The following is a 57,671-nucleotide window of genomic DNA, read 5'->3' on the forward strand; positions in this document are numbered from 1 at the left end:
TTCCTCCAGGGGGTTCGCGAACTCTCCGGCTTCGGGGACGCCGCTCGTGGGACCGGTCCCTCTGACAGCGTTCCCTTGTCCTCGGTCGGTCGGTGCGTGCAAGGATCGGGCCGGGGCCGGCTGGTTCATGAGCAACCTCCATGGTGAACCGGGGGCAGGACAGCTCGTGGCTCCGCGGCGTCAGTCCCGCGGCCTCAGACCGACGCCGCCCGTCCGGCTGACGACATCGGTTCTGCGTGAACGCTCAAGAATGAGTAGGCATCGCGAAGTCCGCGCGCACCTGGCTGTCGTTGGGCCAACGGGTGGTGGCGGTCTTGTAGCGGGTGTAGAAGCGCACGCCTTCGGGGCCATGGATGTGGTGGTCGCCGAACAGGGACCGCTTCCAGCCGCCGAAGGAGTGAAACGCCATGGGCACCGGGATGGGCACATTGACGCCGACCATGCCCGCCTTGACCTTGGCCAGGTAGGTGCGCGCGGTGTGTCCGTCGGCGGTGAAGATCGCCGTGCCGTTGCCGAACTCGTGGTCGTTGACCAGCTTCAGCGCCTCGGTGAACGACTGTGCGCGCACCATGGAGAGCACCGGGCCGAAGATCTCCTCCCGGTAGATCCGCATGTCCGGGGTGACGTGGTCGAAGAGGGAGCCGCCGAGGAAGAAGCCGCCCTCGTGGCCGGGAAGCGCGGTCTGGCGGCCGTCGACGATCAGCTCGGCGCCCTCCTCGGTGCCCACGTCGAGGTAGCCGGCCACCTTGTCCCGGTGGACCTTGCTGACCAGGGGGCCCATCTGGACTCCGTCCTCGGTGCCGGGGCCGATCCTGAGGTCGGCGAGGGCGGCGACGATGCGCTCCCGCAGGGCGTTGGCGGTGTCCTCGCCGACGGGGACGACGACCGAGATCGCCATGCATCGCTCGCCGGCCGAGCCGTAGGCGGCGCCCATCAGTGAGGCGACGGCCTGGTCGAGGTCGGCGTCGGGCATGACGACCATGTGGTTCTTGGCACCGCCGAGCGCCTGGACGCGCTTGCCGTTGGCCGTGGCCGTCCGGTGGACGTACTCGGCGATGGGCGTGGAGCCGACGAAGCTGACGGCCTCGATGTCGTCATGTGCGAGGAGGGCGTCCACCGCGGTCTTGTCGCCGTGTACGACGTTGAACACGCCCTTGGGCAGTCCGGCCTCTGTGAGCAACTTGGCGAGCTCGACGCTGAGGGTGGGGTCCTTCTCCGACGGTTTCATCACGAAGGTGTTCCCACAGGCGAGCGCGACGGGGAACATCCACATCGGCACCATGGCGGGGAAGTTGAACGGTGAGATGCCCGCGACCACGCCGAGCGGCTGGCGCAGGGACACCGCGTCCACCGCGCGGGCGACGTTCTCGGAGAACTCCCCCTTCAGCTGCTGAGGGATGCCGCAGGCGAACTCGACGACTTCAAGCCCGCGGATGACCTCGCCCTCGGCGTCGTCGAGCACCTTGCCGTGCTCGGACGTGATGATCGCGGCCAGCCGGTCGGCGTCCCGTTCCACCAGGTCCCGGAACCGGAACAGGATACGGGCCCGGATGTGCGGCGGGGTGACGGACCAGGTCTCGAACGCCTCGGCGGCGGCCTGTACCGCCGCGTCCACGTCCGTGGCCGTTGCCAGGGCGACGAGGCCCGTCACCTGGCCGGTCGCCGGGTTGTACACCTCACTGCGGTCTTGAGCTGCGCGGTCGTCGAGGCGGCCGTCGATGTAGTGGTCGATGTGCGTTGCCGTGGTGGTCATCATGGCTCCTCAGAGGGACGGGAAATCAGCCGTGGATCGTCGTCTCCTGTAGGCGCGGGGCGTGGGCGCTTCCAGGGTGTGGGCAGTCGGGTATCGGGCGGCTCGTGCTGTGGGTCGTGGGCATCGCGACCGCCGGGAGGTCGGAGACGAGGCGCCGCCCGGCCGTCGTACGGTCACCGGTTCAAGTCGCGCAACCGGGAGTTGGCCGTTCGCAGCGCCGCGGTCGACGCCTCCTGCCATGCCCGCGCCGAGGCCAGCAGCCCGGTCATGGACGGGGACATGTGGACATGCCCCTCCCCCAGGTACAGCTCGACGGGGACACTCGCGTCGCCCAGTCGCTGCGCGTACCACTCGCCATCACCGCGCAGAACGTCGTACTCGGCTACCGCGACGTACGCCGGGGGGAGCCCCGTGAGGTCTGCGGCCAGCAGAGGGGAGGCGATCGGGTCGTCGGCTTTGCCGCTGTCCCCGAGGTAGAGCGCGCAGAACGTGCGTACGTCGGTCATCGACAGCGGCAACTCGCCGCCCTCTTCCCGGGGGCGGCTGTGGGTCAGGTCCAGAACTGGCACCTCCAGGAGCTGATGGGCGATGTCGTCCCGCCCTTGGTCGCGCAGCAGGAGCGTCGCTCCGGCGGCGATGTTGGCGCCCGATGACTGGCCGCCGACGGTGATCGCACCGGGGAGCGCGCCGATCTCGGCGCTGTTGTCGTTGACCCAGTTGATGACCGATATGACGTCGTGCACGGGCGCCGGAAAGGGGTGCTCGGGTGCCTTGCGGTAGTCGACGGACATCACGATGCAGTCCGCGTGCACGCTGCGGTGGCGGCTGACGGCCTCGGAGTCCTTCGAGAAGGCGCTGTTGATCACCCACCCTCCACCGTGCAGGAAGATGTGGACCGGATGTGGTCCGGCGGTGGTCGATCGGTACAGGATCGCTTGCACGCTCTCACCGGCCGAATCGATGTTCAGGACCCGGCGTTCGGCGACGCTCGGACCAGGGCGGCCGAACGTGTCGAATGCGTCGTCGTTGTTCTGGTTCATCTGCGCCCGGAAGAGTTCCGGGTCTTCGATGACCTTCGGAGGATGGCCGAAGGGCAGAAGCGGCTGCAGGTCCGGGTCGATCGGCATGTGTGTCCTTGAGGATGCGGGGAGGGGCGGCGCCGAGGACGGGCGTCAGCGGACGCGCCGTATCGGCAGGATCGCGAGGCCACCGAGGATGGCGACAGTGCCGGCGGCGGCGAACAGCGTCGAGTAGGACCCGCCGCCCAGGAGGAGGATGAACGGAGCGGCCGCGGGAGCGAGGGCGTTGGCGAGCGTGCTGGACATGTTGAAGACCGCCATGTCCTTGCCCGCGTTCGCCGGATCCGGAAGAACGTCGGTGACCAGTGCGAGGTCGACGGCGAGGAATGCCCCGTAGCCGATGCCGGCGATGGCCATCGCGACCAGGTAGCCGTTGAACCCGGTGACCAGCGACGCGATGATCAGCGCGATGCCGTAGATCGCCGCGGAGGCCAGCACGAAAGCCTTCCGGCGGCCGAGGCGGTCCGACAGCTTCCCGCCGGTGACGCTGGTGAGGATCGTGGTGGTCGACAGCACCAGACTCGCGACGAAGATCTGCCGTGGCACCTCGTTCTGGTTGGATCCGAGGTGGTTGAGCAGGAAGAACGCCTGGTAGGTCGTGAGGAATCCGTAGCCGATGACGAAGAGGAGACGGCCGAGCCAGACCCACGCGAAGTCGGGGTGCCGGACGGGGTTGACCCAGAAGGTCCCCGCGATCTCGCGCACCGACAGTTTCGGCTTGGGGGCGTCCTTGGAAAGCCGGCGATCCTTGACCAGAGAGATGAAGACCAGAACGCTCACGGCCGCGATGAGCGGCGGCAGCAGGAACATCAGCAGCGTGTCTGTGGCGACAGCCTGGACGATGAACGTGCCGCCGATCACCGCCAGCGGGAGGGTAAGACCGACCAGACCCGACACGAGGCCGCGCTGATGCACCGGCACCCGGTCGGCGATGACCGCGAGCAGCGGGGTACCGATCAGGTTCGCCGCGACGCTGTACAGCGCGAACGCGGCGAGCAGTACGGGCACGTTCGGGGCAAGCCCCATCACCGCTCCGAGCGCGACCACTCCGGCCGCGCCGGTGAGAAGGTAGGGACGGCGCATGCCGATGCGTGCCGTCGTCCGGTCGCTCAACCGCCCCACGACCGGCATCAGCAGCAGGGGCAGCAGGACACCCACGCCGACGATGGCGCTCAAGGTGCTCGCGGCGTCCTTGGAGCCGACCAGGGCCTGGACCTTGAGTGCCAGGGAGACGGTGCCCGGTGTCAGGCAGGCGATCCAGAATCCCGCGTAGGCGAACGCGAACGCGAAGATGAACGACTTCCCCACCGGGGGGTGCTCATTGTCGGACCGCGCAATGAGGGACTCGGTCAGCGGCCCGGGCGAGATGGGGGACGCAGTCATGTCGTGCCAATCTTCGGAAGGGGAGGTTCCTTGGTCCCGGCGGCTGTCAGTCGATGGTGCGGTGTTGCGGAGACTGTAGGCTCGCCGAGATTTCAGAACCAACGATTGGTTGTGATGGCGTCCATCGCTGACGGAGAACCTTCGGGGTTCGACCTGTCCCGACGGCCTGCAGCCTCAGCCCGCGCGCGGCGTAAATCTGCGGCGCTCGGTCATCGCCAGTAGTCGTTCGCTGCCGCGATCGTCGCGAACTCCACCGCGACCACATGAGCGATGGAGATCAGCGAGTCCGCGTCCTGCGCGTACTCGGGGCGCAGTTGCTCGCGCACCGCGCCATCGGGCTGCGTGGCCTTGATGACCAGCCGGGCCATCTTGAGGGCGAGCTCGCGGCCCTCCTGCGGAGAAGCGGTGATCAGGGTGTTGCCGGGGACCAGTTCCGTGGCCATGTCCTACCTCCGTGGTGTTGACGGTTTTCTGGATCATCTTGTTCTCGACGGGTCCCGCCCGTCGCTCGGCGGCGAGCGTCCGCGGCCGACCGCACAGCTGACGCCAGGCACGGTGTCCAGTGCGCCCGTCGCAGGACTCACAGCTGGTCAGCGAGGTGCGCGAAGGTGTCGGTGATGGATTCGGCCTTCGCCTGGCGGTGCCCGGTTCCGGCCCACAGGTGGATCAGCCGCGTGTCGGCTGCTGCGGTGGCGGCCTTGCGGAGTGGGCCCGTGAGGTGATGAAGAGCGGGGTAACCGGCCGGGGCGATCGCGTCGTATCGGTCGGTGAAGTGGTTGCGCAGGGCACGCGCGGGTCGCCCGGTGAAGGCACGGGTGACGACGGTGGCGTCGAAGGCCGGGTCGACCAGGGCCGCCTTGTGCGGTGCGGACGCGCCGCTCTCGTGCGTGCGCAGCAGGACGGTGCCGACCATGGCGGCTTGGGCACCTGCACCCAGCGCGCCTGCCACGTCGGTGGGGGTGGTGATTCCGCCAGTGGCGATGAGGGGCAGAGCGACGGCGCTGCGCACTCCGACGACCAGGTCGGGCAACGAAACCTGTGCGGGAGGCCGTTCGGGGGTGAGCGTGGCCGAGTGCCCGCCGGCAGCGGGTGCCTGCACGATGAGGGCGTCGACCCCGGCGTCAGCCGCTCGACGTGCCTCGTCGGCCGAGGTGACGCACTGCAGAACGGTGCTCCCGGCCCTGCGCAGGGCGCTGACGACCACGCGGTCCGGGATGCCGAAGGTGAAGGACACCCAGGGGACGGGAGAGGAGGTGAGCAGGTCGATCTTGTCCGTCCAGTGGTCGTCGTCCTCGATCGGCTCCTCGGGCAGCGTGAGGCCGTAGCGGTCGGCCTCCGCCTGTACCTCCCGCGCGTAGCGCCCGTACGCCTCCCGGGAGGCGGGGAGCGGGTTCGGGACGAACAGGTTGACGCCGAACGCGACGCCTTCCACGCGGGTGGTGTGGATCTGCCCGGCGAGTGCCTGTGCGGTCTTGTACCCCCCGGCCAGGAAACCCAGGCCGCCCGCCCGGGCGGCGGCGGTGACCAGCGCGGGCGTGCTCGGTCCTCCGGCCATCGGCGCCGCGATGAGGGGAAGGTCTGCTCCGAGGTCGGAGAGCAGTGTGCTCATGGCAACTCCTCCTGAAAGGTATGAGCGTCAGGCCGCCGGGGCCGCGGGGCCGAGGTGGTGCGGGAAGCGGACGCAGAGGGCGGCGGCCGCGACCGCGGAGGCGACGACCAGCGCGCTGCCCAGCAGGAGCGCCTGGTGGTAGCCGTGACTGAGCAGCGGGGCGGCGAGAAGCGGACCGAGGATCTGGCCGATGCTGTATCCGGCTGTCAACAGGGCCACGGCCCTCGGCACTTGAAGGTGCGCGCCGATGGACAGGGCGATCGTGCTGACGCCCATGAAGGTGGCGCCGAACAGCAAGGCGGACACGAGTGCGGGCGTGGCACCGCCCAGCAGCGCCGGCAGGGCGATGCCGATGGCCTGGATGGTCAGCGAGGTGAGCAGCAGGGCCGGCCTGGACCAGCGGACGCCCAGCCGGGTCCACAACGCGCACGAGGGCAGTGCGGCGAGGCCAACCACGATCCAGGCCCCGGAGCCGAGACGGCCCGGGACGCCCTGCTGGATCGCGGCGACCAGGAAGGTGCCGGCGATGATGTAGCCGATGCCCTCGAAGGTGTAGCTGGCGAGCAGAGCGAGGAACCAACGGTGGGTACGGGGCCGCTCGGTCATCGCGGCCGCCTCGGAACTCGTGTGCTCCGGCTGCGGGACCAGGGGCCAGGCGACCGCGGCGAGCAGGCCGGCGAGGGCAGCGCAGGTCCACCAGGCCGCCTCCCAGGTGGACGCGGCCTGCACGACGACGACCAGCAGGCCGGACAGGGCGATTCCGGCACCGACTCCGCCGAAGGCCCAGCCGACCAGGTGGTGGGCGTGCTCGCGCAGACCGGAGAGCAGGGCACTGACGGCGATCACGAAGATCAACGCGCTGGCGGCACCGGCCACGAGACGCAGCAGGAACCAGACAGTGCCGTCGTGGCTGACCGGCATGAGCGCCAGCGTCGCCACCAGTATGACGAAGGAACCACGCAGAGCCACGGCCGACCGTACGACGGCGGGTACGGCGATGCCGGCCAGGGCACCTGCGAGGTAGCCGATGAAGTTCGCGGTCGCCAGGTTGGCTCCGAGCGCCGAGGAGAGTCCGGCCTGGGTGTGCATGAGGGGAAGGATCGGGGTGTAGACGAACCTGCCGATCCCCTGTCCCGCGGCGAGCGCTGCCGCCGCCTGGGCCACAATCGTCCAGGGAGACCGCGTTCGCGGACGGGGCGGGGCTGATGACTGCACGATCCTGGGAACCTTCCTGGTGGCGTTCTGTGGCCGCCTCTGACGCTAGGCAGCGCGTGTATCGCTGTGAAATGCCGGTTAAGGTGCCTCTATGCACGGCAGGCATGGATGCCGGGAAGGGGCGCCAAGGGCATGGACGTCGAACTGCGTCACCTGCGGGCCTTCGCGTCCGTGGCCCGCCATCGCTCGTTCTCCCGTGCCGCCGAGGAACTGCTGATCACACAGCCTGCGCTGAGCCGAACGATCGCGCAGCTGGAGGGCAACCTGAGCGTCCGCCTGCTCGACCGGTCCTCTCGGCACGTCGAACTGACCGATACAGGCGCGGAGTTCCTCCTCCACGTCGAGCGGGTCCTCGCGACCCTCGACCAGGCCCTCGCCGTCGTGAGCCACCGCATCACCCTGCGGCTCGGATTCAGCTGGCTGCTGCCCGACCCCTGGACACAGCAGACCGTCAGCCGCTTCGAAGAGACCACGGGAGCGACGGTCTCCTTGACCCGGACCGACGATCCCCTTCAGGCGCTGCGTCAGCGCACCCTCGACATCGCGGTGGTCCGGAGCGACTTCGACGCGCCCCGCGGAGCACGCACCCTGCACCTGTTCGACGAGCCGCGCACCGCCGTATGCTCCGAGCACTCCGACCTGACCCGTTTCGACCATCTGGACTGGACAGACGTCCAACACTGGACCCTCGTCGTCAACACGGTCAGCGGCACGACCGGCCCCTGGTCATGGCCGGTGGACCAGCGCCCGGCGCAGATCATCGAAACGGCCAACTACGACGAATGGCTGGAGACGGTGGCCGCCAACCGCGGCATCGGCATCGTTCCCGAAGTCGCGCAGCGCCGTTCCCCGCATCCCGCCGTGCGCTTCGTTCCCCTCACCAATGCACCGGCGAGCCCCGTCAGCCTCGTCTACTTTCCCGACGCCCAACGAACGCTGATCCGCCGGTTCCTGGACGCCGCGGTACCGGCCGCCACCCTGCAGTGATCTGGCTCCCGGGCCGAATCCATGCCTGACGCACATAGATAGGCCGCCACAGGCATTTCCGCCAGAAGTGAAAAGTCCCTAGCGTCGAGGGCATGAGCGAAACCCGCAGCGCAGCTTTGCCCCGACAGGAATCCGCGATCACCGTCCTGGGCGGCCCCACGGCCGTGATCGACCTCGGCGGCCTGCGCATCGTCAGCGATCCGACCTTCGACGACGCCGGCCCGCACGGGTACCTCACCAAAACGGCAGACACTGTCGTCGACGAGGACGCCGTGGGGCAGGTCGACCTCGTTCTGGTCAGCCACGACACGCATCCGGACAACCTCGACGAGCGTGGCCGCGCGTTCGCGAAGGCCGCCCCGCTGGTTCTCACCGGCCCCCTGGCCGCCGGACGACTGGGCTCGCCGGCCGTCGGCCTCGCACCGTGGACCAGCCACTCCGTACCCCGCGCGGACGGCGGCGGAGACCTGACCGTGCTGGCGGTTCCCGCGGTCCACGGCCCCGAGGACGGCGAGCGCGACGCCGACGGGAACGTCAACTGCGAGGTCATCGGGTTCGTGCTGTCCGGCCAGGGACTTCCCACGGTGTATGTGAGTGGCGACAACGCCTCGATCCGCACGGTCGCGGAGATCTCCCGCCGGGTGCCCGACATCGACGCGGCCGTCCTGCACGTGGGAGCGGCACGCGTCCGGGCGAAGTTCGACGGCCGTCCCCTCTCACTGGACAGCCGCGCCGCCGCTGCCGCAGCAGCTGTCCTGGGCGCGAACACCGTCGTCCCGGCCCACTACGACGCCTGGGCCCACTTCACCGAGGGACTGCCGGAGATCGAGCTGGCCTTCCACGAGGCCGGCCTTTCCTCCGTACTGCAGGCCGCACCCCATGGAACGTGGGTGCAGCTGAACCACTGAACCGCCCTCTCCGACACACGCATCAGCAATGGGACGAGCAAGGAACGACACATGCCTTTCGTACGCATCGATCTCATCCGCGGACGGCGTCTCGATGAGGTGAGGGCAATCGCCGACGCGACGCATCAGGCGCTCCTGAACGTGCTGGACATCCCGGAGCGGGACAGGTTCCAGGTCATCACCGAGCACGATGCGGATCACGTCATCGCTCTCGACGCCGGCCTCGGCTTCGAGCGAAGCGACCGGCTGGTGATGATCCAGATCTTCACCCAGTCGGGACGCAGCACCGAAGTCAAGCAACGCCTCTTCCACACCATCGCCGAACAGCTTGAACCCCTCGGCATCAGCGGTGAGGACGTCTTCATCGGCATTGTCGAAAACGGTCCTCAGGACTGGTCGTTCGGTTTCGGTCGCGCCCAGTACACCGAGGGCGACCTGGCCGTGCCCGGCCGCTGACACCATCCGCCCTGTGACCGGCCGCAGGTATGCTCCTGCCCACGGGCCCATATGGAGGTCGACGTGGAACTCTCCGACCTGCGGATCTTCCTGGCCGTCGCGCGCACGCACGGCATCACCAAGGCCGCTCAGGAACTGCACACCGTGCAGTCGAACGTCAGCGCACGCATCCACGCGCTGGAGAAACAGGTGGGCGCCCCGCTGTTCCGTCGGCACGCGCGGGGCGTGGCGCTGACGAACGCGGGCGAGCAGCTGCTGCCGTATGCCGAGCGCATCAGCAGGCTCGTCGACGAGGCGCAGCAGGTGATCGGCGACGAGGCCGATCCCTGCGGTCCACTGCGGATCGGGTCCATGGAAACCACGGCGGGCCTCCGACTTCCCACAGTGCTGGCGGCCTTCGCCGAGGACTGTCCCCGCGTCGACTTCTCGCTTATCACCGGGCCGACCGAGCAGCTGGTCCGGGACGTCCTGGAGTATCGGCTCGACGGCGCGCTGGTCAACGGCCCTGTGCGACAACCCGACCTGGTGGAGACCCCGGTGTTCGAGGAGCGTCTCGTCCTCGTCACGGCGCGCCGTGTCACCGACCTCAACGCCGTCATGCGCGACCCCAAGATCCTCGTCTTCCGCACGGGCTGCTCCTACCGCAGGCGCCTGGAGAACATCCTGCAGGCGCGGGGCGCCGTAAGCGTTCGCTGCATGGAATTCGGAACTCTGGAGGGCATCCTCGGCTGTGTCGGGGCGGACATGGGTCTGACTCTGCTGCCCGCCGCCGTGGTCGAACGGCATGTCTCCCGCGAGCAGGTTCGGGTGCACGAGCTGCCGGAGGTCGAGGCACGCGCTCAGACCGTGTTCGTCCAGCGTGTCGACGCACCCCCGTCGCCGGCTCTTACGCGGTTCCTCACGCATGCGCGAGCAATGGACCAGGCACCGCCGGTCCTGCGCATGGTCGGAGGAGCCTCCGCGGCCACCGGCTGAGCAACTCCCTTTGCCGATCTGATCAGTTCCGCGCGATGACGGACGCCGTCATCGACCAAGTGCTGGCCTCGAATTCACCGGGCTGGCGTTCATCGGCCATCGGAAAGTTCTCTTTCGGCGATGGCTCCCATCGCAAGCAATCGTTGGATCTGAAATCTCGGCGAACCTACTGTCCCCTTAACGCCGCACCGCCCACGCACCAACGGGCGGATGCCTGGACGAAGAGGACTTCGCCTTGCTGACAACGCGCCTTACCCACGCCTTCGGAATCAAGCACCCCGTCGTGCTCGCCCCCATGGACCTCGTCTCCGGGGCCCGGCTCGCCACCGCGGTGACCACCGCGGGCGGGCTGGGCCTGATCGGCGGAGGCTACGGCGACGGAGAGTGGCTGAAGCGGGAGTTCGCCGCCGCGGCCGGTACCCGGGTGGGATGCGGCTTCATCACCTGGAGCCTGGCCCGCCACCCCGAGTTGCTCGATGTCGCCCTGGAGCACCAGCCCGCCGCGGTCATGCTGTCCTTCGGCGACCCGGCCCCGTTCGCCGACCGGATCCGCGCCGCGGCCGTACCGCTGCTGTGTCAGGTCCACACGCTCGACCAGGCCCGTCAGGCCCTCGACGCCGGAGCCGACGTCATCGTCGCGCAGGGCGGGGAGGCCGGCGGGCACGGAGTCGGGGCGCGGTCGACATTCACCCTCGTCCCCGATGTCGCGGACCTGATCGCCGACCGCGCCCCGGAAACGCTCTTGCTGGGCGCGGGAGGAGTGGCGGACGGTCGCGGGCTCGCCGGCGCGCTCGCCCTCGGCGCGGACGGGGTCCTCGTCGGCACCCGCTTCTGGGCGACGGAGGAAGCCGTCGTCTCGGCTCGCGCCCACGCCCGAGCGGTGAGGGCCGACGGCGATGAGACCATCCGCACCAGCGTCTACGACATCGTGCGCAGGTACGACTGGCCCGTCGAGTACAACGGTCGCGTGCTGCGCAACCGGTTCATCGACCGGTGGCACGGGCGGGAGACGGAACTTGCCGCACAAGTGGCCGAGGCCGCCGCAGAGTTCAAAAACGCCGTCTCCCAGCAGGACTTCGACATCGCGAACATGATCGTCGGCGAGGGCGTGGGCCTGGTCCACGAGATCCTGCCCGCCGGCGAAGTGGTGCGCAGGATGGCGCAGGACGCCGCCGCCCGCCTCGGCCGATGGGCTCCGCAGACCGCAGCGGTCGGCGGCTGAGCCGAGCCCTTGGCGCTGCGTGTAACGCGATCGGGGTCAACGTCCCCCTGGTCACCCTGAGTTCTTCCGCTCGTTCCCGCTTTCACGCGACCCCGCCGTACCGGCGTCGGGAGGGATCACCATGTCCAGTCCCCAGCCCCCGCAGACCTCTCCGAAAGAACTGCGCCGCATCATCGCCGCGTCCAGCACCGGCACGCTCATCGAGTGGTACGACTTCTTCGTCTACGGCAGCCTCGCCGTCGTCTTCTCCGGGTTCTTCTTCCCCACCGGCGAATCCAGCCTCGCGCTCCTGGTGAGCGTGGCTGCGTTCGGCACCGGTTTCGTCGTCCGCCCCCTCGGGGCCCTGTTCTTCGGCAGGCTCGGAGACCGGGTCGGCCGTAAGAAGACCTTCCTCGCCACCCTTGTCGTCATGGGCGCGGCCACCACGCTCATCGGCTGTCTCCCGAAGTACGACACCATCGGCACGGCGGCCCCCGTACTGCTGGTACTGCTGCGGCTGCTCCAGGGCTTCGCGGTGGGCGGAGAGTACGGCGGTGCAGCCACCTACGTCGCCGAGCACTCCCCCACGGACCGCAAGGGCACCTACACCAGCTTCCTGCAGACCACGGCCACGCTCGGGCTGCTGTTGTCCATCGGTGTCGTGGTCGCCTGCCGGCTGCTGCTGGGCGAGGACGCGTTCACCGCGTGGGGCTGGCGACTGCCCTTCCTGCTCTCCGCCGTCCTCGTCCTCCTCTCTCTAAGGATGCGGCTGAAGCTTCACGAGTCGCCTGTGTTCACCCGCATGCAGGCGCAGGGAACCCTCTCCAAGGCGCCCGTCCGGGAGACCCTGGGCAACCCCAAGACCCTCGCTCTCGTCCTGATCACTCTGTTCGGCCTGACCGCCGGGCTGGGAGCGGTCTGGTACACCAGCCAGTTCTACGCCCTGTACTTCCTGCAGAGCGTGCTGAAGGTGGACTTCCTCACCACCAACGTCTGCATGGCGGTCGCGCTGGTGCTGGGCACTCCCTCCTACATTCTGTTCGGCAGGCTGTCCGACCAGTTCGGCAGGCAGCGCATCATCGTGGCGGGCCTGGCCCTGTCGGCCGTGAGCTTCCTGCCCCTGTACGCGTGGATCCGCGAAGCCGCCGCACACCGGTCATGGGCGCAGGTCGTCGTGGCGGTGACGCTGCAGATCGTGTTCAGCGCCATGGTGTACGCGCCGACGGCCGCCTACCTGACCGAGCTGTTCCCTCCCCGGATCCGCTACACGGGCCTGTCGGTCTCCTACCACCTGGGCACCGGCGTCTTCGGCGGGTTCATGCCGCTCATCGCGCTCTCTCTCACCACATCGACCGGCAACCAACTCGCCGGTGTGGCCTATCCCATCGCCGTGGCCGCCGTGTCCACCGTGGTCAGCCTGGTACTGCTGCGCGGCGGCCGGGACAACAAGCTCGTGCGGGCCGTGTGGAACCAACTCGGAACGCCCGATCGGGCGGACTCGCCCGAACCCGCCCCCACCGGGTGATCCAGACCAGCGCCGGCCTCCCTGACACGGCGGGCGCTGCCACGGGGTTCCGCCACCCACCCGGACGTGGCGGAACCCCGTCCCCCACCTCACCAAGAACCCCCACCCATGTCCCTCACCCCGACCACTGATCACTTATCTCGCGCAAGGAGCCCCCCGTGCCTCGTCTCCGCAGATCCCGCATCGCCCTGATCGCGACCCTCGTCGCCACCACCGCCGTCACCGCCGCGTGTACCAAGCGCTCTGACTCCACCGGCTCGAACAATTCCAGCGGTTCCTCCGGCCGGAAGCTGTCCGTGATCGTCGTGTCCGGACCGCTGAGCGACCCGTTCTTCGGTGCGATGAAGACCGGTGCCGACAACGCCGGCAAGGAGCTGAACGTCTCCACCGAGTACCTCAGCCCGACCTCGACCGACGCCTCCGGCCCGACGCTCGCAAGACTCATGCAGGCGGCCGTGGCGAAGAAGCCGGACGCCATCGTCGTCGGCAACTTCTTCCCCGCAGCTCAGGACCCCGAGATCAAGGCCGCGGTCAAGGCCGGCATACCGGTGGTCGTCATCAACTCCGGCCAGTCGGACTGGAAGCAGCTCGGCGCCCTCGCCTTCGTCGGCATCGAGCCGGTGGTCGCCGGCACCAGGTCGGGCGAGCAGTCGGCCAAGCTCGGAGTGAAGAAGGGGCTGTGCGTCAACACGGTCCCGGGCAACCCCGCCCTGGAGCAGCTGTGCCAGGGCTACACCGACACGCTCAAGAAGAGCGGCGGCACGGCGAGCGAGCTGCGTATCCCGTACCAGGACGCGACCAACCCGACCAAGGTCACCCAGGCCATCGAAGGCGCGCTCAAGGCGGACAAGGACATCGACGGCGTCTTCACGACGGGCTCCATCGTCGCCGAGTCCGCGCTGACCGCGGCGAAGGACATCGGACGCAAGCTGACCATCGGCAGCGGCGACCCGTCCACCAAGGTCCTCAAGGACATCGAGGCGGGCAACATCCAGTACGCCATGGACCAGCAGCCCTACCTGCAGACGTACTACGGCGTCCTGATCGCCAAGCAGTACGTGCAGTACCGGATCTCCCCCTCCGGCAATGTGCTCACCGGTCCGCTCGTCATCGACAAGGACAGCGCGGCCGCCGTGCTGAAGATCAACGAGACGTACCAGGGCATCCGCGGTGCCGCCTGAGACGCCGCAGCAGACTTCCAGTTTCAGGAGAGCGCACTCATGACCATCGACCAAGCGGCTCCGGCACCCTCCGTGCCGAACGAGCAGAGCGAACCCCTCAGCAGTTCACTGATCGCACGCACGGCACGGCGCCCGGAGTTCGGCGCGCTGATCGGCGCTGTAGCGGTGTACGTCTTCTTCCTGGTGACCGCGTCCGGCGCGGGCTTCACCAGCGTGGACGGCACCGCGAGCTGGCTGAACACCGCCGCCGAACTGGGTGTGGTCGCGACGCCGGTCGCACTGCTCCTCATCGCCGGGGAGTTCGACCTGTCGATCGGCTCGGTGGTCGGCGCGACGTCGGCGATCGTGGCCATCGCCAGCGGGACCTACACCATGCCCCAATGGGCATCGATCCCTCTCGCCATCGGCTTCGGCCTGCTGGTGGGGCTGGTCAACGGCCTCGTCGCCACCCGCACCAAGCTCCCGTCCTTCATCGTCACCCTGGGAAGCTCGCTGGTCGTCGGCGGTGGCGCCCTGGGCCTCAGCCGCGCCCTGTCCGGGAGTACGGCCGTGACGCTGGCACCGGAACCGAGCGTGCAGGCCGTGTTCGGCTCCAAGGCGGGGCAGTTCCAGGTGTCCATCGCATGGTGGCTGGCGATCACCGTCGTCGCCTGGTGGGTGCTGACCCGTACCCGCACCGGAAGCTGGATCTACGCCACCGGCGGGGCCCCCGACGTGGCCCGGGACGCCGGTGTGCCGACCGCCCGGGTCAAGGTCGGGCTGTTCATGGCCACCTCCGCCGGTGCCGCGCTCGTCGGTGTCCTGCAGACGATCGCCTACAGCGGGGGCGACGTCACCCGTGGCTCCAGCTTCATCTTCGACGGCGTGATCGCCGCCGTGATCGGCGGAGTGCTTCTGCAGGGCGGCTACGGCTCCACCCTCGGCGTCCTGCTGGGCACGGCGACCTACGGCATCGTCAGCCTCGGCATCTTCTACACCGGCTGGAACACCGACTACGCCCAGCTCTTCCTCGGCGCCCTGCTGCTGGTCGCGGTGATGGCGAACAACTACTTCCGCAAGCTCGCACTGAGTGGCAGGTGACCCTCATGACAACCACCACGACCGACCATCCCCTGATCGAACTCCAGGGCGTCACCCAGCGGTTCACCGGCGTGACCGCCGTTGCCGACGTCTCGCTCGCCGTCCGCCCCGGCCAGGTGCTCTGCCTCCTCGGCCACAACGGCGCCGGCAAGTCCACCCTCATCAAGATCCTGTCCGGGGTGTACACGCCGACCGAGGGCACCCTGTCCATCGACGGCGAGCCCGTGACGCTCGGCGGCCCGCGCGAGGCCCTGGACCGTGGCATCGCCACCGTCCACCAGGGCGCGGGCACGGTCCCGCTGATGAGCGTGGCCCGCAACTTCTTCCTCGGCGCCGAACCCACCAAGGGCCGGGGTCTGTTCCGCCGCTTCGACGCCGCGACGGCGGGCCGGATCGCCCTGCGGGAGATCCAGCAACTGGGCATCCGCCGCATCCGCGACGCCGACCAGCTGGTGGGCACCATGTCCGGCGGCGAGCGCCAGGCCCTCGTCATCGCCCGCGCCCTGCACTTCGGCGCCCGGGTGCTGATCCTGGACGAACCGACCTCGGCGCTCGGCGTCCGCGAGGCCGAGATCGTTCTCCAGGCCGTGGAGTCGGCACGGGACCGCGGCGTCGGCGTCGTCCTGATCACCCATCAGGCCCACCACGCCCTGCGGGTCGGCGACCACTTCGCCGTCCTCGCACACGGCCGGCTCGTCGCCTCGTTCGCGCGGGGCGAGATGGAGGCGGCCGAGGTCATCGACCTGATGGCGGGCGGCACGGTGATGGAGGAACTGGAGCGCAAGCAGGCATGAGCACGACGCACAAGGCGGTGGCGACGGCATCCGGCTACACGTCGCCCCGGTTCTCAGGCGTCCACGACGCCTTCGAGAGCAACCTGCGCAACGGCGACGACCTCGGCGCCTCCGTCGCCGTCTACCAGCACGGCGAGCTGGTCGTGGACCTGTGGGGCGGCTCCCGGGACACCAGCGGGATGCCGTACCCCGAGGACGCCCTGCACGTGGGGTACTCCGTGACCAAGGGCGTCATGGGCCTGGTGCTCGCGAGCCTGGTCGACACGGGCGAGGTGGATCTCGACGCGCCGGTGTCGGCCTACTGGCCGGAGTTCGGCGCGGCCGGCAAGGACGGCGTCGTGGTCCGTGAACTGGCCTCGCACCGAGCCGGTCTGCCCGCCTTCGAGGAGCCGGTGACCAACGCCGACCTCGCCGACTGGGACGGCTGCGTGCGACGCCTGGCCCGACAGGAGCCGGCGTGGTACCCGGGCATCCGGCACGGCTACCACGCCCTGACCCTCGGCTATCTGGTGGGCGAGGTCACGCGGCGCACGAGCGGCAAGAGTGTCGGCGCCCTGTTGCGCGAGCGCTTCGCCCAGGACGGCGACCTGCAAGCGTGGATAGGTCTGCCCACCGAACACAACAGCCGTGTCGTCAGGTACGAGGACGCCTCTCCCACACCAGGAATCGGCGCTCTCCTGGCCAGGGTCGCCGAGTCCCCGGGCACGCTGACCCACGCCACCTTCAACAACCCCGTGATCACTGCCGATCTGTTCAACGACCCCGCGCTGTGGCGGCCGGAGATCCCCGCCGCCAACGGCGTCTTCGACGCCAGGTCGCTGGCCCGGCTCTACTCCAGCGTGGTCGACGGCCCGCTGCGTAGCATCTCCCCCACCACTGTGGACCGGGTCCGCCACCAGCAGGTCCACGGCCCCGACGAGGTCCTGGTCGACCAGCCCACCCGCTTCGGCACAGTCTTCGGGCTCTCGTCCCCACGACAGCCCATGCTCGGCCCCGGCTCGTTCGGCCACGACGGCCTAGGCGGACATCTGGCCTTCGCCCACCCGGAATCCGGTATCGCGTTCGCCTTCCTCACCAACCGGGCCATACCCGACCCCACGCCCCACACCCGGCTGTGGCGCCTGCTCTCGGCAGTCGCCGCGGCCCTGTGACGAGTGTGCTGTGCTCTGGGTCAGGTCGTCGCTGCCGGACCGGGCGGAAGGTGGACCGTCATGATCAGGTGGCAGGTCTCGGTGCCGGCGCCGCGATAGGTGTGCGGGGTGTCGCCGTCGAACGTGGCGGTCTGGCCGGCTTCGACGGTGTGCTCGGTGCCGTCGACGACCAGGGTCATCCGGCCGGAGGTGACGCTCACGGTCTCCACGACCCCGGCCTGGTGGGGGTGGCTGGGGTATTCCTCGCCCGGTTCCAGTCGCCAGCGCCAGACCTCGACCGGCGCCGGCCCCGAGGTCGTCAGCATGAGCCGGGCCTCGCCACCCCGCTCGCCCGTCCACAGGGGTGCCACGGCATCCGCGGCCACGACCCGTACACGGCCTTCGGGCGATCCCTGCATCAGGGCGGACACCGAGATGCCCAGGGTGTCGGCCAGCCGGACCAGGGTGGCCAGGTTGGGGTTGCCCTGGGCTTTCTCCAGTCCCACGAGGGCGCCCTTGCTGACCTGGGCGCGGCGGCTGAGCTCGTCCAGGGACAGGCCCGCGCGCATGCGTGCCGCCCGGACGTTGTGCGCGACCGTTCGCAGCGCCGCGGCCGTCTCCGCCACCTGGTCACCTTCCTTACCGCTGGACATTCCAATGCACCGTGCGGTCGATCGGTTGAGATATCCGGTCGATTCGCTGTACGGTGTGGTCGTTCCACTGAATGGTAAGGGATTGTACTGTGATCGCTCTGCTGCTGGCCCTGGGCAGCTCACTCGCGTACGGATGCGCCGACTTCCTCGGCGGTCTCGGCGCCCGGAAAGCCCATGTGCTGCGTACCGTGATGGTCGCCGCCCCGGCCAGCCTCGCGGTCGAGCTGCTGCTTTGGCCGGTGCTCGGCGCCTCCTTCAGCCCCGGAGCCCTGGGCTGGGGTGCCGCCTCGGGCGTCGCCTCGGCCGCCGCGTTCGCCCTGCTGTACCGCACCCTGGCGATCGGCCCGATGAACGTGCTCTCGCCCGTGACCGCGCTGGTCTCCGCCGCGCTGCCGGTCGGCGTCGGCCTGCTGCAGGGCGAGCACCTGGCAGCCGCTGGGCTGGTGGGTCTGCCGCTCGCGCTGGTCGCGGTGGTGCTGGTCAGCGCCGGACACGGCGCGGGCTCGACGCGCCCCTCCCGTACGGCGCTGCTGCTGGCCTTCGGCGCGGGCGCCGCCATCGCCCTGCAGCTGGTCTTCCTGCACCAGGCGCCGTCCGACAGCGGGGTGGCCCCGCTGATCGTGGGCCGGGCCGTCTCCTCGGCCGTCACCCTGGCCGCGGCCGGGCTGATGCACCGCAGGCTGGGCCCCGAGCGGCCCGCATACGCGCTGTCGGCGGCCGCCGGCGTGCTGGACTCCGTGGCGAACCTGCTGTTCCTGCTCGCCGCCCGCAGCGGGGACCTCACCGTCGTCGCCGTCATCACCGCCCTCTACCCGGCCGGCACCGTCCTGCTCGCCCGCGGCGTACTCGCCGAACGCATACACCGCGCCCAGCTCGCCGGCCTCGGCACTGCCGCCGTCGCCGTCAGCCTCCTCGCCCTGACCTGACCAAAGCCCGCAGCAACCCCCACCAGCCACCGAAGGAGCACAGCATGCTCGTCCACCCCTGGGACGCGAGCCTGGACGAAGCCGAATGGCAGACCTGGATCGCCGAAGGCCATGACTTCGGCCTGCTGAGCGTCAACGGCCTGCCCGGCCACCCGCCCGCCGTCGTCCCCACCCATTTCGCCCCCGATGGACCTAACCTGCTGATCCACCTCGCCCGTCCCAACCCGGCCTGGAAAGCGATCGAACACGACCCGACCGTCCTGTTCACCGTCTTCGGCGACTACGCCTTCGTCCCCGGCCCCTGGCGCGCCGAGCCCGGCACCCCGCGCACCGACGGCGTCCCCACCAGCTACTACACCGCGGTGCAGTTCACCTGCCGCGCCCACATCATCAACGACCCCGAAGACAAGGCCGAACTGCTGCGCCGCCAGCTCGCCCACTTCCAGCCGGACGGCGACCACGCCCCCGTCGCTGTGGACCAGCCCCCCTACGGCCGGATGCTGTCCGGCATCCGCGGCCTGCGCCTGGAGGTCACCGACGTGCAGGCCAAGTTCAAGTACGACGACGACGAGCCCGTCGAGCACCGCACCGCCGTCGCCGACCATCTCTCCGCACGCGGCCAGGGCCTCGACGTCCCCGCAGCGGTCCAGCAGCTCCGCCGCCTGGACCGCATCGGCACCTGGAAGCCCTGACCCCCACCCCCACCCCCACCCGGATGCAGGAAACGGAATCCCCGCCCATGCCCGCCTTCCGCCTCGCCCCCACCGTCGCCAACGCCTTCCCAGACACCCTCATCGCCCTGGTCACCGCCACCGGTCTGCGCGGCCGTGAGTCCTGGCCGCACACCGCCGCCGCCGTGGAGGAACTGGAGCAACAGCTCGCCGACGGCACCTGGCACCCCGCCGACGAGACCGACCCCCGCATCGAGTCCTGGCACACCGCCTACCGCTCCTTCGGCACCAACCCCCGCCGCATCCGCCCCAGCGTCGACGCGCTCGGCCGCCGCCTCGCCAAGAAGGGGACCCTGCCCCGTATCAACCCGGCCGTTGACTCCTACAACGCCGTCTCCGTCCGGCACGGCCTGCCCGCCGGCGCCTTCGACCTGAACCACGTCACCGGCGACGTCGACATCCGCCACGCGGACGGCACCGAAGCCTTCACCCCGCTCGGCGAACCCGACACCGTCGAGAACCCCAAGCCCGGCGAGATCATCTACACCGACACCACCGGCGTCCTGACCCGCCACTGGAACCACCGCGACGCCCACCGCACCCGTGTCACAGAGGACTCCACCCACGTCGCCTTCGTCATCGAAACCCTCCACGCCGACCGCGACGGCGACCTGCTCAAGGTCGCGGCCGACGAACTGCAGGCTCTGCTCGCCCCGCACGCCGAACAGACCGCCGTGCACTTCATCAGCCCGGCACAGCCCCAGGTCACCATCTGAGAGCAGCGAATCGAGGGATTTCCATGCCGAATTCGAGCACTCGGCCCTCCGGACCCGACAAGCATGATCCGGCCACACTCGCGTTCCAAACCCAAGCGGTGCACTGCGGGAACCAGGCTGACGTCGGCACGGGCGCGATCCGTACACCGATCATCATGGCGAACTCCTACACCCTGCCCGAGGACCCGTTCACGCTCGACCCGGACAACCCTGACCTGCTTGTCTACACGCGGGAGTCCGGCGCGAACCAGCTCGGACTCCAGGCCAAGCTCGCCGTCCTGGAGGGCGGCGAGGACGCGGTCGTACTGGGCAGCGGCGTCGCCGCTTTGCACGCAGTGTTCTTCACTCACCTGTGCGCCGGGGACCACGTCATCGTCTCCGATGTCACCTACGGCGCCGTATGGCGGCTGTTCGCCGAGCTACTGCCGGTCAAGTCGGGCATTGAAGCGACGTTCGTCGACATCACCGATCTTGACGCCGTGCGCGCCGCGATGCGCCCCACCACACGGATCATCCACACCGAGGTCATCGCCAACCCGACCGGCAAGACAGCCGACATCCAGGCCCTGGCCGACGTCGCCCATGCGGCAGGCGCCCTGCTGACCGTGGACTCCACCTGCACGCCTCCACCACTGTTCCGCCCGCTGGAGCACGGCGCCGACCTGGTGGTGCACTCCCTGACCAAGTACATCAACGGGCACGGCGACGCCATGGGCGGCGCCGTCATCGGGCCGCGGGAGCTGATCCTCCCGATCAAGTCCGAGGCCATGATCAACGTGGGCGCCGCCATCTCCCCGTTCAACGCCTGGCTGATCTCCCGCGGTTCGATCACGCTGCCGCTTCGCCTGCGTCAGCACCTCGTCGGCGCCCAGCGGATGGCGGAGTTTCTGGACAGTGACCCCCGCGTGCTGCACGTCGCCTATCCGGGACTCCCCTCCCACCCGCAGCATGAGCTCGCCGAGCGACAGTTCGGCGGGCAGGGCTTCGGCGCGCTGATCGCGTTCGCTCTCGACGCCGATCACGACACCCGCAATGCCTTCGTCAACAGCCTGCGGCTGATCACCTCCGCGGTGTCCCTGGGCCACGACGAGACGCTCATCGTCTACGAGGACGCTCCTGCCGGCCGCGCCGCCATGTTCCCCGAGGTGTTCCGCACCCACGGCCTGTTGCGTCTGGCGGTGGGACTCGAAGACCCCGACGACCTGATCGCGGACCTGGCCGCCGCGCTGGAGACGGCGATGCCCGCGCGCTGACCCACCTGCCAGGGCGGGCCACGCGCCGGTACCGGCACAGGTGAGGCCAGAACCTCAGCGAGAACGCATTCGAGCGGGGGCCTGTCGAGAAGCGGCGACGAAGTGACACCGCGCATCGATGGCGAGAGGCCGGGTATCCCGTCGGAAGCGGTCACCCACGTCTTCGACCGCCTCTACGGTGCGGGCCCACACGCCAACGCGGACTTCCCGGTTCTTCGCGAGCAGGAGCCCTCACCCGCCCCGCCTGGGTTCCGGCAGTCACCCAACGGTTCAACCGCGGCCTCGGTAAGGGAGCACCAGGGGGCAGTCTCAGGGCCCGACTTCGCCGCTGCCTCGCATGACGAGTCTGCTGGGCACGGTGACGAGGCGTGGCGGCGCGTCGGCGTCGGCGATCCGGTCGAGGGCCAGACGAGCGGCCTGCCGGCCGACCTCCTGCGGGTCGCGGACCACCGCGGAGACGCCGAGGCCCTTGGTCAGGTCCGTCTCGTCGAGGCCGACGAAGGCGAAGGCGTGGTGCCCAGCGAGCCGTTCGACGAGGACGCCCGTGCTGATGCCGAGGTTCAGCGCGAGCACGGCCGTGGGGGGCGCGGGCTGGTGGAGCAGTCGGATCACCGCGTCGCGCGCCTGCTCGGGGGTGGTCAGATCGCCGACCACCAGCCGAGGATCCTCCTCGACCCCGGCCTGGGCGAGGGCGCTGCGATAGCCGCTGAGCCGCTGGGTGGCGCGGAAGGAGTCGAGGCGGCCGGCGAGCGCGGCGATACGGCGGTGCCCGCGTTGGAGGAGGTGTCCGCACCCGCACCACACGACGCGCCCGCCGCGCCCGACAGCAGAGAAGCCGGTCCGGAACTGTCCGCCCGGCTCACCGGCCAGCGCGTCGGCGGCGGCTTCACTGCCCTCTACATCCTCGCCATGATCGGCGTCTGGATCGCCCTGCTCACCCCGGCCTCGGTCACGCTATCCCTGCGCATCGCCGACCTCGACCCCGGGAACAAGGCTTCGTCGCTGGCTCTGGTGGCCGGGGTCGGCGCGATATTCGCCATGGTCTCCAACCCGCTCTTCGGCCACTTCAGCGACCGCTGCACCTCCCGCTTCGGACGCCGACGGCCGTTCATCGTCATCGGTACCGTCGTAGGCGGTGCGTCCCTGTTCGTCATCGGCACGGCCCCCAGCATCCCCGTCGTACTCGTCGGCTGGTGCCTCACCCAGACCGCGATGAACGCGGCCATGGCCGCACTCATCGCCGTACTGCCGGACCGAGTGCCCGAAGGACGCCGCGGCACCGTTTCCGGCCTCATGGGAATGACGAACCAGGTCGCCACAGTCGGCGGCACCTTCCTGGTCACCGCGACCGGTACGCACGGGCTGAGCATGTTCGTCGTGCCCGCCGGCATCGGACTGGTGCTGGTCGCCGTCTTTGCCGTCTATCTGAAGGAAGTCCCCCAGCGCAAGGAAGCCGCACGCTCCATGTCATGGCTGGAGATCCCGCGCGGTCTGTGGATCAACCCGTTGCGTCACCGTGACTTCGCCTGGGCCTTCGTGAGCCGCTTCCTCGTCTGGACCGGCAAAGCTCTCCTGCTGACCTACAAGACGTACTTCCTCATGGACCACCTCGGGTACACCTCGTACGAGGCCGCGTCCATCCTGAGCTGGTCCATGCTCGTCCTCGCCGTCGGGGTCGTGCTGGGCAGCAACGTCAGCGGGTGGCTGTCCGACAAGCTGCAGCGCCGCAAGATCTTCATCGCAGTGGCATCCCTCTTGTTCAGCACCGGCATGGTCGTCATCGCTCGCTCCTCCACCGTGACCGGCTTCGTCGCGGGCGTCGCCGTCGCCAGCATCGGGCAGGGCATCTACGTGGGCGTCGACTTCGCACTCGTCGTCTCTGTCCTGCCGGACAGCGAGACCGACGCTGCCAAAGGCATGGGACTGTTCAACATCGCCAACGCCCTGCCGCAGAGCATCGCACCCGCCATCGCCCCCCTGTTCCTCACCATCGGTGGCGGCGAGAACTACGCGGCGCTCTACCTCAGCGCCGGAGGATTCGCGCTCCTGGGCGCGCTCGCCGTCGGTTTCATCAGGGCGGCCCGCTGACGCTCCGGGCCCGGTTGGCCGCAAGATGCGGTTCGCCGACGCCCCCGCAGTACGCCTGCGCGACACAGACCTGACCTGTGTCGCACAGGCATGAGCCATTGAGCTCCTTTGGCGTTGCCGCTCCAAGGTGCGGTAACAAGGTGAGGTAGAGGGAGGGGCCGGGTTTGGTACGGAAGTCGGAGGCAGCCGGACAGGTCGTCTCGGCCCAGGTGATCTGCTTCGAACCGCTGCGGCGGCGAGGCGGTTCGAGGTAGTCCTCGCCCAGGCTGATCAGCGTGAAGGCGCGCGCGAGGGAGAACTGGCTGTGCAGGTACTCCAGGTCCAGCAGGCCAGCCGACTCGAAGAAGCGCCATCCGGTGCCCACGACGTCGGCAAGACGACCCGGACCCCCCGAGAGCATCACCGGACGATGCCATCCCAAAGCTCACGAGCGGAATCCACTCCCGCCCCGCTGGATCCGCCTCCGTCCCATCGCCGACCAGCGCCTGCGGGGCAGGAGTGGACCAGGGAACAGTAGACCGAGGCATAAGAGGCTTGCGCGTCCCTGACGCCGGCCCAGGAACGGATCAGCGAGATCTGCTGGTAGCTGTACGTGGGCGCGGTCCAGCTGCCGCAGGTGGTGCAGCGTGTCCGTAGGGCGTGGGTTCCCTGCATTGCGGATGCCTTGCAGCGTTTCCGCATGCCGACGTGCCGCCCCACCGGCCGGCTGGCTGGCGGCCGTGGGGCGGCACGGTCTCCTCAAGCGAGTCAGCACTTCCAGGTCGCCCAGTACCACTGACCCTTCATCGAGCCGTCCGAGTTCATCACCGGCGTGGTGATCTGCACGCCTCCGCTGCCCTGGCCCGGGTAGTACCAGTAGTAGTGGCCGTCCTTGCGCTTGCCGTAGTGGACCTCCAGCCAGCCCTGGGAGTGCCGCCAGTACGGGGCGAACCAGTACCCGCCCGCCTCGTGAGGCTGGATGTTGCTGCTGAGCGTGGTGCTGGCGCTGGTGGTGGTGCCCACCTCCCACTTCTCGGTCTGCGACGCGCTTGCGGACACGCCCGCCTCGAACGTGTCCTTGAGGCCGGCGGACACCTCCACCGACGTCTCCTGCTGGAAGGAGTATGAAGTGGAGCGGTCGGTCCTGAAGGTGATGTCGAAACGCAGCGGGCCGCTTCCCGCGCAGTTGTTCACCGTGTTGCCGACCTGGCGCCGCTTGCCCAGCGCGGTCCAGGCGTTGACCTGGTGGTACTGGCACAGGTCGGCGTTGTTGTGGTTGCAGTCCCAGATCACGTCCGGCTTGTCGTCACCCCAGCCCGGGCTGGTGTTGGCGTTGGCCGTACCGGTGGCGAAGGGGAGCATGAGCAGGGCGAGGGCGGGCGCCAGCAGGGTGCGGCTCAGGTTCCGCTTGGACAGCTTCATGGTCGTAACTCCTGGTTGTGCGTCGGCGTCGAGCGCCTGGCGTCACTCAGGAGCGTTACCTCCCAGAAGTTGATCGGACAGTCGCCTCCCTGAGTCAATCAATTGCTTGAACTGGGCAAACGCCATTGCTCACGGACGCGCCACGGACCTGTTACACACCCGCCGGTATTGCGCGTCCGGTACGTACGTCCGCCACTGCTCCCGCGTCAGGCCGGCGACCGCGCGGCTGCAGACGCGCCGGAGCGCCCGGCCGGGGTCGACGGCGTACCGCTGGAGCGGGACGTGCGCACTGCCCGCGTACAGGGTCGTGCCGTCGGCTGAGAAGGCCAGGGACTCGATGCCGTCGCCGGGTGTGGTCAGCGAGGTGCCAAGGGGCTGGTGGCTCGCCACGTCCCACAGCTGCACGCTGCCCGCGTCGCCGCCGACGGCGAGCGTTCTGCCGTCGGGGCTGACGGCGACGGCGGTGATCGCCTCTGGGTTGTCGTCGAGCGGTGCCGGGAAGACGTTGCGCAGCACACCGGCGTGCCGGGGCGCTCTGCCGTCCGAGAGGGCGACCCGGCCCGTCTGGTCGCCGACGGCGAGCAGCGAACCGTCGGCCGAGAAGCCCGCCGCGCCCACCTGCTCGCCCTGTACGAGGTCGTCGGTCCTGACGTTGCCCGACGGCAGCGCGGCGAGCCGTCCGTCGCCGACCAGCAGCCGGCCGTCGGGACGGAGGGCGAGGTGGACGCTTGCCATGCCCGGAAGTACCGCCGTCCTGCGGCCGGCCGTGGTGTCCCAGGCTTCGTCGTACAGGTCACCGGCGGCCTGGGCGCGGGCGGCGTAGAGAGTGCGTCCGCCGGGTCCGAGGACAGCCTGCAGTACCGGGTCTCCGGGAAGGTCCAGGGCGCTCCGGGCGCGGCGGCGGGCTGTGTCCCACACCGTGAACGGCTGCGCGACGGCCTCCCGGCCGGGCGCCGAGACGCCATACGCGAGCGCCGTGCCGTCGGGGCTGAACGTCAGGACCGCGAGGGTGTCCTGGAAGGTGACCGGGTCGGCGGGGTCCCGGGAGACCGGCACGTTCACCGGGGGTAGCGTGCTCAGCAGACGGTCGTCGGCGGTGGCGCGGAGCCGGAAGAGATAGTGGCCACCGGACCGCTCGGCCGTTGCGTACGCACGGCCGTCGGGGCTGTAGCGCACGGCGTCCAGCGGGGTGCCGTGCCAGGCCGGGGTGACCGCCGGGCCGAGGTCGAGGGTGTGGACAGTGCCGCCCGCCAGGTAGCGCAAGGTGCGGCCGTCCCGGCCCCAGACCAGGCCGTCGTAGAGATGTTGGTTGTTCAGGGAGTACCGGAAGACGGGCGCCCCGGGAACAGAGAGCCGCCACACCCGGATCTCCCCCGCGCCGGCCGTCGCCAGGAAAGCACCGTTCGGACTGAAGGAGGTGTAATGCGTCCCGGTGTCAGCGAGATCGGCTATCCGTCGGCCCGTTCCGGTGTCCCAGATGCGCACCCCGGTGCCGGTGACGGCCACCAGCCGGTCCCCGCCGAATGCGAGAAACGTGGTGTCCTCGTCGCAGAGCCGGTCCCGCTGCCACGCTCCCGGCACGACGCGGCGACGGGAGGTGTCCCACAGCTGCGGGGCCCGCCCGGCGGAGCAGACAGCGGCCCGCCGTCCGTCCGAACTCAGCGCCTCGACCGTCGTGTCCGAGGCCTCGGTCTCGAACAGCACGCGGCCGTCCGTGACCGAGCGCAACCGCACCCTGGCCCCCTCGGTGGCCAGGAAGGCCCGGCCGTCCGCGGTGAAGCGGACGTCGCCGAGGAGGGGCAGCCGGACCGAGCCGCCGGTCCACCGGCCCGTGGCCGTGTCCCACAGCCGTGCCCCGTCCTTCCCGTCGACCACGAGCACCCGCGCGTCCGGGCTTGCCGCGACGACCGTGCCGTCGGGCAGCGGGCCGGAGCCGATGCCGCGGTGCGCGGCCACATCCCAGGTGCGCCAGGTATGACCATCCACGGCGCTGAGCAGGGTGCCGCCGGTGGCAGCGAGAGAACGCCAGACGGAGCTGCCGGGTACCGGATCGGTGAAAGTGTCCGTCTCCCGCTGGGCGAGAGAGCCGAGCAGAGCGCGGCGGGTCTCGGGCAGCTCCGAGATGCGCCAGGCGGCCGCACCGAGCAGCAGCGCGGTGCGTGGGTCGGTGGCGCGGAGGGAGTCGGCAACATCGGCGACCCGGCGGGCCGTCTCCTGGGTCCGCCGGCGCAGGTTGTCGTCGCGTTCCCGGCAGACGGCGAATGCGCTGATCAGCGCGACGACCACCACGACGGTCAGCGTCACGGTCAGCCGCCGGTGCCTTCGGCTGATCCGGGCTGCGGCCCGGCGCTCCGCCGCCCGGGCGCCCAGCGCGGCGGACAGGAAGTCCCGCTCCGGCACCGTCAGCGCCGGGTCGGCCACGTGGTCCGGGAACAGCTCCTCGGCGCGGGCCAGCCGGGTGCCCCGGTACAGCGCGCCGGGGTCGCGGCCGTGCTCCAGCCAGGTGCGGGCCGCGTCGGCCAGCATCCGGTGGTGCCGCAACCGCTCCCGGTCCTCCTCGATCCAGCCGTACAGCCGGGGCCAGCCGGTGATGAGAGCCTCGTGGGCGAGCTGCACATCGTCCTCGTCGGCGGCCAGCAGCCGGGCCCGGATCAGCCGCTCCAGCACGGCCGACACGTCCGGGTCCGCCCATTCCTGCAGCTCGGCACGTGTAAGCGGGCGTCGGGTGTCGGAGGTGCCCTGGCCCGGCTCGACCATCCGCAGCAGTAGATGCCGGGCCGCACGCGCCTGGGTGGGCGACAGGCTGCTGTACACCTCCTCGGCGCTCGCCGCGATCGCCCCGCGCACCCCGCCGGCGGCCTCGTATCCGGCGAGGGTGAGCATGCGGCCCTTGCGGCGGCGCCATGTTTCCAGCAGGGCGTGCGAGAGCATCGGCAGCCCGCCGGGTTCGTCGAGAACCTCGTCCACCAAGCGGGCTGTGAGCGTCCGCTCCACGAGACAGCCGACCGCCTGGGCCGGTCCGACCACCGCCTCCCGCAGTTCCTCCGCGGTCATCGGGCCGAGCAGTACCCCCGCGCCGCGCAGTGCGTCCGCGAGGCCCCGGTGCTCGGCGCAGCGGGCGTAGAAGTCGGCGCGTACGGCGACCAGCACGCGGAGCCGGGCGTCCGGGTCACGGGCGGCCAGCAGCAGGTCGAGGAAGCGGGAACGTTCTTGCGGGTCACGGCAGAGGGTGAACACCTCTTCGAACTGGTCCACCACGACCCAGCTCTCCGCCTCCTGAGGAGCAGGGCTGAGCAGGTGGCCATAGGTCGTGGCAGGGGCGGCTCCCGGGGTGAGGATCCGCAGCACCACCGGGTCACGGCGGGTCGCGATCTCCTCCTGCAGTCGGGGTATCAGCCCGGCCCGCAGCAGTGAGGACTTCCCGCTCCCCGACGGCCCGAACAGCACCGCGAGTCGGTGTTCGCCCACCAGCTCCCCGAGCTCGTCGATCACCCGGTCCCGGCCGAAGAACAGATGACGGTCGTTCGGTTCGAACCGGGCAAGGCCGCAGTACGGTGCGGGCGCGTCCGCAACGACCTCGGCGACGGCCCGACTCGCCTCCTGCTCCGCCTCTTTCCATCGGGTCTCCCACTCGGCCGGGTCGCCTCCGCAGGCGCGGACGTATGCCTGGACCACGGCGAGCGAGGGCAGCCGTTCACCGGCCCCAGCCTGTGACAGCGTCGTCGCCGAAAAGCCGGCCGCCTTCGCCATTGTCCGGTACGAGGGACTCCCGGCGGCCTTCCGCAGCTCCCTCAACTCATGCGCGAGCTGCTGCACGGGACCGGCTGACGGGTCCACGGGTCTCTCGGGACGGCCCATGCGCTCGTACCTCCATGCACCTGGCGAAAGCGACATCAAGGGTTTTGACCCTAGGTGTCATCCCATGACGACCAGGTTGATCACAGGTGACGTATCGGTGTCACCAATCAATCCGGTGGGGGGAGACGAATTGATTGCCCTAGGTGAACGGGGGTGCCGTTCAACTGCACCCAGGCGATTCTCGGTGGAGTCGGGCCGTCGGCGTCCGGCTCCGGCCGGGCAACTCTTGCGGCCACTTCAGACCCCGATGATCGGAGCAACCCATGCGTTCCAGCCTCGTGCGCCACCTCGGCCTCTCGGCGATCCTTCCGTGCGCTCTCGCCGGCGCGGTCGCACTGTCCGGCCTCCCCTCCCTTGCCACCACCGGCGCGGCCCCCGCGACCAAGGCAGTGCAGATCAACGCCCAGGAAGTGGCGCAGACCAACTTCCCGCAGATCCACTGGAACGTCGATGGCGGCTCCGCCGCCTACCGCCAGATGCTCAGCGAGCTGGACGAGCTGACCCGCAGCACGGCCAACGCGCGCCTCAGCGATGCGGTCGTCAACACGCGAAACAACCGGGTGACCGTCACCATCCTGGACAACACCAGAACGAACCGCTTCGCCGACATCGTGATCAGCGCCCCTGGGCACTTCGCCCCCACCGTGCACGCCGTTGTACGCCTCAGTGACCTCTATGTGGTGCGGGTCTACACGGTCCGATCGCCCCACAACCGCGTCCTCAACCTCGCGAGCGGCCTCCCCAACGCGTCCAGCACCGATGACAACTTCTTCGTCGGCAGGGAGGGCTACGACGCTCTCTCCCGGGTCGGGAACCAGGCGCTGACCAGCGTCAACATAGGCCCAGGCTCCTTGGCGGGGGCGCTCGGCGCCCTGGCAAACCTCAACTCGACCCGCGCCAACCAGGCCCGCTCCCTGCTCACCCTCATCTTCAGCATCTCGGAGGGAGCTCGCTTCCGCAACCTCGCCGACCGCGTCGCAGTCAGCCTCGACAGCGGGAACGCGACCAACTTCAGCTACCAGCAGATCTCCCTGATCCGTGACTGGGCCGGCGTCAGCAAGGTCTTCGTCAGCCACACCAACCACACGGACGACCAAGCGAGCACAAGTGTCGCCGGGGCCACCATCGCGGACGCCCGCCAGGCCGCGGCCCTGCTGGCGATCGCCCTCAACAACGGACCCAACCCCAACCCCAAGGACGAACTCTGACCACGTCTACTCGGTCACAGGTCTCACGCCCGGCGTCCACACCGTCAAGGGCGTGATGACCGGCGGTCAGTACATGATCGTCGACGCGTTCACCGTCCACAGCTGACAGCGGCCGAACCCTGCGGTCAGCTGTTCCGCAGAGTGTGTCTGGACCCATGCTCGCGCCTGACGGTCGGCGATGAATGCGACGGCCACGGCGGGCTCCGTGTACGGGGACCGGAGACGAGACCCGGCCGCGGTCTCGTGTGGCGTCGGCGAGTCCGCGGCCGGGTCGTTCACCGCACCCGCCACGTCCCCACGGGTGGTGCGGACCCGGGCACGCAGCCGCTCACCTCGCGTGTCCGGGGGTCAAGAGCCATCTCCTTCGCGGGGCTACGGGATGACCGTCAGCAGCGTGCTGCCGACGGTCCTGGTCCGGTCGCCGTACTCGACCAACCCGAGGTAGGTCCGGCCGGCCGCAAGGTCGCTCCGTAAGTTGTTTAGCGGTCCGGAAGAGTGGGGTGTGGCTCTAAAGTCGCTTGCCCCCGGTGGCTCCGGTGGAGTGGCCGCCCCGCTCTTCGGGACGCCCAGGCCGCTGATTGAGATGTGCGAAACGGTCGCTGTTTACGGAGCTGACGGCGGGGTGTCCTCGGACCGAACCGGCACGCTACCCGAAGCCGAGGAGACGCTCATGACCACGCGGTTGCCCCGTTTGTGGGTCGGAATCGACGCCAGCAAGGCCCACCACTGGTGGGTCGCGGTCGACGACACCGAACAACGGTATGGAACAAGAAGATCCGCAAGACGAGGCCGCGCTCCTGACAGGCCTCGATGAAGCCCTCCGCCTGGCCGACCAGGTGCACTGGGCCGTGGACATCACCGGCACGCCCTCCGCCCTGCTCCTTGCGCTACTCGCTTCGCACGGCCAACGGGTCGTCTACGTGCCCGGCCGGACAGTCAACCGCATGGTCGGCGCCTACCGCGGCGAGGCCAAGACCGACGCGCGCGACGCCTACGTCATCGCCGACACTGCCCGTCTGCGGCGGGGCTTCGCCCCTGTCGAGGCACGCACTGGCCTCGCCGCGGACCTGGCGCTGCTCACCGCACACCGCTCGGACCTGATCGCCGACCGGGTCCGTCTGCTCAACCGCCTCCACGACGTACTCACCGGCATCAGCCCGGCTCTGGAGGCGGCTTTCGACTACGCCGACCACAAAGGTGCCCTGGTTCTGCTCACCGGATACCAGACCCCTGCTGCCCTGCGCCGCTGCGGGCAAGCCCGCCTCGCACGCTGGCTCGCCGCCCGAAGCGTGCGCGACCCCGACACGGTGGCCGCCACCGCCGTCACTGCCGCACACGCCCAGCACATCACCCTGCCCGGCCAGGACACCGCCGCATGCATCACCGCGGACCTCGCCCAACAGACCCTGGCCCTGGACGACCGGCTCAAACAGCTCGACCGCCAGATCCGCGACGCTTTCCACACCCACCCGCAGGCCGCCGTCATCGAATCGCTGCCCGGCATGGGCGCGATCCTGGGGGCTGATTTCCTCGTCGCCGTGGGTGACCTCGCGGCCTACCCCGACTCAGGCCACCTCGCCTCCGCCGCCGGCTTGGTCCCGGTCGCCAAAGACTCCGGACGCCGCACCGGCAACCTGCGCCGGCCACAGCGCTACAGCCGCCGCCTGCGCCGCGTCTTCTATCTCTACGCCCAGACCAGCATCATCCGCGACGGCCCCAACCGCACCTACTACCTCAAGAAACGAGCCGAGGGACACAAACACATCCCCGCCGTCATTGCCCTCGCTCGCCGCCGCGTCGACGTCTTATGGGCACTGCTCCGCGACAACCGCCTCTTCACCGCCACCCCACCCGCGCAGACGACCACCACGGCAGCTTGAACCCTGGTGATCTGGCGTCAACACTCGTCGTCTTCTTGGAAGACCGGCACGCGAAGGCGCTGGTGAGGCTTCCGAACGGCACGAAGACCAGCCTGCCTCACGAGTGCCTTGACCTCGTTGGAGCCGGAGAGAACCTGCCCGATCACGTGTCCCGTGACGATCTCACCTCGGGGCCGGTTCGCGAGCGCTACCGCCGGCCTGTTCCCTCCGACGGCAATCCGCTACTCAGCACGCTGGCGGGGGCCATGGCACATCTGGTGGCGGCAGTCGACACCAGCACGGAGGAGGAAGCCTCACCGGACGCGGCGTCCAGATGGTTCGAGTACCCGGCTTACCTCTTCGACCGCCTCAGTCCAGTGGACCGCCATCGACTCGCAGAGCTCTTTCATGACGCGGCCATGAAGGAACCAGAGGGACCGTGGCGCAACGCACTGCTGGAGGTCCCGGACGGCTTCGGCCTCGACGAAGACGAAGCCTGACCGCCGAGGTCCCCTGTCCTGGACAGAGTCATTAAGACTCCACCGCCGGTGCCCTGTCACGGCGCTGAAGGTGCAGCCGTGAGGCGGATCGTTGCCGTCGGCCGGTCCATCGCCGCGCTGACGGCGGCGGAGAGCCTGCAGGCCGGGGCTCCGGCGGACAGGCGACCGTCCTGTCCGAAGAACCTCACCACGCGTTACCACCCACTCCTGGTCGACAAGCACATCAGCCCCGGCCCCGACCACCACCGGCACAACCCGAACATCGTGGATGGCCGAGCCAGCCTAGCTAGGACGTCGACGTGCTCAGGTGAGGCCGCCGCAGCCCGAAGCGATCAAACAGAATCGCTGGGCCACAATGACGCCATGACCGACAGTCCTTCCCGCAAGGCGCCTCGTCCGCTTCTGCGTCGCCCCTCGGACGGCGAGCTCATCGATGTCGCCGGCGTCGCGCACTTCTTCCGCCTCACCAGCGAGCAGACAGACGGACGCTTCGCCTTCGAGGAGTTCAGCCTCGCGCCGGGCACCATCGGAGCCAGGCCCCACGTACACGAAGGACACGACGAATACTTCTACGTGCTTGAAGGCGAGTTGACCCTCCACACCGGGGACGGCGAGGTGACAGCCGGCCCGGGGTATCTCCTCGCCGCGACCCGCGGCACCCCTCACGGCTTCCGCAACGAAGGCCCCGCTACCGCACGAGCCCTGTGCCTCTACACCCCGGCCGGCTACGAGAACTACTTCCGCGACGTCCATCGTGCCGTGAGCGCCGGCGCCGAAGCGACCGACCAACTGCTCGCCGAATTCCGCAGCCGCTACCGGACCAGCTCGTACCCGCCTCCCTCAGACGTGCATTGAGGAGCGCTGACGCTGTTCTCGGAGCTAGGGCCCGTCTGGGGTCGTGATCAAGATGCCGAAAGCCGCTCCACAGAACCTGGCCATTGGTCCGATGCCCCCTGGCGCGTCACGCCCACATAGCTACCCGAGCCGCTCGACGGCGTTCTGGGCGCGTTCGATGCCTTCTGCGATGTCACTCTCGATGCCTGTTCGGATACTCGAGCCAAGGTCCTCCCTCCTGGCCGCAGCCAGTCCTGGGCCCAGCCGCACCTGAACGGCCCAGGACACTGCCCACAGGTCGATGACCCGACGAGCCGCGCGGATTACGGTGTCGTCCGCGCCGCCGTCGCTGAGTGCCCGGCAGTAGGAATCGATGATCAGCGTGTCGAATTGCCCTCGTGTGAGCGAGCCGGTGCTTCCGCCCCGAGCGCGGTAGTTGCTGAGAAAGGTCGCGATGTCGCCGCCGATCGGCCCGGTCCCCGCTTGAGCCCAGTCGATGAGGAGGAGACGCCCGTCGCCGGACCAACCAGCGTTGTCGATGTGGAAGTCGCCGTGATTGAAGCCGGTTGGCGCGGCTGCCAGTTCCCCGGCGTAAGACGCTGCATTGTCGAGCAGCCCTAGCCCGCACCGTAGGGCTTCGACTGACAGTACAGACCGGTGGTCGCCGTGGTCGTCCAGGGCAGCGAGGACCTGCTCTCGGGCGAGAGGGACGTGGTGTCGAAATGCGTCGAACTCGTTGCTCCTCCAGTCGACTTTCGGCTCAAGCGACGGAAGATCACCCTGGTGCAACTGACTGATCGACTCTGCCGCCCGGACGGCCCGCGTCACTTCCCAGGTGACGTCAAGGCAGGAACCTACGTCCTCAAGCCACAGGCATACGGCCTGGTCAATGTAGTCGATCGCGTGCAGTGTGGGGGTCACGATCTTCTTGGTCAGGGCCGACACCACACCAGTGCGGTAGACATCCACCTCCCGGTGCGCGCCGAGTGGTCCGCGTCGGAAGGCGCCTGGCACCTCATCGCTCTGCGCAGAGGCGATCTTCGCAATGACGAAGCGACCCCAGGACGAAGGACCACCCAGGTCGACGCGCACGATGGAAGCATCCGACAGCCCCGGTGACAGATCAGCGACGACATGCGCCGTGGACGGACTGACAACCTCGTGCCGATGGCCGTCGAGGAGTTTTCTGATCATCTCGTCCGTCGGCCTGATGGGACTCATGAAAGGGACCCTCGTCTCTGCAGCTCATTCCGACTCGGAGCCAGCCACACCGGCCTGGACACGTGACGGGTGGCAGCCGGTCATGCCCCGAGCCTGCCACGCTGTTGAGGTCTGCCTCCAACCGAAATCACGCGGGGCGGAAGCTTCGGAGCCAGATGACCGCACCGCGTAAGTGGAGTCCGGCCAGGTAGCTCTCATGTGTCTTGTCGTAGTGGGTGGCCAGTCCAGGCCACGCTTTGATCTTGTTAATGCAACGCTCCACCGTGTTGCGGTCGCGGTAGAGCTCGGTGTCGCAGGAGACGGGCCGCCCGCCCCGGCGGCCCTTGTTCTTGCGGTGGGCGGCCTGGTCGGTCTTCTCCGGGATCACCGCCTTGATGCGGCGTCTGCGCAGGTAGGCGACGTTAGCGCGGGAGGAGTACGCCTTCTCGCCGGCCACGGCGTCGGGCCGGGTGCGCGGCCTGCCCACCGGGCCACGGACCTTGACCTTCTCCAACACCGGGACGAACCGGGGGCTGTCGGCGGCCTGCCCCTCGAGCGGCCTTCAGACGTGCCCGGCGCTTGCGCCGCATCCGTCGCCGCTCGTCCCGCCGGGGATCGTCGGGTTCGCCGCCGACCGCGGCCCCTGACCCTTTCGTCCCCGTGCGCGGCCCCCTTTTGTCCTCGGCGGCCTCCTCCAAGACGGCCAGCACCTCCTCACGCACGACCATGCCGGCCGCGTCGTGGTGGGCGCGGGCCACCGAGGAGTCCACGCTGACCAGCGACAGGTCCACCTGCCCGCGCCACGCCGTCTCGGCGATTATCCCGTCCATCAGCCGCTCGAAGACGCCCGCGTCATGCCACTGCATGAACCGGTGGTAGACGGTCTGCCAGGCCCCATGTTCAGGCGGTATGTCCCGGTGCGGAATCGCCGGATTACGCCCGCGAACTGCTGCCGCAGCCGCTCGGGGTACGGGCCGAACCTGCCTATCGGCAGGAACGGCTCGATCAACTCCCACTCATCATCAGTGAGTTCCGCACGCGTCACGTCGGCGTTCTACCAGCTCGCAACGCGACCCGGAAACCAGATCCCACACCGTGATCCAAACCCGGAACACTCCCTAGTTGTTCCGCTTCTCGGGCTAGTCGCTCCCAGCGGGCAGGTCGAGTTGGACAGGCTCGTCGCGGTCGCAGTGCAGCGTACCGTCGACGACCCGGGCGGCGGCGACCTGGAGTGAGGAGCGGCGGGCGGTGTGGGTGCTGTCATCCTCAGCGGTACCGGCCAGGCGGCCAGGGTGGGTGAAATAGAAGATGTAGGCGATCTCCCCCTGGACGACCACGTCGGCATGGAGGCCGATGGTCCCGTCGTCGGCGCGGCTGCCCGGCTTGTCCAGGATCAGTCCCTGATGTTCCCAGGTCGTGAGGTCGTCGGAGCGCAGCACGCCCTGGCCGCGCCACTCGTCGACGAGCATCCAGTAGTGGCCGCCGAGTTCGAAGACGTTGGGGCCCTCGTGCGGGCGGTGACCGACCACCAGCCCGATCGGACGCCAGTCGTACAGGTCGGGGCTGTCGGCGGCGTAGGTCAGGGAGCCCCGGGTCTCGTCCTTGAACCACATGCGCCAGCCGCCACCCGGCAGCGGGTACACGCAGGCGTCGATGACGCGGTCGGAGCCGAGGTCCAGTGGCCCGTGGTGGGCCCACTCCAGCAGGTCCGGGCTGGTGTAGTGGCGGATGCAGGCGGGGCCGTTCCAGGCGTCGGGTACACCGCGGATGTAGCTGACGTACATGTGGTAGAGCCCCTCGTGCCAGATGATCTCCGGCGCCCAGAAGGTGTTGCGACCCCACTCGGTCTCCAGGCCGGTGAGGGTTCCCCGGTACGTCCAGGTGCGGCCGCCGTCCGCCGACGCGGCGACGCCCAGGTCGGTGCCGTGCACCCACGTGACACCGGGGCCGGGGGCGGTGGTTCGGCGGTTGGTGTAGACGAGCCACCACTCGCCGGCCTGGCGGTTCCAGACGGCGACAGGGTCGGCAGCCCCGTCGTACACAGGGTCACGGAATAGCGGGGCGCCGGCCACGGGGGTCACTGGGGGCTCCTTGTCTTGATGTCAGCGATACACATCGGGTGAGACGTCGGCCTGGCTAACCGTGGATGCGGAAGCCGTCCAGCGTCGCGTATTTGCCGCTGCGCTTGACCAATCGCACGGTGTGCTCACCGGCCGTCAGCCCCTCGGCGGAGAAGATCACCTGCTGCCCCTGACGCGTGGGGGATGTGGTGTCGATGACGCCCTGGGATGTGTCGTCCACGAAGATCTCCACGTTGCCCTGGTCGGAGTACTTCTCGCCGAGGACCTCGATGCCCGTGCCGTGGAAGGTCAGGGACGCGGAAGCGCCATTGGTGGTGGTGTAGTGGACGTCGTCGGCCAGGTCACCGAGGCCGCGGCCCGCAGAGAAACCCCAGGTGCCGGTGAACGCTGTGCCCGCCGTGTTGTTGACGGTCTCGACCCCGGCCGGCTTGTGCACGGTGAGGGTGGCGGCGGCCTGGTTGCGCCAGAGCGTCAGCATGATCTCCGAACCGGCGGGGAGTTTGGTGTACGGGCGCCAGAAACTGTTCCGGTCGGTGACCTTCGTGCCGTCGATCTCCCGGATGACGTCGTTGGCGCGCAGCCCCTGTTGGTAGGCGTACGAGTCGCCGGGGACGGTGGCCAGCACCAGGCCGTTGTAGTCGGTCAGTCCAGTCGAGGACTTGACCTCGTCCGAGTAGACCATGGTCACGGCCGCGCCCCACAGTGGCTCGGCGAGGGCTTTGTACGGGTCGGCCGCGGCGGCCTGCCACGTGAGCGGCGGCGGCGTGGGTGTGCCCGGCTTGCCGAAGCCGTCCATGGGGACGTTGCGGAATCCCAGGGCGAGCGCTGGGGAGCCGTCCGTGACGGTGTAGTCGAGCTTCTTCGGGTCGGTGAAGGGGTTGGAGCCGCTGAACTGCGGGTCGGCGACGACCGAGTTGACGTCGAGCCCCTGGGCACGCCAGGAGCTGCTGATGTCACGGACGGGTTTGCCGTCCGCCCAGAAGAGGTTCTTGTCGATGACCGGCTTGGACTTGGCCATGTCGACGCCGATCAGGTCGTACGGCTCGCCGGTGACGAAGACGTTCGTCTCGACCACGTCGCCGCAGTCCGCGAACCAGACGTGGAAGTGGGCACCCCCGTTGACGAAGATGTTGTTGCGGACGGTGCGGTAGAAGCCCTCGCGCAGTTTGACGCCGCCGTTGAGCAACAGGTTGTTCTCGATGAGGTAGTTGGACGAGCCGTCGTCGAGGTCGATGTCCCACGCGGAGTGGTGCCAGATCCGGTTGTGCCGGATGACGATGGTCTCGATCGCGTCCAGCTTGGCGTACCTCTTCTTCGTCGCGTCGTCGGCGTCCAGCGGCCAGAAGCGGTCGCGGCCCCAGGAGTTGAACGGGCCGTGGTCGGAGGTCTCCTTGACGGCGTTGAAGATGGAGTTGTCCTCGATCAGGTGACCGCCCCAGGTGCCGTCGTTGATGTTGACGCAGGCACGGGGGCCGTCGTGCATGGTGTTGCCCTTGACGGTGACGCGGCTGCTCATCGAGATCTGCACGTTCGAGGTCTGCTTCTCGAACTGCCCGTTGTCGTGCATGTGGTTGTCGCTGACGGTGATCTCACGCGGGTGGTTCTCGGACTGCGGACCAGGTGTGGTGTCGTCGATGCTCTTACGGAAGGCGTCCCAGGTGGACGGCTCGCGCACCGCGTCGGGGCGGCCGACGATCGCGACGTCCGAGGCGCCGGAGTGGTTGAACTCGTTCCGGGCGACGGTGTTGCGGCGGTTGTACCCGTCCATGAAGATCGCGTTGCCGCCGAGCTGGTCGAAGAGGGAGCCCTCCACGGTGATGAACTCGGTGTTCCGCAGGTAGACGGCGCCGGTGCGGGCAATCGCCCAGTCACCCAACTGGAGCTTCTCGTAGGGCGTGTTGAAGAGGGTGCGATGGGTCTGGGTGAAGGCGAACCCGGAGAAGGCCAGGTGCGCGACCGGCCTGCCGGGGCCTTCGCCCTCGACGTGGATCAGCTCGTTCAGTTCGGCGGTCTCGATCCGGGCCGAGGCCAGGTCGGTGCCCTCGGGCGGGTAGAAGTAGAGCTTTCCGGCATCCTTGTCGTAGAACCACTCTCCAGGGGCGTCGAGCTCCTCGAAGACGTTCTCCACCATGCGGTGGGTGCGGTGCATTCCGCTGCCGCGGTTGTTGTCGCCGACCCATTCCAGCTGCGGGGTGCCGTCCCCGTTCACACCGGTGATCTTGTAGCTGTTCCCGCCCCAGCCTCCCTGGTGGAGGGCACGGACCAGGCCGGTGGTGGGGTTTCGCCAGGTGGCCACGCGCGCGGGGGATATCGCGTCGGCGGCGGTGCCGCCGAGGACCTGGGCCTTGGGGTCGTAGCTGGGATAGCGGGCGAGTGTCTGGCGCTCACCGTTCAGGAACAGCCCGTCGAAAGCGAGGCCGGTGCCGATGTCGGCCACCATGATGCCGCCCAGGTACGCCTGCCAGGTCGGCCTGAGTATCCGGCCGCCGCTGAGCACGACCGTCTCGCCCGGCGCGGCCTCGTAGGAGACCGGAGTCGTGGCCGTGCCGGAGTCCTCGACACCGAAGGTGAGGGTCTTCTTCAGGTGGTAGGTACCGCCGTGCACGACGACCTTCACCGGTCCCGCCTTGGTGCGGGCGGCGACCCGTGCCATCTTCTGGGCGGCCTGCAGGGTGAGCAGCGGCCGTGCGGACGTGCCGGGGGCTCGGTCGCTGCCACGGGGAGAGACATGGATGGCGACACCGGGTGCGGCGGCGGTCCCGGCCGTGGCCGCAGCCGCTGTGCGGGACAGGGCGGCACTCGCGAGCAGGGCGGCCGCGGCGATCACAGGCCGCCGGGGGATTCTGGGGGACGTCATGAGGCTCCGTAGGTTGTCGGGCAGCCCGGGAGGGCCGGGCGTGGCTGATGAGGATCTGCCTTCAGTGGCTTCCAAGAAGTGGCCGCCTGGCTCTCCGGGGCCGCCTGGCTGCTGATGGAGACGTGCGCATCGGTCGCTGATTACGGAGACGACATCGGGGGTGTTCCTCGGGCCGGACGGTGGTGCGGAACGAGGAGGGGCGAGTGAGTCAGCGACGGGCCCGGGGCCGGGCAGGTGTCGACGCGGGTAAGGGCCAGGGGGCTCACGCGGCTCTGCAGCTGTCACGCGGTGGCTGACCGGGCTCCGAGGTGCAGTGGCGACAGGAGTAGCGCAGGATCCCCTGACCATTGGTACGGCCAGGTTCCCCGCATGCGTCGCTCGGTAGGGTGAGTTCAGCCGCCCGTCGACTCCCGGATCACCAGCGAGAAGTCGCCGACGGCCTCCGCGTGACCGGCCGGCGGCTCGGTCTGTTCGATGCGCCTGATGAGCAGGTCGATCGCGCGCTCGGCCATGGCGTCGTGGTCCGGATCGACGGTGGAGAGCGACGGGACGAGGAACCTGCTCTCCTTGACGTTGTCGAAGCCGATCACCTTGACCTGGTCGGGGACCCGTATCCGGGCGTCGGCAAGGCCCCGCAGCACGCCCATGGCCACGGAGTCGTTCACGCAGAACACGCCGTCGAAGTCGAGCCCGCTCTCCACCATCTCCCGGACGCGTTCAGCACCCTCGGGCATGTCGGGCCTTGCGACCTGCTGGATCAGGGCGGGGTCGGACGGCAGGCCGGCGTCGTGCAATGCCTGCCGGTAGCCCGTGAGCCGGAGGCTGGAGGTGTCGACCTCGTCCACCGCCCCGCACAGGATCGCGATGCGGCGGCAGCCCCGCTCGATCAGGTGGCGGGTGGCCGCCCGGGAGGCGTCGAGGTTGGGCATGGCGACGTGGTCCACGGGCCCGTCGAAGATGCGGTCGCCGAGAATGACCACCGGGTGGTCCACCCTGAGCCGCTCGGCGTCGGCCTGTCCCAGGCCGGCGGCGCTGAGGATGAGCCCGTCGTAGAGCCGGTTGCGCGACAGGGACAGCGCGTCCAGTTCGTTCTCCCTGTTGCCGGTCTGCTCGATGCTCACCCGGAGCTTGCGACGCTCGGCCGCGGTGATGATGGCGGACGCCAGCCGCCCGTAATAGGGGCTGTTCACATCGGGAACGGCCAGCCCGATGGTTCCGGTGCGGCCCTTCGCCAGATTGCGGGCCGCGACGTTGACGCGGTAGTCGAGACGGGCCATGGCCTCCAGGACCTTCTCCCGAGTCGAACTTCGCACATGGGGATGGTTGTTGATGACGTTCGAGACGGTCATCGGTGAGACCCCTGCCGCCTTCGCGACATCCTGAAGCGTTGCCATGTGCGCCCCCTTTCTGTGAGTCCCGTGACGGTTTCCCCCGAGTATGTCGATCGGCGTTGCGAAGGGGGCGGAATGGGTGGATGCCCACGGTCAGACCAGCACGGCCTGGAGGGTGACGAAGGAGTGCGGCGGCAGGGTCAGGCTCAGGCCCCGGTCGGTGACGGTCACGGCGTCGAACGGGCGCGGGGCGACCGCCGCCGGGTCCTGGGGGGTGTTGTGGGCCTGCGGCTTGTCGGCTGCCAGCAGGCGGGCGACCGGGTCGCCGATGGTGCCGCCGCGCAGGTCGAGCGCCACCTCGGCGGGTTCCTCGGCGTCAAGGTTGGACAGGGAGACCAGGACCGTGCCGTCCTTGACACTGGCCGAGACGGACAGCGTGTCCAGGTCGGTGTCTCCCACGCGCCGGCGGGCGCCGTCCGCGTTCAGGTGCACGGCGAGCGAAGAGGCGTCCTGGTGGCCCTTGTTCATCTCGAACACGTGGTAGGTCGGGGTCAGGACCAGCGCGTCACCGTCCGTGAGCAGCATGGCCTGCAGGACGTTGACGGTCTGCGCGATGTTGGCCATGTACAGACGGGCCGCGTGCTTGTGGAAGATGTCGAAGTGGGTGGAGGCGACGAGCGCGTCGCGCAGGCTGTTCTGCTGGAACAGGAACCCCGGGTTGGTGCCCGGCTCCACGTCCCACCAGGTGCCCCACTCGTCCAGGACCAGGCCGACCTTCCGGCCGGGGTCGTAGACGTCCATCACGGTGGAATGACCTGTGAGGATGCGGTCGACCCTGCGGGCCTGGACCATCGTCCGGTAGTAGTCGTCGGTGTCGAAGACGGTGGCGCTGCCCTTCGCCTCCCAGGGGCCGGCCAGCGTGTAGTAGTGGACCGAGATGCCCTGGAAGAAGTTGCGCGGGGTGGCCTCGCAGCCGAAGCAGCTGATCTGCTGCATCAGCGTCTCGGTCCACTTGTAGTCGTCGCCGTTGGCGCCCGCGGCGATGCGGTAGAGCTTGTTGTCGCCGTGGTCACGGCAGTACGTGGAGTACTGCCGGGCCAGGTCGGCGAAATACTCGGCGCGCATGTTGCCGCCGCAGCCCCATGCCTCGTTGCCGATGCCCCAGAACTGCACGCGCCACGGCTCGTCGCGCCCGTTGGCCTTGCGCAGCCTGACCATGGGGCTGTCGCCGTCGCGGGTGAGGTACTCGACCCACTCGCTCATCTCCCGCACCGTGCCGGAGCCGACGTTGCCGCTGATGTACGGCTCGGCGCCGAGCAGCTCGCACAGGGCCATGAACTCGTGGGTGCCGAAGTGGTTGTTCTCCTCGACGTCGCCCCAGTGCGTGTTGACCATGCTGGGTCGCTGGTCGCGGGGGCCGATGCCGTCCTTCCAGTGGTACTCGTCGGCGAAACAGCCGCCGGGCCAGCGCAGGTTGGGGATGTCCAGGGCACGCAGGGCCTGGACGACGTCGAGCCGGATGCCTCCTTCGTTGGGGATCGGTGAGTCCTCCCCGACCCAGAAGCCGCCGTAGATGCAGCGACCGAGGTGCTCGGCGAAGTGGCCGTAGAGATGGCGGCTGATTCTCGGTCCCTCGATGTCGAGGTTGATGACCGCGGTGGCGTTGGGCACGGACGTACTCCTGCGTATCGGGCTGATGGCGTGAGAGATGCGTTCGGGGCGTTGGCGGGCAGCGGCGGGACAGGGGGTTCCGGGGTTCGCAAGCAGGGGTGGTGCGGCGTTACCGGCTCATGGTCGCCTCGCTTGAGGTGTTATGGCACCGTTCCAAGCAGTTTCTTGTAGCGCTACAAGAAAGTGACATCGTGGCGCCGGGAGTGTCAAGGGTGTTACGTCAGGTAGTCCGACCGCGGTGCCGCGGGATTACCCGGAGGAACATCCGGACCTCTTGACACTGCCTGGCGGACCGCCTTACGGTTCGCCGCAGTTTTCCGCATCCGGTTTGCACGGGTGGGGGCGTTGCGGGGCGTGACGCCACACCGTCGACGAACCGGTGCACAAGCCGTCCGCACTCGTCAGCGCATGCCGACGGCATCCGCTGACGAGTGAGCTGCGCGGTGAAGCGCTGCGGGAGATCCCCGCGGTCGCCACTGGTGGTGTCGCCGCCTGCCTTCCTCTGACGGATCTGAGCGCACGACCATCAGGGGGCGACAGCTACCACCTCCGAGCCGGACTGGCCACTGGGCTCGGCAATCGGTCGGTCGCCGGCCCGCCTCGCTCAGCGGCCATGCGCCATGGCTGACTGCGGCACCGCGTTTCCCTCCCCCCTTCTCTTCGTGTCTTCTGGCGCGACGGCGCCGGTCTTTTGCGCGACTCACATCCACGACGTATCGCACGAAAGGATTACAAGCATGCCCATTTCACCCTCAGGGGCACTCGACAGACGCCGTTTCCTCGCCGTCTCCGCCGGTGCCGCGCTGGCCGCCGCAGCCCTCCCCGGATGTGCCGCCTCGGTGGACGACGGAGGCGGCTCCGCCGGCGACGGGAAGACGACGCTCACCATCATGACGGTGGACAACGAGATCGACGTCAAGGCCGCCCAGAAGGCGCTCGGAATGAAGATCAACGTCATCCGCCGGGACGACATCAAGCTCAACGCCATGCTGGCCAGCAAGAACCCGCCGGACGTGGTGCGCGGCGTCGGTGCGTTGGAGACGCCGTACTTCGCGGCGCGCGGACTGATGACCGAGCTGGACTCCTACTTCGCCAAGAGCACGGTGCTCAAGCCGTCCGACCTCGACCCGGTCAACGACCTCTGGCGTTTCGACGGCAAGGAGCAGGGTGCGGGCCCCCGCTACGGCATGGCGAAGGACTACTCCCAGGACGGCATGTTCTGGTACCGCACCGACATGTTCGACGTCGCCAAGCTGGACCACCCCAGCGAGACCCAGCCGCTGTCCTTCGACGAGTGGCTGGACATGGGGAAGCGGTTGACGCAGCGCAGGCTCGGCAAGGTCAAGGTGTACGGGCTCAGCGCCACCGGCCTGGGCAACTTCGCCTCGCTGATGAACATGACCGCGTCGGCCGGTGGCAGTCTGTTCGCCGAGGACCTGGCGTCGGTCGACTTCTCGTCGCCCGAGGCGCTCAAGGCACTGAACTGGTACCTGGAGTATGCGCGGGCCAACGTCGGTCCGAGCGTGAGCAACCCCAATCCGGACGGGTGGGACTGGCCCGCGTACCAGGCCGACCGGATGGCGATGGCCTGTGACGGCTACTGGTTCGGCGGACTCATAGGCGGCGACGCCAAGTCGGCCGAGGTGTCGCGTCTGGCTCCGGCGCCCCAGATGGGAGGCGGCAAGCGTCTCAGCCCGTGCTTCGGCGCCGCCGGGTACTGGATTCCCAAGGAGGCCAAGAACAAGGACGCCGCCTGGAAGTTCTTCGAGTGGTTCTTCGGCGGCAAGCCCGCGCAGGACCGGGCCACCGGCGGCGTGGGCATCCCCACCCTGAAGTCGTTGCGCCCGAAGATGCCGCAGGCCACAACCTTGCAGAAGCAGGCCTTCAAGGTGCAGCAGCAGGAACTTCCGTACTTCTCGGTGCTGACCTTCACTCCGTACGTCCAGCTGGCCGCTCTGGAGGGGGTGATCAACAAGGTGCTGCCCGGCGCCGTCAAGTCCGGCACCTCCGCCGGCAAGGTCGCCGACCAGCTGAACTCGCAGATGAACGCCCAGATCGCTCAAGGCAAGGAGCACGTGGGGTGAGCACCGGTCAGCTCGCCGGCCGCAGCAGCCAGCAGTCGCGCGTGTCGTCCCCGGCATCGGGGACGACACGCCGGTCCACGCGCAAACGGCTCTCGCTCAGGCAGCGCAGGGCCGCAGCCTTCTACGTCTTCGTCGGCCCGTGGGTACTGGGCTTCCTGGCTCTGACCGCCTACCCACTCGGGTACGCGCTGTGGCTGAGCCTCACCAACTCCGACGGGCTCTCCGACCGCTCCCGCTTCGTCGGACTGGCCAACTACAGAGAGGTCTTCACCGACCCGGACACCATGGCCTCCCTCGGGCGCACCGCGCTGTTCACCGGCATCACGGTGCCGCTGTCGATCGTGGCGGGGCTTGTGCTGGCGGTGCTGGTCAACCAGCCGATCCGCGCCCGCGGACTGTTCCGCACGTTGCTGTACCTGCCCGCTGTCGTCCCGCCGGTCGGCGCGGCCCTCACCTTCAAGCTGATCTTCGACCGGGACTCCGGGGCGGCGAACGGCATCCTGGACATCTTCCGCATCAACGGCGTGCCATGGCTGACGGATCCCTACGCCCGCTGGGTACTGATCATGCTGACGATGTGGGCGGTCGGCAACGTCATGATCATCTCGCTGGCCGGCCTGCAGGACATACCCAAAGAGCTGCACGAGGCCGCACGTGTCGACGGGGCCGGCCCCTGGCAGTCCTTCACTCGCATCACCCTGCCGCTCCTCTCCCCGGTGATCTTCTTCCAGGTCGTCACCGGGATCATCGCGGCACTGCAGAGTTTCGCACCGCTGCTGATAGCCCTGGACTCCTCCCCGCAGGGGGTGGCGCGCGTCCCGGACAGCAACAACCTGTTCATCATCAGCGTCTTCGCCCAGTACTTCGCCAACGGGCGCTACGGCTATGCCTCGGCCATGCTGTGGGTGCTCTTCGCGATCATCAGCGTCGTCACCTTCCTCGTCTTCAGGCTGAGCAGGGGCGCGGTCTTCTACTCCCTGGAGCCGGAGCCGGCGAAGACGAAGCCCCGGACGATCGGAGGGTCGTGATGGTGTTCACCCGGCGCAGTGCCGTCTACATGGTCCTGGTGGCACTCCTTGTTCTCTTCCTCAGCCCCTTCGGGTGGCTCCTGATCACCGCCCTGAAGGACCCGTCGGAGCTGCGCGCCTTCCCTGTCCACTGGTGGCCGCACCACCCGAGCCTGGGGAACTTCAAGGAGGCCCTGACCTTCTTCGACTACCTCGGCTACGTCCGCAACTCGCTGACGATCTCGGTGATCTACGCGGGGCTGGTCACGCTCGCCTCGGCCTGGGCCGGGTTCGGCTTCGCCCGGCTCGACGCACCCGGGAAGCGGGTGATCTTCGGTGTGATGCTGTCGACGCTGATGCTGCCGCAGGTCATCACTCTCGTGCCGACCTATCTGCTGTTCGGCAAGATCGGCCTGCTCAACACCTACATGCCGTGGGTGCTGTGGGGTCTGTGCGGTGCGCCGTATCTGATCTTCCTGTTCCGGCAGTTCTTCGCCAACATGCCCAAGGAACTGGAGGAAGCGGCGATCATCGACGGCTGCGGGCAGATCCGCATCTTCTGGCGGATCTTTCTGCCCCAGTCGTGGCCGGTCATCGCCACCAGCCTCATCCTGTCCTTCACCTGGGCCTGGGGTGACTACCTGGCGCCCGCGCTGCTGCTGGACACCAACCGCACCACCCTGGCGGTCAAGCTCGCCACCGGCTACGTCAACGCACAGGGCACACCGCTCACCAACCTCGTCGCCGCCGGCGCCGTGATGTACGTCCTGCCCGTGCTCGCGCTCTTCCTGATCCTGCAGCGCGGCTTCGTCGCGGGTATCGCGACCTCCGGGCTCAAGTAAGGACGCCCTGCGCGCCACCGGGCCACTCGGTGCCCGAGGGCACGTGGGTGACGTCGCGGCCACCGGCAGCGAGGGTCCGGCAACACAGACGTCTGGCTCACCCGCGCACCTCATGACGATGCCTCAGCGAACCAGGAGTCACCCGTGCTTTCTCCCGACCGACAGCTGATCATCGGCGCAGCAGAGTCCCAGCCGTGGACGGAAGGAGGCCGATATCCGTTTCCGCCACACCCCGGTGCAGCTGCCCCGGACCCCCATGATGGCCGTCCTCCGGCCGGCCGACGCCTCCGGGCTGCCCGCCGTGGCCCGGGCACCGGGGCCACCGGAGCGCAGACCCGGGACGCGCTCGCGGCGGGGGCGCGGTTCGGCCGGCCTCCTCAACGAGCCACGTCCCAGCCCGCACAGTCCTTGGACGTCCGTGCCTTCACTGCTCAGCGCGAACCAACGCGCTGCTTTGTCCTGCCTCTTCAGAAGTCTTGGTGTGCGGCGGGCGAGACGACGCTGACCGTCATGACCAACCAGCAATCCACCACGAGCGGCATCCAGCGCACCGCAGCCGCCACGCGGCAGCGGGAACGCAGCCCACTCCCCCACCACTGATCAAGGGACACAGCCGTGCGCCAAGAACGCCTCAAGAACTTCAACGACGCCCGGTTCGGGATGTTCATCCACTGGGGTCTGTACGCCATCCCCGGCAGGGGCGAATGGGTTCGATATCAAGAAGACATTCCGCCCGCCGAGTACGCGAAACTCGCCGAGCAGTTCAATCCCCGCCACTACGACCCCCGGGCCTGGGCGCGCATCGCCCGTGAAGCCGGAATGCGCTACATGGTCCTGACCGCCAAACACCACGACGGCTTCTGCCTGTTCGACAGCGAATACACCGACTTCACCTCGGTGCGCACCGCAGCCCGGCGCGACTTCGTCGCCGAGTACCTCGACGCCTGCCGGGCCGAAGGCCTCATGGCCGGGCTGTACTTCAGCGTCAAGGACTGGAGCATCCCGGCCTACTTCCGCGGCCCGGAAGCCGACCCGTCCGGCTGGCGGGAGTGCGTCGACCGGTTCCACCAGCAGACCCTGGAGCTGATGAGCAACTACGGCCCCATCGACATCCTGTTCTACGACTGCGCGGACGACGCGGACTTCCGCGGGGGATGGGGGGAGCGCACAGCCGAGGTGTGGGACTCGGAAGCTCTCAACGCGAAGGTCCGCCAACTGCAACCCGGCATCCTCATCAACGACCGCTCCGGCCTCCCCGAGGACTACGCCACACCCGAGCAGACCGTGCCCATGGAGGTGCCCGACGACACACGCGTGTACGAATCCTGCGTCACCATGAACGACAACTGGGGATACGCCATCGGAGACGGAAACTGGAAGAGCACTGACCTGCTGATCCGGCAGCTGATCGCCTGCGCCGCTCGCGGCAGCAACTACCTGCTCAACGTCGGCCCCGACCCGGACGGCGTCATCCCCGCCCCGTCCGTCGAGCGGCTGCGCGAGATGGGCGGCTGGCTCAGCACGTACGGTGAGGCCGTATACGGTACGGAACGCCTCTTGCCGAACTACTTCGACTTCCACTCCACCGGCCGCATCACGACCAAGGGCAGCCAGGCCTTTCTGACGCTCGACCAGTGGAGCGCCACCGGCGAAATCGTCATAGCGCAACTCGCGAACGAGGTGCTGGCAGCACGCCTGCTGCCCGCCGGTGAGGAGCTCTCCGTCCACCGCGAGGGACGTCGGGTCGTCATCACAGGCCTGCCTGTCCACCCACCGGCACGCTACGTCAACGTCGTGGAACTCGATCTCGACGGCCCCGCACGGCCTCAATACCACTCCCATTGACCTCCATGTGTTCGGCAGGTAGGACCGGAAGTTCTCTCGTGAATCAATCCGATATCGGGAGCCTGTAACGTGAGCGATTTCCCTCAGAGCGGTCGGCCGGTCCCCACGTGGTTCACCGACGCCAAGTTCGGCATCTTCCTCCACTGGGGCGCGTACTCGGTGCCGGCGTGGGCGGAGCCCACCGGCGAGCTCGGCGTCGTCGACCCCGACGTCTGGTTCAGGCACAACCCGTACGCCGAGTGGTACTGGAACACCATCCGGATCGAGGGCAGCCCCGCCCAGGAACACCATCGCACCGTGCACGGCGGACGCCCCTACGACGAGTTCCTCGACGCCTGGAAGGCCGAGGTCTTCGACCCCGCGGACTGGGTGGACCTGTTCGCCCGGGCGGGTGCGCGCTACGTCGTCCCCACGACCAAGCACCACGACGGAATAGCCCTGTGGAACGCGCCGGGCACCGGCACCCGCAACACCGTCCACCGCGGTCCACGCCGCGATCTGATCGCCGACCTCGCCGCCGCCGTCCGGGCCCGCGACCTGCGGTTCGGCGTGTACTACTCCGGCGGCATCGACTGGTATGCCGGCCGCCGGGACCCCGTTCTCCACGCGGACCGGATGGACGACGGGCGGCCTCACGAGGCCGCATACGCCGCCTACGCGCACCGGCACGTCCTCGACCTGATCGACCGCCATCGCCCGGACGTGCTGTGGAACGACATGGGCTGGCCCCGAGCGGGCCGCCCCGACCTGCCGGGGCTCTTCTCCCACTACTACGCCGCCGTGCCGGAAGGCGTGGTGAACGACCGCTGGGACAGCGCTCACGCCGACTACCTGACCACCGAGTACGAGGCAGGCCGGGCCAACGAGCGGGCCGCCTGCTGGGAGAACTGCCGGGGAATCGGATTCTCCTTCGGCTACAGCCAAGTCGAAGGCCCCGAACACCTGCTGGACCCGGCGGGCGCCGTCCGGCTGCTGGTCGATGTCGTCTCACGCGGCGGGAACCTGCTGCTCAACGTCGGCCCGAAGGCCGACGGCACACTCCCGCCGGAGCAACGCGCCGTCCTGGAGGGCATGGCGTCCTGGATGGCATGCCATGCCGGTGCTGTGCACGCGACGCGGCCGCCCGAACCCGGTGACGTCGAGCCGCACGACGACGCTCCATGGGTCCGGTGGACCCGCGACGAGCACCATGCCTACGCCTTCGTGGCCGACGTCCCTGACACGGCCGGCGGACGTGTCGTCCTGAAGACGCGGCAGGGCCTGCTGGATCCGGCCACGGCGGAACGTCTGGACGGCCATCCCGTCGAGGCGGAAGCCGCCCCGGAGGGCGTCCACGTCACGTCCGGCGGCCTCGGTACGGCGCTACCCGTCGCGATCCGCTTCGCCCTCCGGTGAAGTCAAGTCGGGTTCCTCACCCTGGATTTCACGCCCGGTAGCGAGATCACACACGCACCTTCGCCAGCCGGAGCGGATCAGGCCACAACGGAAACCGACCTGTTCGACGCGGCGGGCATCGGCCACGCCGGAGGCCTGGGCGTACGCCTGGGCGCTGACGGCACCCACCACTCGGAGCAGGTCTCGGTCACGTGCGCGAAAAATCCCACGTTTCAGCGATCCAACAATGATGATGGAGCTCACTGATGCATAACGATCCTCTTGGGGCAAGGCCCAGGGTGGCACAGCCGGCGTTTCTTCTCGCGCTCGTGCTCGTGCTCATGTCTCTGATGCTGAGCTTTCCGGCCGCCGCGCACGCCACGACGACCTTGACCACGTATCCGGCCCCCTCGGGCGTCGCCTTGAACACGGCGTACACGGTGAAGGTGCGCGTCCCCGGTGGCACATGGCAGGACTTGGACGAGTATTCGACGAAGGTCGATCACCAACATCCGCACAATGTCTCGTTCGTCTACTTCGATACAGACGGCCCGGTAGACATTTCCGTGACACTGAACAGTGGTGCGATCACCTCCGCAGTGATTCGCCCCACGAATCAGGGCATCACACCCACGATCAGTGGCAGCACGATGACCTTCTCCATGTCCGGACCGATGAAGCTGTCGGCACTGATCAACGGCGACGACTATAACACGCTGGACATCTTCGCCAATCCGACCGAAGTCAATCCGCCCAGTCCGACCGACCCGAATGTCATCTACGTCGGGCCGGGGTACTACACACGCGACTACGTGGTCCCCAGTGGCAAGACGCTCTACATCGCCGGGGGCGCCGCCATCAAGGGTGAGATCTTTCTCGACAACACCACGAACTCCAAGGTGATTGGGCGAGGAGTCATCGATCGCCCGTCCGCTCGGGCGATCTCGGCCAACTACGCCAACCAAGTCACGATCGACGGCGTCATCATAAACGACTACGGCATCGGTAATAACGGTGGGAATGCAATCGGCCTCGCCGACACGACGAACGTGACCATCAACAACGTGAAGGCGTACAGCGGCAACAAGTGGGGCGACGGCGTTGACCTTTTCAATGCCAGCAATGTCTCCATCAACGACATCTTCATGCGTACGTCCGACGATTCGATTGCCGTTTACGGTTCAAGACCGGGCGGAGGCATCTATCAGGGAAACCACTCCAACAACATCAGCGTCACGAATTCGATCCTGACGCCCGACACGGCTCATCCCATCAACATCGGGACGCACGGCGACCCCTCGTTGCCGGGCGGCGGCGGCTCGATCGAGTCGCTCAGTTTCTCCAACATCGACATCTGGGACTATCACCAAGCATTGGGCATCTCTGTCACGGCCAGTGACGGAACGGTCGTGTCGGACGTGTCGTTCACCGACATACGGATCGATGACAACGCCCCGGGCAAGATCGCCGATGTTCTGACGTTCAAAAATCCGGGCTACGGGCTGGGGCCGGGGCGCGGCGTGAACAACGTCTACTTCAAGAACGTGAGCTACACGGGTTCGAACGCGAACGCGAATCAGATCTACGGCAACAGCGCCAGTCGCCTGACTCAAGACGTGACGTTCGAGAACCTGAGAGTAAACGGGAGCGTCATCACCAGCGCGAGCGCCGGCAACTTCAGCGTCGGCAGCTACACCAACAACGTCAACTTCATCGCCACGGGCGGCTCGGTACCCGCACCCGTGTCCATACCTCACTACACGTCGACGAACGTCGCGCTGAACAAGCCGGCGAGCACCGACAGCGCGCAGACGGCGAATCCCGCCTCCGGAGGCAATGACGCCGCCACGGCGACGAGATGGACTGCCAATGACGGGAGTCCCGGGCACTGGTGGGCCGTGGATCTCGGCTCGAACATGAACATCACCGGGGGAACCCGGGTGATGTGGGCCGGAAGCGGCGCCTATCAGTACAAGATCGAGACCTCCCTCGATGGTACCAACTGGACTCTGAAGTCGGACAGGACCGCCAACACCGATACCACGCAGACTCAGAACGACCTGTTCTATGACGTGGCGCGATATGTTCGCATCACGGTTGTCGGAATGCCCAGCGGCGCTTCCGCGAGCTTCAACGACTTCAAGGTCCTGGGCGAACCCGTCAATCTCGCGCTGGGAAAGTCCGCAAGCGCGGACAGCACGAAGACCGGGCTTTCGGTGTCCAATGGAAACGATGGCAATCCGACCACGCTCTGGAGCGCGAACGACGGGAGCACAGGACATTCCTTCAAAGTCGACTTGGGGAACGTCAAGAACATCACCTACGGTACGCAGGTTGCGTGGCCGGCCGGCGGTGCGGCGTACCAGTACAAGATCGAAACCTCGAGCGACAACAGCACCTGGGTGCTGAAGGTCGACAGGACTGCCAACACGGATACGTCGCAAGTCCAGAACGATGTGTTCGCTGCCTCGGCGAGGTACGTGCGGATCACGATCACGGGCCTCCCGAGCAGTGCATGGGCGAGCTTCTACGATTTCAAGATCTTCGGCGACCCGGTGAACCTGGCTCTCGGTAAGAACGCCACTTCCGACAGCGAACAGGCAGGCAGTCCCGCGGGCAATGCGAACGACACCAGCATTTCCACCGGTTGGAGTGCCGACGACGCAGCGACGGGCCACTGGTGGGAGGTGGACCTGGGGCGCAGCATGAACATCACGGGCGGCACCCAAGTGATGTGGGGAACGGGAGGCGCGCCTTACAAATACAAGATCGAAACGTCCAGTGACAACACCAACTGGACCACGAAGGTCGACAAGACCAACTCCGACAACAGCGGGGGCGCGCAACTGCAGGCCGACCACTTCACGGCGAACGCGGAGTTCGTCAGGATCACCGTAACGGGAATGCCGAGCGGTGCCCGAGCCGCTTTCTACGATGTCAAGATCATCGGCGACACCGGGGACACCGCCACCATGGCCCTGCTCCCGTTCGACGAGGCCACCGGAACCACGGCCTACGACGCATCGAGCAACGGGTGGAACGGCACGCTGGTCAATGGCGCGAGTCACGTGGCGGGCAAGAGCGGTAACGCCGTGGACCTCAACGGCAGTAGTCAGTACGTCGCCCTGCCGAATGGTGTCGTGGCCACGGACGACTCCGTCACCGTCGCCGCCTGGGTCAACCTGGACACCGTGAGCAACTGGATGCGGATCTTCGACTTCGGATCGGGCACCGCGACCAACATGTTCCTCACTCCGCAGAACGGCGCGAATGGCAAGATCCGGTTCGCGATCAAGAACAATGGCTCGAGTGAGCAGGTGATCGACGGGCAGTCGGCGTTGCCGACCGGGAGCTGGCATCAAGTCGCGGTCACACTCAGCGGATCGACCGGCAACCTCTACGTCGACGGTGTACAGGTCGGCAGCAACACCGGGATGACGTTCAAGCCCTCCACCCTGGGCGTGACCACTCAGGACTGGATCGGCCGGTCCCAATACAACGATCCCTATCTCGACGGGAAGATCGACGACTTCCGTATTTACAATCGCGCCCTGACCGCTTCGGAAGTCGGGCATGTCATGACCGGGCTCACCGCGCTGCCGTCCGCCGAGGTCCCGTTCAACGAGTCGAGCGGAACGACGGCGAACGATGTGTCCGGCAACGGCTGGAACGGCACGTTGACGGGTGGCGCCACGTTCGTGGCCGGCAAGAAGGGGAATGCCGTCGACCTGAGCGGGTCGAGCCAGTACGTCGCATTGCCGACGGGGGCGATCTCCGGTGACAAGGCAATCACTGTCGCAGCCTGGGTGAATCTGGACTCGGCCGCTACGTGGGCACGAATCTTCGATTTCGGTTCCGGAACGTCTCAGTACATGTTCCTGACGGCGAAGAATGGGACCAACGGTTTCATCCGGTTCGGAATCAAGAACGGGGGAAGCGAGCAGGATGTCGATGGAACGGCCGCATTGCCGACAGGTGGATGGCACCACGTGGCCGTGACGCTGGATGGCGCTACTGGAACGCTCTATGTCGATGGCGCCAAGGTGGGCAGTGGCAACATCAACATCAAGCCATCGGATCTCGGAACCGACACCCAGAACTATCTCGGACGATCGCAGTTCTCCTCCGATCCGTACCTCGACGGAAGAATCGATGAGTTCCGCATCTACAACCGTGCGTTGACCGCCGCGGAGGTGGCCGTCGTGATGAACGAGTAAAGGTTGTCCCGTATGGCAATGGGCCTCGTTGCAAGTCCCCACCTCCTGTTGGCTTCCCACCCGTTGGGCGTCGTGACTGGCGATGAGAGGATCACTGTCTGTCCGGATCAGGGCGTTGCTGAGGTCGAACGGCGGAGGTGTGCAGTGGGGCTGGGAACAGTGGTCGTCACCGGGGCAGCAGGGAACATCGGCTCGGTCGTGCGCCGGGCGTTGCGCAGTGAGGTGAGCCGCCTGGTCTTGCTCGACCGCGTTCCGCTCCAGACCGAGGCCGCGAACGAGGTGGTCCATAGCGTCGATCTTCGGGACGCGGCCGCCGTCGAGGCTGCGCTCGCGGGTGCGAACGCCGTGCTCCATCTGGGCGGCTTGCCGGACGAGGCACCGCTTGAGCATCTGCTGGACGCCAATGTGCTGGGTACCCACCATGTCCTGGAAGCTGCCCGCCGTGCGGCGATTCCACGGGTAGTGCTGGCCAGCAGCAACCGCGTGACCGGTTTCTATCCCACGGCCCATCGCACTGGCCCACTGGAGCCGGTGCGCCCCGACGGCCTGTACGGGGTGAGTAAGGCGGCTATCGAGGCCCTGGGGCGGCTGTATGCGGACAAGTTCGATGTTTCCGTGATCTGCCTGCGTATCGGCAGCTTCGAGGAGACGCCCACCGAGCCGCGCCACCTGGCGACCTGGCTCAGCCCGCGTGATGCCGTCGGCTTCTGCCGCGCCGCGCTTACCGCCCCGCTCTCCACGCGCTTTGCCACGGTGTACGCCGTCTCTGCCAACACCCGCCGCTTCTGGGAACTCCCCGCGGAATCCGAACTGGCCTACACGCCCATCGACAACGCCGAAACACATGCGTCGCACATCACTGACGCCGATGTCTTTGCCGATCCCGAAGCCCCGCAGGCCGGCCCGTATGCCCTGCCCGAGTTCACGTTGAAACACATCCGGCCCTGACTCGCCCTTGGCCCGCTGCCCGGGCGTTCCGGTGCTCTCCGATGTGAGGAGCCAACGCGAACAATGGGGCGTGAGTCATCCGGTGAGGGCGAGGTTGTGCAGGCGGGCGATGCCGTGCATCGCGTGGTGCACGCCGTCGCCTCGTAGGCGGCAGTCGCGGAGGATCTGACTCGAAAACAGCCGAGTGAGGGCAGGGCCGATTGCCCTGATAGGAGAACTGGGGAGTAGGAAAGTTCACGCAGGTGCGAGGCCGGATGTGTCGACTCCGAGTGCGCTCAGCTCGGCGATGAGGCGTTGCTGCCGTCGTTTGGCCTGGTGGGGGTCCTGTTGCCAGTGGCTGGGTCCGAGGTCCTGGTAGCGAGCGTCGTTGGTGAGCATGTGCCACATGGCGATGACGATCTTGTGCATGACCGCGACGAGTGCGCGTTTCTTGCCCATGCGTCTGATCAGCCGCCGGTAGTGAGCATAGAGATAGGTGCCCTTGGTGCGTGCTGCGGCGGCTGCCGTATCGCCGAGGCCGCCCTTGAGCCAGACGTTGCCGTGGGTCGTGGCGCCTGAGTAACTCCGGCCCGCTGATTGGTTGTTCCCCGGAGCCACGCCACTCCAGCTTGCCAGCGCGGCCGCAGTGGGGAATCGAGTCATGTCGACGCCCGTCTCTGCGATCACGACCTGCGCCAGGCGGGTTGAGATGCCGGGGATGGTGGTGAGGAGACTGTGCTGTCGGCGCATGGGTGCGGTTTCGGTCTCGATACGCCGGTCGAACGCCGCGGTCTGTGCGTCGATGGAATCGATGTGGGCCAGGGCCTGGGACGCCAGGAAGGCGTGGTGGTCCTCGAAACGGCCGGTCAGGGCCTCACGGAGGTCCGTCATCTTCGAGCGGGCCTTCCCGATGGCGAGGTCGGCCAGCACCGCCGGGTCGCGTTCACCGGCGATAAGGGCTTCGATCATGGCGCGGGACGACATGCTCAGTGTCTTGGTCAGCACGAGTGAGGTCTTGATGCCTGCGTCCTCGAGCACCTTCTCCAGCCGGTTCAGCGCGCGGGAACGTTCCCGGACCAGGTTGGTGCGCTGTCGGGTGAGGTCGCGGAGTCGACGGATGCGCGGGGGTGGCACGAAGGACGGAGAGACCAGCCCGTGCTGGGCCACTTGGGCGATCCACCGGGCGTCGGACACGTCGGTCTTACGGCCCGGTACCCGCTTGATGTCTCGGGCGTTGACCAACCACACCTCGAACTGCTCCTCGAGCAGGTAGAACACCGGTTTCCAGTAGTCCGCCGTCGCCTCCATGACCACCAGTTCGACGCCCTCTTCGGCCAGCCAGTCGGACAACAGCAGCACCGACCTGGTCATCGTGGAGAAGGAGCGGACCTCATCTCGGTAGCGACGTGACCCATGCGAGACGGGCCCACGGACGCAGGCCTTCACATCGCCTTTGGAAACGTCGAGTCCAGCGACTCTCTCGACCAGCACATCCATCGCGAACCACCATCTCGGAGACAGTTATCGCCAAACGACCCCGGCTTGGTGAGGGCACAGCCAACTTAAGAATCTGACTCGCGTGCTCAGAGGCAACAGTCCAGGGCGCCTGCCCCAGCCCTCGCGTCAAGCTTCCACACGGACTCAACCGCACCAAGATCCTTCGACGTCGCCCAAGCCGGGACCGCCGTCAGAATTTTTCCCCGGTCAAGGACGCCGCAAAGCGGCCCGGACAGCTTCCAGGTCTTCATTCGGGCAAAGACGTGCTCCACTCGTGCACGGACCTGCTTGTGTGAGCGGTTGTGCTCCCGCTTCCAGCCGGGTAGTTCCTCCCCATGGGTGCGGCGGTGCGGCATGATCAACCCAGTTCCTGGATAGCCCCATCAGCTATTACGGTCGTCCGGCCGACCGCAGCCTTGGCTCCCGATTCCTCCCACGCCTTGCAGTCGTTCCGGTTGCCCGGCAGTGGCCGTCCGACCACAACAACCAAGCGGGTGTCGGCGTCGATGACGACCTGGTGGTTGGTGGAGTATCGATAGTTCTTCAACTGCTCGGCCACCGTGTGGTCCCGGGTGGGCACCAACGTCCCATCGACGATCAGCACCGTGCCTCTCGCGAACCGACGTCGAGACGGCAGTGCCAGCAGTGGGCCGATGTGGCCGATGATCCGGTCGGCCGCCGACTTCGAAATCCCGAACACCAGGGCCAGTTGGCGCATGGTCAAGTTGGTGCGCCAGTAGGCCGCGACCAGGAGAATGCGGTCCTAAAGCGGCAGACCCCACGGACGCCCCAGTCGTGGTTTGGCTGCACTCTCGCGCTGCACCGTGGTCACCAACTTGCCGAAGCTGCGCGGGCTCAGCCCGGTGAACGGACCTATCCAAGACGGCTCCGACGCTGTGATCACACCAGCCACACCAAGATCATCTCAGTCGGGGCCAGCGGTTACGGGGCAACCTTTAGACCGGAGCCGAGTGAAAGCTGAAGAACCCCCGGAACCTCGTGGTTCCGGGGGTTCTTCTGCACGGTGATCGGGTTGTCTGCCGAGCCGTCCGCCGTCGACCGGAAGGATGGCGCCGCTGACGTACGCGGCAGCATCCGACGAGAGGAACACGCCCGCGCCGCCGAGGTCTTCGGAACGCCCCCAGCGGCCGGCGGGGATGCGATCGAGGATCGCCTTCGAGCAGGGCCTCGGCGTAGTCGCGTGACGCCCGGTTCGTGACGATCTGTCATTTCGGCGGTGGCCCCGGAATGTGACAGGCACAGCTTCCAAGATCATGGAGCTCTCAACGCCCCATGATCCGAGTGGAAGACCGTGCCTGCCGACGCATCATTGCTGATGGGTGTGGCTCCTTTGGAGGACGAGCGTACCCAGGTGCGTTCCGCTGGTGGCGGGCTCCGCTCCCGGGCCCGGCGGTCAGCGGTAGTAGGGCTCGAC

At 68.2% G+C, this 57,671-nt stretch carries 43 protein-coding genes and 5 pseudogenes (1 of these 48 cut by a window edge); 26 read left to right on the forward strand and 22 right to left on the reverse strand.

Annotated features, from left to right (window positions below):
• Positions 1-244: 244 nt before the first annotated feature.
• The 6 genes from ACFY1L_RS46705 to ACFY1L_RS46730 form a co-directional block, all read right to left on the reverse strand.
• Complete coding sequence (locus ACFY1L_RS46705) at positions 245-1,753, reverse strand: CoA-acylating methylmalonate-semialdehyde dehydrogenase (RefSeq protein ID WP_388839822.1); 1,509 nt, start codon at positions 1,751-1,753, stop codon at positions 245-247.
• A 173-nt stretch (positions 1,754-1,926) separates the two neighbouring features.
• Positions 1,927-2,880 carry an alpha/beta hydrolase gene (locus ACFY1L_RS46710; protein WP_388839825.1) on the reverse strand — a complete coding sequence of 318 codons (954 nt, stop codon included), beginning with the start codon at positions 2,878-2,880 and terminating at the stop codon, positions 1,927-1,929.
• A 45-nt stretch (positions 2,881-2,925) separates the two neighbouring features.
• The gene (locus ACFY1L_RS46715) at positions 2,926-4,215 is read right to left on the reverse strand and encodes an MFS transporter (protein WP_388839828.1); all 1,290 of its coding nucleotides are present in this window, start codon (positions 4,213-4,215) and stop codon (positions 2,926-2,928) included.
• A gap of 209 nt (positions 4,216-4,424) precedes the next feature.
• Positions 4,425-4,658, reverse strand: coding sequence for a hexameric tyrosine-coordinated heme protein (locus ACFY1L_RS46720; RefSeq protein ID WP_382531366.1), 234 nt, complete (start codon positions 4,656-4,658; stop codon positions 4,425-4,427).
• Positions 4,659-4,795: 137 nt separating this feature from the next.
• Complete coding sequence (locus tag ACFY1L_RS46725) at positions 4,796-5,824, reverse strand: nitronate monooxygenase (protein WP_388839832.1); 1,029 nt, start codon at positions 5,822-5,824, stop codon at positions 4,796-4,798.
• 27 nt (positions 5,825-5,851) lie between these two features.
• Positions 5,852-7,039, reverse strand: coding sequence for a YbfB/YjiJ family MFS transporter (locus ACFY1L_RS46730; RefSeq protein ID WP_388839835.1), 1,188 nt, complete (start codon positions 7,037-7,039; stop codon positions 5,852-5,854).
• A gap of 132 nt (positions 7,040-7,171) precedes the next feature.
• Between ACFY1L_RS46730 and ACFY1L_RS46735 the strand changes: the two genes are divergently transcribed.
• The 10 genes from ACFY1L_RS46735 to ACFY1L_RS46780 all read left to right on the forward strand — a co-directional run bounded on the left by ACFY1L_RS46735 (position 7,172) and on the right by ACFY1L_RS46780 (position 17,297).
• Complete coding sequence (locus ACFY1L_RS46735) at positions 7,172-8,026, forward strand: LysR family transcriptional regulator (protein WP_388839838.1); 855 nt, start codon at positions 7,172-7,174, stop codon at positions 8,024-8,026.
• 92 nt (positions 8,027-8,118) lie between these two features.
• Entirely contained in the window at positions 8,119-8,934 is an 816-nt protein-coding gene (locus ACFY1L_RS46740; protein ID WP_388839841.1) for an MBL fold metallo-hydrolase, read from the forward strand.
• Between the two features lie 51 nt (positions 8,935-8,985).
• Complete coding sequence (locus ACFY1L_RS46745) at positions 8,986-9,390, forward strand: tautomerase family protein (RefSeq protein ID WP_388839844.1); 405 nt, start codon at positions 8,986-8,988, stop codon at positions 9,388-9,390.
• Positions 9,391-9,453: 63 nt separating this feature from the next.
• On the forward strand, positions 9,454-10,365 hold the full coding sequence (locus ACFY1L_RS46750) for a LysR substrate-binding domain-containing protein (RefSeq protein ID WP_388839847.1): 912 nt from the start codon (positions 9,454-9,456) through the stop codon (positions 10,363-10,365).
• Positions 10,366-10,600: 235 nt separating this feature from the next.
• Positions 10,601-11,587 (forward strand): NAD(P)H-dependent flavin oxidoreductase, encoded by a 987-nt coding sequence (locus tag ACFY1L_RS46755; protein ID WP_388839850.1) that lies wholly within the window; start codon positions 10,601-10,603, stop codon positions 11,585-11,587.
• Between the two features lie 121 nt (positions 11,588-11,708).
• A complete protein-coding gene (locus tag ACFY1L_RS46760) occupies positions 11,709-13,091 on the forward strand; it encodes an MFS transporter (RefSeq protein ID WP_388839853.1) in 1,383 nt (460 codons plus the stop codon).
• Between the two features lie 158 nt (positions 13,092-13,249).
• On the forward strand, positions 13,250-14,272 hold the full coding sequence (locus tag ACFY1L_RS46765) for a sugar ABC transporter substrate-binding protein (protein WP_388839856.1): 1,023 nt from the start codon (positions 13,250-13,252) through the stop codon (positions 14,270-14,272).
• A gap of 39 nt (positions 14,273-14,311) precedes the next feature.
• Positions 14,312-15,352: an ABC transporter permease gene (locus ACFY1L_RS46770; RefSeq protein ID WP_388839858.1), complete on the forward strand. Its 1,041-nt coding sequence runs from the start codon at positions 14,312-14,314 to the stop codon at positions 15,350-15,352.
• Between the two features lie 5 nt (positions 15,353-15,357).
• Positions 15,358-16,146: an ATP-binding cassette domain-containing protein gene (locus ACFY1L_RS46775; RefSeq protein WP_388839861.1), complete on the forward strand. Its 789-nt coding sequence runs from the start codon at positions 15,358-15,360 to the stop codon at positions 16,144-16,146.
• A complete protein-coding gene (locus ACFY1L_RS46780) occupies positions 16,143-17,297 on the forward strand; it encodes a serine hydrolase domain-containing protein (protein ID WP_388839864.1) in 1,155 nt (384 codons plus the stop codon). The genes ACFY1L_RS46775 and ACFY1L_RS46780 overlap by 4 nt, the downstream gene beginning before the upstream one ends.
• A gap of 20 nt (positions 17,298-17,317) precedes the next feature.
• Here ACFY1L_RS46780 and ACFY1L_RS46785 read toward each other — a convergent pair whose 3' ends face one another.
• Entirely contained in the window at positions 17,318-17,902 is a 585-nt protein-coding gene (locus ACFY1L_RS46785; protein ID WP_388839866.1) for a helix-turn-helix domain-containing protein, read from the reverse strand.
• 116 nt (positions 17,903-18,018) lie between these two features.
• Here ACFY1L_RS46785 and ACFY1L_RS46790 point away from each other — a divergent pair, with 116 nt between their 5' ends.
• The 4 genes from ACFY1L_RS46790 to ACFY1L_RS46805 are packed head-to-tail and all read left to right on the forward strand — an operon-like array spanning position 18,019 to position 21,555.
• The gene (locus tag ACFY1L_RS46790) at positions 18,019-18,855 is read left to right on the forward strand and encodes an EamA family transporter (RefSeq protein WP_388839869.1); all 837 of its coding nucleotides are present in this window, start codon (positions 18,019-18,021) and stop codon (positions 18,853-18,855) included.
• 44 nt (positions 18,856-18,899) lie between these two features.
• Complete coding sequence (locus tag ACFY1L_RS46795) at positions 18,900-19,547, forward strand: FMN-binding negative transcriptional regulator (RefSeq protein ID WP_388839872.1); 648 nt, start codon at positions 18,900-18,902, stop codon at positions 19,545-19,547.
• 47 nt (positions 19,548-19,594) lie between these two features.
• On the forward strand, positions 19,595-20,302 hold the full coding sequence (locus ACFY1L_RS46800) for a B3/4 domain-containing protein (protein ID WP_388839875.1): 708 nt from the start codon (positions 19,595-19,597) through the stop codon (positions 20,300-20,302).
• 23 nt (positions 20,303-20,325) lie between these two features.
• A complete protein-coding gene (locus ACFY1L_RS46805) occupies positions 20,326-21,555 on the forward strand; it encodes a trans-sulfuration enzyme family protein (RefSeq protein ID WP_388839878.1) in 1,230 nt (409 codons plus the stop codon).
• Positions 21,556-21,864: 309 nt separating this feature from the next.
• Here the strand turns inward: ACFY1L_RS46805 and ACFY1L_RS46810 are convergent, their stop codons facing one another.
• Positions 21,865-22,359, reverse strand: a complete 495-nt coding sequence (locus tag ACFY1L_RS46810; RefSeq protein ID WP_388839881.1) for a substrate-binding domain-containing protein — start codon at positions 22,357-22,359, stop codon at positions 21,865-21,867.
• On the opposite strand from ACFY1L_RS46810, the gene ACFY1L_RS46815 reads away from it, so the two are divergent.
• Entirely contained in the window at positions 22,339-23,643 is a 1,305-nt protein-coding gene (locus ACFY1L_RS46815) for an MFS transporter (protein WP_388839884.1), read from the forward strand. The two genes, ACFY1L_RS46810 and ACFY1L_RS46815, sit on opposite strands and share 21 nt — an antisense overlap.
• On the opposite strand, the gene ACFY1L_RS46820 is transcribed toward ACFY1L_RS46815, so the two are convergent.
• The 3 genes from ACFY1L_RS46820 to ACFY1L_RS46830 all read right to left on the reverse strand — a co-directional run bounded on the left by ACFY1L_RS46820 (position 23,627) and on the right by ACFY1L_RS46830 (position 28,902).
• A complete protein-coding gene (locus ACFY1L_RS46820; RefSeq protein WP_388839887.1) occupies positions 23,627-24,043 on the reverse strand; it encodes a hypothetical protein in 417 nt (138 codons plus the stop codon). The two genes, ACFY1L_RS46815 and ACFY1L_RS46820, sit on opposite strands and share 17 nt — an antisense overlap.
• A gap of 347 nt (positions 24,044-24,390) precedes the next feature.
• On the reverse strand, positions 24,391-25,044 hold the full coding sequence (locus ACFY1L_RS46825; RefSeq protein WP_388839890.1) for a hypothetical protein: 654 nt from the start codon (positions 25,042-25,044) through the stop codon (positions 24,391-24,393).
• A gap of 129 nt (positions 25,045-25,173) precedes the next feature.
• A complete protein-coding gene (locus ACFY1L_RS46830) occupies positions 25,174-28,902 on the reverse strand; it encodes a hypothetical protein (RefSeq protein ID WP_388839893.1) in 3,729 nt (1,242 codons plus the stop codon).
• A 263-nt stretch (positions 28,903-29,165) separates the two neighbouring features.
• Here ACFY1L_RS46830 and ACFY1L_RS46835 point away from each other — a divergent pair, with 263 nt between their 5' ends.
• The 4 genes and pseudogenes from ACFY1L_RS46835 to ACFY1L_RS46850 all read left to right on the forward strand — a co-directional run bounded on the left by ACFY1L_RS46835 (position 29,166) and on the right by ACFY1L_RS46850 (position 33,324).
• Complete coding sequence (locus ACFY1L_RS46835; RefSeq protein WP_388839896.1) at positions 29,166-30,110, forward strand: ribosome-inactivating family protein; 945 nt, start codon at positions 29,166-29,168, stop codon at positions 30,108-30,110.
• A gap of 670 nt (positions 30,111-30,780) precedes the next feature.
• Positions 30,781-31,990, forward strand: a pseudogene (locus ACFY1L_RS46840) (IS110 family transposase).
• Entirely contained in the window at positions 31,987-32,469 is a 483-nt protein-coding gene (locus tag ACFY1L_RS46845) for a hypothetical protein (RefSeq protein ID WP_388839899.1), read from the forward strand. Before ACFY1L_RS46840 ends, ACFY1L_RS46845 begins: the two are co-directional and overlap by 4 nt.
• A gap of 363 nt (positions 32,470-32,832) precedes the next feature.
• Positions 32,833-33,324 (forward strand): cupin domain-containing protein, encoded by a 492-nt coding sequence (locus ACFY1L_RS46850; RefSeq protein ID WP_388839902.1) that lies wholly within the window; start codon positions 32,833-32,835, stop codon positions 33,322-33,324.
• A 120-nt stretch (positions 33,325-33,444) separates the two neighbouring features.
• Here ACFY1L_RS46850 and ACFY1L_RS46855 read toward each other — a convergent pair whose 3' ends face one another.
• The 6 genes and pseudogenes from ACFY1L_RS46855 to ACFY1L_RS46880 all read right to left on the reverse strand — a co-directional run bounded on the left by ACFY1L_RS46855 (position 33,445) and on the right by ACFY1L_RS46880 (position 42,443).
• Positions 33,445-34,524, reverse strand: coding sequence for a phosphotransferase family protein (locus ACFY1L_RS46855; RefSeq protein WP_388839905.1), 1,080 nt, complete (start codon positions 34,522-34,524; stop codon positions 33,445-33,447).
• Positions 34,525-34,651: 127 nt separating this feature from the next.
• Positions 34,652-35,548, reverse strand: a pseudogene (locus ACFY1L_RS46860) (transposase).
• A gap of 94 nt (positions 35,549-35,642) precedes the next feature.
• A complete protein-coding gene (locus ACFY1L_RS46865) occupies positions 35,643-36,584 on the reverse strand; it encodes a glycosyl hydrolase (protein ID WP_388839908.1) in 942 nt (313 codons plus the stop codon).
• Positions 36,585-36,639: 55 nt separating this feature from the next.
• The gene (locus ACFY1L_RS46870) at positions 36,640-39,441 is read right to left on the reverse strand and encodes a PDZ domain-containing protein (protein WP_388839911.1); all 2,802 of its coding nucleotides are present in this window, start codon (positions 39,439-39,441) and stop codon (positions 36,640-36,642) included.
• A 392-nt stretch (positions 39,442-39,833) separates the two neighbouring features.
• Positions 39,834-40,835, reverse strand: a complete 1,002-nt coding sequence (locus ACFY1L_RS46875; RefSeq protein ID WP_388839914.1) for a LacI family DNA-binding transcriptional regulator — start codon at positions 40,833-40,835, stop codon at positions 39,834-39,836.
• 90 nt (positions 40,836-40,925) lie between these two features.
• A complete protein-coding gene (locus ACFY1L_RS46880) occupies positions 40,926-42,443 on the reverse strand; it encodes an alpha-N-arabinofuranosidase (protein WP_388839917.1) in 1,518 nt (505 codons plus the stop codon).
• Positions 42,444-43,180: 737 nt separating this feature from the next.
• Here ACFY1L_RS46880 and ACFY1L_RS46885 point away from each other — a divergent pair.
• The 7 genes from ACFY1L_RS46885 to ACFY1L_RS46915 all read left to right on the forward strand — a co-directional run bounded on the left by ACFY1L_RS46885 (position 43,181) and on the right by ACFY1L_RS46915 (position 54,760).
• Positions 43,181-44,527, forward strand: coding sequence for an extracellular solute-binding protein (locus ACFY1L_RS46885; protein WP_388839920.1), 1,347 nt, complete (start codon positions 43,181-43,183; stop codon positions 44,525-44,527).
• Positions 44,524-45,555, forward strand: a complete 1,032-nt coding sequence (locus tag ACFY1L_RS46890) for a carbohydrate ABC transporter permease (RefSeq protein WP_388839923.1) — start codon at positions 44,524-44,526, stop codon at positions 45,553-45,555. Before ACFY1L_RS46885 ends, ACFY1L_RS46890 begins: the two co-directional genes overlap by 4 nt.
• Positions 45,555-46,376, forward strand: a complete 822-nt coding sequence (locus ACFY1L_RS46895) for a carbohydrate ABC transporter permease (protein WP_388839926.1) — start codon at positions 45,555-45,557, stop codon at positions 46,374-46,376. Before ACFY1L_RS46890 ends, ACFY1L_RS46895 begins: the two co-directional genes overlap by 1 nt.
• Before the next feature lie 615 nt (positions 46,377-46,991).
• Complete coding sequence (locus ACFY1L_RS46900; RefSeq protein WP_388839929.1) at positions 46,992-48,221, forward strand: alpha-L-fucosidase; 1,230 nt, start codon at positions 46,992-46,994, stop codon at positions 48,219-48,221.
• A 69-nt stretch (positions 48,222-48,290) separates the two neighbouring features.
• Complete coding sequence (locus ACFY1L_RS46905; RefSeq protein ID WP_388839932.1) at positions 48,291-49,616, forward strand: alpha-L-fucosidase; 1,326 nt, start codon at positions 48,291-48,293, stop codon at positions 49,614-49,616.
• A 245-nt stretch (positions 49,617-49,861) separates the two neighbouring features.
• Positions 49,862-53,812, forward strand: coding sequence for a LamG-like jellyroll fold domain-containing protein (locus ACFY1L_RS46910; RefSeq protein ID WP_388839935.1), 3,951 nt, complete (start codon positions 49,862-49,864; stop codon positions 53,810-53,812).
• Positions 53,813-53,956: 144 nt separating this feature from the next.
• Entirely contained in the window at positions 53,957-54,760 is an 804-nt protein-coding gene (locus ACFY1L_RS46915; protein WP_388839938.1) for an NAD-dependent epimerase/dehydratase family protein, read from the forward strand.
• A gap of 75 nt (positions 54,761-54,835) precedes the next feature.
• On the opposite strand, the pseudogene ACFY1L_RS46920 reads toward ACFY1L_RS46915, so the two are convergent.
• The 5 genes and pseudogenes from ACFY1L_RS46920 to ACFY1L_RS46940 all read right to left on the reverse strand — a co-directional run.
• Positions 54,836-54,928, reverse strand: a pseudogene (locus ACFY1L_RS46920) (IS5/IS1182 family transposase); the annotation flags it as partial.
• Between the two features lie 66 nt (positions 54,929-54,994).
• On the reverse strand, positions 54,995-56,236 hold the full coding sequence (locus ACFY1L_RS46925; protein WP_388839941.1) for an IS110 family transposase: 1,242 nt from the start codon (positions 56,234-56,236) through the stop codon (positions 54,995-54,997).
• Between the two features lie 233 nt (positions 56,237-56,469).
• A pseudogene (locus ACFY1L_RS46930) lies at positions 56,470-57,149 on the reverse strand (transposase); the annotation flags it as partial.
• A 123-nt stretch (positions 57,150-57,272) separates the two neighbouring features.
• Positions 57,273-57,416 (reverse strand): annotated as a pseudogene (locus ACFY1L_RS46935) (SDR family oxidoreductase); the annotation flags it as partial.
• A 234-nt stretch (positions 57,417-57,650) separates the two neighbouring features.
• Positions 57,651-57,671 carry the 3' end of a nucleoside deaminase gene (locus ACFY1L_RS46940; protein ID WP_388839944.1) on the reverse strand. It continues 408 nt past the right edge of the window, so only the last 21 of its 429 coding nucleotides appear in the window; its start codon lies beyond the right edge, outside the window; the stop codon is at positions 57,651-57,653.

The sequence above is a fragment of the Streptomyces sp. NPDC001663 genome (assembly GCF_042893105.1).
In the GTDB taxonomy this organism is placed as follows: Bacteria; Actinomycetota; Actinomycetes; order Streptomycetales; family Streptomycetaceae; genus Streptomyces.

What these genes read in the sequence shown, in the direction of transcription:
- ACFY1L_RS46725 (WP_388839832.1), bottom strand. Translation starts at nt 5,824, where the DNA reads ATGAGCACACTGCTCTCCGACCTCGGAGCAGACCTTCCCCTCATCGCG.
- ACFY1L_RS46825 (WP_388839890.1), bottom strand. Translation starts at nt 25,044, where the DNA reads ATGAAGCTGTCCAAGCGGAACCTGAGCCGCACCCTGCTGGCGCCCGCC.
- ACFY1L_RS46780 (WP_388839864.1), top strand. Translation starts at nt 16,143, where the DNA reads ATGAGCACGACGCACAAGGCGGTGGCGACGGCATCCGGCTACACGTCG.
- ACFY1L_RS46770 (WP_388839858.1), top strand. Translation starts at nt 14,312, where the DNA reads ATGACCATCGACCAAGCGGCTCCGGCACCCTCCGTGCCGAACGAGCAG.
- ACFY1L_RS46805 (WP_388839878.1), top strand. Translation starts at nt 20,326, where the DNA reads ATGCCGAATTCGAGCACTCGGCCCTCCGGACCCGACAAGCATGATCCG.
- ACFY1L_RS46795 (WP_388839872.1), top strand. Translation starts at nt 18,900, where the DNA reads ATGCTCGTCCACCCCTGGGACGCGAGCCTGGACGAAGCCGAATGGCAG.
- ACFY1L_RS46740 (WP_388839841.1), top strand. Translation starts at nt 8,119, where the DNA reads ATGAGCGAAACCCGCAGCGCAGCTTTGCCCCGACAGGAATCCGCGATC.
- ACFY1L_RS46820 (WP_388839887.1), bottom strand. Translation starts at nt 24,043, where the DNA reads ATGCTCTCGGGGGGTCCGGGTCGTCTTGCCGACGTCGTGGGCACCGGA.
- ACFY1L_RS46720 (WP_382531366.1), bottom strand. Translation starts at nt 4,658, where the DNA reads ATGGCCACGGAACTGGTCCCCGGCAACACCCTGATCACCGCTTCTCCG.
- ACFY1L_RS46895 (WP_388839926.1), top strand. Translation starts at nt 45,555, where the DNA reads ATGGTGTTCACCCGGCGCAGTGCCGTCTACATGGTCCTGGTGGCACTC.
- ACFY1L_RS46775 (WP_388839861.1), top strand. Translation starts at nt 15,358, where the DNA reads ATGACAACCACCACGACCGACCATCCCCTGATCGAACTCCAGGGCGTC.
- ACFY1L_RS46910 (WP_388839935.1), top strand. Translation starts at nt 49,862, where the DNA reads ATGCATAACGATCCTCTTGGGGCAAGGCCCAGGGTGGCACAGCCGGCG.
- ACFY1L_RS46760 (WP_388839853.1), top strand. Translation starts at nt 11,709, where the DNA reads ATGTCCAGTCCCCAGCCCCCGCAGACCTCTCCGAAAGAACTGCGCCGC.
- ACFY1L_RS46855 (WP_388839905.1), bottom strand. Translation starts at nt 34,524, where the DNA reads ATGAGTCCCATCAGGCCGACGGACGAGATGATCAGAAAACTCCTCGAC.
- ACFY1L_RS46735 (WP_388839838.1), top strand. Translation starts at nt 7,172, where the DNA reads ATGGACGTCGAACTGCGTCACCTGCGGGCCTTCGCGTCCGTGGCCCGC.
- ACFY1L_RS46710 (WP_388839825.1), bottom strand. Translation starts at nt 2,880, where the DNA reads ATGCCGATCGACCCGGACCTGCAGCCGCTTCTGCCCTTCGGCCATCCT.
- ACFY1L_RS46800 (WP_388839875.1), top strand. Translation starts at nt 19,595, where the DNA reads ATGCCCGCCTTCCGCCTCGCCCCCACCGTCGCCAACGCCTTCCCAGAC.
- ACFY1L_RS46745 (WP_388839844.1), top strand. Translation starts at nt 8,986, where the DNA reads ATGCCTTTCGTACGCATCGATCTCATCCGCGGACGGCGTCTCGATGAG.
- ACFY1L_RS46875 (WP_388839914.1), bottom strand. Translation starts at nt 40,835, where the DNA reads ATGGCAACGCTTCAGGATGTCGCGAAGGCGGCAGGGGTCTCACCGATG.
- ACFY1L_RS46870 (WP_388839911.1), bottom strand. Translation starts at nt 39,441, where the DNA reads ATGACGTCCCCCAGAATCCCCCGGCGGCCTGTGATCGCCGCGGCCGCC.
- ACFY1L_RS46885 (WP_388839920.1), top strand. Translation starts at nt 43,181, where the DNA reads ATGCCCATTTCACCCTCAGGGGCACTCGACAGACGCCGTTTCCTCGCC.
- ACFY1L_RS46715 (WP_388839828.1), bottom strand. Translation starts at nt 4,215, where the DNA reads ATGACTGCGTCCCCCATCTCGCCCGGGCCGCTGACCGAGTCCCTCATT.
- ACFY1L_RS46835 (WP_388839896.1), top strand. Translation starts at nt 29,166, where the DNA reads ATGCGTTCCAGCCTCGTGCGCCACCTCGGCCTCTCGGCGATCCTTCCG.
- ACFY1L_RS46850 (WP_388839902.1), top strand. Translation starts at nt 32,833, where the DNA reads ATGACCGACAGTCCTTCCCGCAAGGCGCCTCGTCCGCTTCTGCGTCGC.
- ACFY1L_RS46705 (WP_388839822.1), bottom strand. Translation starts at nt 1,753, where the DNA reads ATGACCACCACGGCAACGCACATCGACCACTACATCGACGGCCGCCTC.
- ACFY1L_RS46830 (WP_388839893.1), bottom strand. Translation starts at nt 28,902, where the DNA reads ATGGGCCGTCCCGAGAGACCCGTGGACCCGTCAGCCGGTCCCGTGCAG.
- ACFY1L_RS46925 (WP_388839941.1), bottom strand. Translation starts at nt 56,236, where the DNA reads ATGGATGTGCTGGTCGAGAGAGTCGCTGGACTCGACGTTTCCAAAGGC.